Origin of the sequence: Bacillus sp. FSL K6-3458 (assembly GCF_038005045.1) — a bacterium.
In the GTDB taxonomy this organism is placed as follows: Bacteria; Bacillota; Bacilli; order Bacillales; family Bacillaceae; genus Bacillus; species Bacillus altitudinis.
In genome coordinates this window covers 1-56622 of the sequence record NZ_JBBOSI010000002.1, presented here as the reverse complement: position 1 = coordinate 56622, position 56622 = coordinate 1, and the positions used below count along the sequence as shown (strand labels likewise).

Below are 56622 nucleotides of genomic sequence, written 5' to 3'. Positions count from 1 at the left end.
TCATTTTAGCCCTTTGTCAACTATCTGAGATCATTCAGTCTATGAATGGTTTATCTTCATGCATGATCTTTCGCACATTCGGGTATAGTGCATGGTAAGCAAAAATGAAGCGGAGGTTTGTTTGATGAGTGGATTAACAGATACAGTCACATTAGCAAACGGAGTGAAAATGCCGAAGCTTGGCTTTGGTGTATGGCAAGTAAAAGATGGGGATGAGGCTGTAAATGCAGTCAAAGACGCACTAGAAGCGGGCTATCGCAGTATAGATACAGCAGCGGCCTATCAAAATGAAGAAGGTGTTGGCAAAGCCATTCAGCAATCAGGCATCTCTCGCGATGATCTGTTCATTACGACAAAAGTGTGGAATAGTGATCAAGGATATGAGTCAACGCTTGAAGCCTTTGAAACGAGTATGAACAAACTTGGTTTGGATGTATTGGATCTTTATTTAATCCATTGGCCGGTTGAAGGCAAATATAAAGAAACGTGGAAAGCGCTAGAGAAGCTGTATAAGGATGGCCGCGTGAAAGCCATTGGCGTGTGTAACTTCCATCAGCACCATTTAGAAGATTTATTAGAAGAGGCAGAAGTGGTACCAATGGTCAATCAAATTGAGCTGCATCCGAAGCTGACGCAGGAGCCTTTACGTGACTACTGCAAGGCAAAAGGCATTCATGTAGAAGCATGGTCTCCATTAGGTAGCGGAAAACTTCTTAACCATCCGGTGCTTCAAGATATTGCGAAAAAACATGAGAAGTCAGTGGCGCAAGTCATTCTTCGCTGGGACTTGCAGCATGGCATTATCACCATTCCGAAATCTGTGACGAAGAGCCGAATCATCGAAAACACAAACGTATTTGATTTCGAGTTGTCCGCCCATGAAATGGGTGTCATTGATCAGCTCAATGAAGATGAGCGCACGGGTCCAGACCCAGATAACTTCGATTTTTAATATAAGAAAAGCACGGGCGGGATGCCTGTGCTTTTTATTTGCCCGTATGTTCAGACCGTTTTTTGAGGCTGATAGGTCTCAATGATTTGAATGGCGTCGACAATTTGCTCTTTTGTATAGTCTCCAATCAAACAAAAGGTTTCATCTGTACGTGCAGCATGGTTTGCCACTGTATGTGCTGCTTCCTCTAGCTGAGCTGTGATGCCAAGCTCACGCATCGTTCTAGGTAATCCGAGTGTTTGATAGAGCTCAAGTAATTCTTCTACTTCCGTCATACGGTTTTCTGCGGCAAGCTGAACGAGAATGCCATAGGCCACTTTTTGTCCATGTAACACATGATGTGTTTCATCAATAAATGTTAATCCATTATGAACGGCATGGGCTCCTGCCATTCTGCCATAACGTCCTCCATAGCCGCCGACTGTTCCGGCTAACGTAATGATCGTATCTGTTACATCTGCAAAGGCTTGAGAAAGCTGACCTGTTTTTAAACTGCTAACGGCTTCTTCACTATGAGTCAGAAGAATGTCACGAACGTACACTGCCTGCTTTAATGCAGCATGTACCATGAGCGGCAAAGTGCTTTTTGTGTTACGAATAATGGCTTCTGCTTCATACCATTTTGCCAGCGTATCCCCAATTCCGCTTTGGAGATAGGAAAGAGGAGATGAAAGCAAAAAAGTATGATCAATTAACGTGAGATAGCTGGACCGCTTATGATAGTCGACCCTCATGAAATTCCCCTTGTCATCATAAATGACGCTGAGCGGTGTAGAAGCCGCACATGTCCCAGGAATCGTCGGCACCATGATCACTTCAATTTGGAGAGCGTCGGCAACAGACTTCGCTGTATCTAAAATCGTGCCGCCACCGATCCCGATGATCACGTCTGAACTCTTGAGTTCTTCCGCAATTCGTGTGATCGCATTTGGTGAACTGTAACCTTTGTGCTGAACAACAGGCCACTCGGATGGAAGCTTTGTGTACTGTGAAAAGGCTTGATATGAGTCATATCCTGTCACTATAGCTGGTGACTGAAAGAGAGTAACAAGTGATTCGATTTCATGATAAATCCCCTTTTGAGAAATAAACTGGTTAGGACCGCTTCTGACGATCTCTTCTGGCTGGATCATTGACTTATGCTCCTTTACGAAATCATATAGTTCTTAAATCATCTCATTTTACAGAAAGTTCTGTCAAATAATCGGACAATATGAGACTATAGACCCTTCCGTTTTATGGAATTGAACTGCTGACATTGCCTTAAGGTATGTATTTCCTGTATGATATAAAATGGTATGTTTTGATTAAATTTAAGAGGTGTTTATATATATGGAAAAACAATATCGTGTATTACTTTACTATCAATATGTCCCCATTGAGGATCCAGAAACGTTTACAGCAGAGCATCTAGCATTCTGTAAGGAACTTGGTTTGTTAGGTCGTATTCTTGTTTCATCTGAAGGTATAAACGGAACCGTTTCTGGTACCATTGAGCAGACGGACAAGTACATGCAAGCATTGAAAGAAGATCCACGCTTTGCGTCCATGCCAATTAAAATTGACGAAGCAGATGGTCATGCGTTTAAAAAAATGCACGTCCGCCACCGAAATGAATTGGTGAATTTAAGTCTTGAAGATGATGTGAATCCGCTAGAATTAACGGGGAAACATCTCAGCCCAGTTGAATTTTACGAGCAAATGCAATCACCTGATACGGTCGTGATTGATGCACGTAATGATTATGAGTTTGATGTCGGTCACTTCAGAGGTGCTGTGCGCCCTGACATTGAGACATTCCGAGAATTGCCTGAGTGGATTCGTGACAACAAAGAGATTCTTGAAGGAAAAAAAATCTTGACGTATTGCACAGGCGGCGTACGCTGTGAGAAATTCTCAGGATGGTTAAAGCGTGAAGGCTTTGAAGATGTATCCCAGCTTGACGGTGGAATTGTCACGTACGGAAAAGACCCAGAAGTTCAAGGAAAGCTATGGGACGGTCAATGTTATGTGTTTGATAACCGCCTAACGGTTCCAGTCAATCAAACAGAGCACGTCGTAGTAGGAAAAGATTTCTTCACTGGCGAACCTTGCGAGCGTTATGTAAACTGTGCGAACCCTGCATGTAACCGCAAAATGATTGCAACAGAAGAAAGCGAGCATAAATATATGCGCAGCTGCAGCCATGAATGCCGCACAAGCGAACGTAACCTTTATGTGAAACAGCACAATTTATCTGAAGAAGAAGTTCAAGAAAGACTAGCTGTCATTGAAAAAGAACAAGCAATCTCACAAGGATAAGAGGGTCTCCCTTTTATCCTTTTTTCTTTGAATGATACGTGTTCAGAGGGAAGAGGAAGTCATTTCCTCTTTCTTTTTTGTTTTGTTTTTTTCAAAATAAGGGTAAAGGTAGTTAATCAGTCTAATAGATTGAACAGTTGAAAAAGCGCTTTCTTTTGAAATAAGCATGTTCAACTATTTCAGAAAATGGAGAATTGAGAGATAATATAACAGGCAAAAAAATGAACAAAGATAAAAGTTCAGATCAGAAAGTATTTGCCAATGGAATGAAAGGTGAGCTGTTATAAAAGAAAGGCGCTTGCTCGACACATGCTCTGTATTTTAATCGAAAGGTGTTATGAACATGAATCATTTGCATCGTAGGATGGGAACTTTCGCTTTAATGATGGTAGGTCTTGGCTCAATCATTGGTTCAGGATGGCTCTTTGGTGCGTGGCGGGCTGCTCAAATCGCCGGCCCTGCTGCTATTTTGTCATGGTTGATCGGGATGGTTGTTATTTTATTTATCGCATTGTCTTATAGTGAACTCGGGTCGATGTTTCCAGAGGCAGGCGGAATGGTCAAATATACGCAATATTCACACGGCTCTTTTATTGGATTTATCGCCGCTTGGGCAAACTGGATTGCGATTGTCTCAGTGATTCCTGTTGAGGCAGTGGCCTCCGTTCAATACATGAGCTCATGGCCTTGGGAGTGGGCAAAGTGGACAAGCCATTTGGTCACAAAAGGGGTTTTGACGACCGAGGGGCTCATGGTGGCAAGTGTGCTGCTGGTGATTTATTTTCTGCTCAATTATTGGACAGTTGGGTTGTTTTCAAAGGCGAATACATTCATTACGGTTTTTAAAATCGTCATTCCAGGATTAACAATTGGTGCGCTCTTATTCGTAGGTTTTCATAGTGAGAATTTTACTTCTGGAACAAGTATTGCGCCGAACGGCTGGGCGAGTGTGCTCACAGCTGTGGCAACATCAGGGATTGTGTTTGCTTTTAATGGCTTCCAAAGCCCGATTAATATGGCAGGAGAAGCGAAAAATCCAGGGCGTTCGATTCCAATCGCCATTGTTGGATCGATTTTGATTGCAACGGTCATTTATGTGCTGCTGCAAATCGCTTTTATTGGGGCTGTCGATCCATCAATGATTGTGAATGGCTGGGGGCATTTGAATTTCAACTCGCCATTTGCTGACCTTGCCATTGCGCTAGGGATCAACTGGCTTGTCCTTATTTTATATGCAGATGCGTTCGTTTCTCCTTCTGGAACAGGAATTACCTATACGGCGACGACGTCTCGTATGATTTATGGGATGGAAAAAAACAAGTACATGCCGAGTGTACTTGGCCGTCTGCATCCAATTTACGGTGTGCCTCGTCCAGCGATGTTTTTTAACTTAGGCGTATCGTTTATCTTTCTGTTTTTGTTTAGAGGATGGGGGGTTCTCGCTGAAATTATCTCTGTGGCGACCCTGATTTCCTATTTGACAGGACCTGTGACAGTGATGACGCTGAGAAAGACGGGCACAGATTTATATCGTCCATTGCGAATTAAAGGACTCAGCATCATTGCTCCGCTTGGTTTTGTCTTTGCATCATTGACACTGTACTGGGCGAGATGGCCGCTGACGGGTCAGGTGCTGTTCATTATTCTCATCGGTCTGCCAATCTATTTTTACTATCAAGCAAAAGCGAAGTGGAAGGGCTTTGGTCGTCACTTTAAAGCAGGTGCTTGGATGGTTGTGTATTTGCTTGTGATGATGACGATTTCTTGTCTCGGTAGTGATAAATTTGGCGGGTATAACGTCATTCATTATGGCTGGGATATGGCGCTCATTGCAGTTGTGGCGCTGTTATTTTATATGTGGGCACTCAAAAGTGGATTTGAAACAGAGTTTTTAGAAGATGCGAAAAAAATTAATGATGAACTGCGTGCTTCTCAGAAAGAAGCCGCCTCATCTAAGGAATAACGGAAGGGCTGCCTGAATACTGAGGGCAGCCTTTTATTTGGATGAGTGATGCATGACATGCTGCTTTAGCCAAGTGGTAACGCCGTGTAGAACGGTGGCTGTCACAAGACAGATAAGCGCATATCTCCATAGCTGATCTAAGCCTTGTCCACTAAGCCAAAAAACAATACCTAGAATAAAGAGAGTCAGAATGAACATGAATAAAAAAGATGCTGACCAGAAAAAAGCCTTCATCGAAGGTCACCTCCTCGGGGTATTGTATGCAGGCCGAGGGAGGATCAGACCAGCAAGAAAGAAGTGAAAATATCGTTAAATCTATTTCAAAAGTCAGATAAAAACGCCAAGTGATTTGACAGTTGTGTTAAGATGAGAGCATATTTTGAGTGTAGATGGCTGGTTATAGACGGAGGTGTTTGGAGATGCAGATTCAAAAGGTTCTAAACAATAATGTCATTAGTGTGATAGATGAACAAGGAAAAGAAATCGTCGTCATGGGCAGAGGCATCGCTTTTCAAAGACGTCCCGGCGACCCGGTGGACGAGGCGTTAATTGATAAAGTGTTCCGCCTAGAAGATCATTCCGTACATGAGCGGATGAAAATGTTGCTTCAAGAGGTTCCATATGATGTCGTCAAGGTGACCGAGGAAATGATCCAATACGCACATACAAAGCTGAACCGAAGATTAAACGAAAGTCTGCATGTATCGCTGGCAGACCATATTCATTACGCCATCGAACGATTAAAGAAAAACCACTTGATTGAGAATTCGCTGATTTGGGAGATTAAACGTTTATACAAAGATGAATTTCTCGTGGCGAAGGAATGCCTTGAGATGATTGAAGATCGTCTTCATATTGAACTGCCTGAAGATGAAGCGGGCTTTATTGCCATGCATATCATTAATGCAGAGCTCAATGAAGACATGAATACAACGGTCAATATCACAAAAGAAGTGAATGCCATACTGACCATTGTGAAATATCACTTGAACATGGAATTTGATGAAGACTCGCTCAACTTTTATCGTTTTCTCACACATTTACGCTTTTTCGTACAGCGTCTCATCAACGAAACGTTACTCGTCAGTGAAGATCAAGATTTATATCAGCTGATTAAAGTGAAATATCCGAAGGCGTACGAATGCGCAAAGAAAATCGCAGAATATGTGTATCAAACGTATCATCGCGACCTGACATCAGAGGAGATGCTCTATCTATCGATTCATTTGAATCGACTCATCAAACGAGAAAAATAAAGATAGAATTTTAAAAGAAAGCGTTGACATCACAAAAAGTGAGTGGTACTATTTGCTCATAAACATAAAAGAATACGGTTTCACAATGATCGTCTTAGAGGATTGTGACTGTTCGGCAGGCAAAACCTAAACGTTCACTGAAAAAGCGCAATAGCAAGTTGCGACTATTTTTGGTGCCCGTTTAGGTTTTTATTTTGCCTAAAAACGTATTTTTTTGAAAAAAAGGGGGTTTTTGTATGAGTCATCGTCAATTAGCAGAAGACATTATCAAACATATCGGGACAGAGAAAAATGTTCATTCATTGGTTCACTGTGCCACAAGACTTCGCTTCACATTAAATGACAGATCAAAAGCAGATAAAGCGGCCATTGAAAAATTAAATGGTGTGGTGACTGTCATGGAAAGCGGCGGCCAGTTTCAGGTGGTCATTGGCAACACCGTACCAGAGGTATATCGAGAGATTGGAGAGTTTACGAATCTATTAGAGGATTCCACTTCTTCATCTGCAAGATCAAGTGAAGAAAGTACAAGTCTTTTCGGAAAATTCGTCGACATTGTTTCTGGAATTTTCACACCGCTTCTAGGTGTCATGGCGGGTGCCGGTATTTTAAAAGGACTTCTAGGCATCTGTATCAATGCAAAATGGTTATCACCTGAAGATACGTCGTATCAAATTTTATTTGCCGCATCAGACAGCTTGTTCTACTTCCTGCCGCTGCTGCTCGCATTCACTTCTGCTAGGAAGTTTAAAGCGAATCCATTTGTCGCTGTGACGATTGCAGGTGCACTGATCTACCCGACTATTCAAGAGCTCACAAAAGGCGGCGGAGATGTGTCGTTCTTCGGCATTCCGGTTGTCTTAATGTCTTATACATCAACGGTTATCCCGATTATTTTGGCAGTGTTTGTGATGGGATATATCGAACGTTTCTTTAACAAAGTCATTCATGAAAGTGTGAAAAACTTTATTACACCACTGATTTTACTGGTCACGGTCGTTCCACTGACACTGATCGTATTTGGACCATTTGGTGTGTATGCAGGGAACGGAATTGCAGCCGTCCTGCTGAAAGTATTCTCCTTTAGCCCTACACTTGCTGGTGCTTTAATTGCGATGGCATGGCAGGTTCTTGTCATTTTCGGTATCCATTGGGGGCTTGTGCCAGTCATTTTAAATAATATTGCGGTTCATGGAAAAGATCATATTAAGCCGGCTACTGCGCCAGCTGTATTTTCACAAGCCGGTGCTTCAATCGGTGTTATGCTGAAAACAAAGAACAAAAAGCTGAAATCATTAGCTGGATCGACAGCGGTTTCTGCTGTATTTGGAATTACAGAGCCTGCTGTATACGGCGTCACACTTCGTTTGAAAAAACCATTTATTGCAGCGGTTATCTCTGCCGGTGTCGGTGGTGCCATTATCGGTTATTCACAAAGTATTGCGATCGCATCAGGTCTTCCGAGTTTACTGACACTTCCGATCTTCTATGGTCAAGGATTTACAGGATTCTTAATCGGAATTTCCGTTTCATTTGTCCTTTCAATCGTCTTAACCTATTTGATTGGATTCAAAGACCCTGTGGATGAAGAAGATGCTCCTGCAACTAGTTCTGTACCAGCATCTGAAAATGAACATGTTGTCAAAGCAGCTCATGTGAAAAGTCCTTTATCTGGCGAAGTCATCAAGCTAGAAGAGGTGCAAGATAAAGCCTTCTCATCTGGCGCATTAGGTAAGGGCGCAGCCATTATTCCATCAGAAGGCAAGCTGTTTGCACCAGTAACTGGAGTCGTGACAACGGTATTCCCAACAGGACATGCATACGGTCTCACCTCTGAAAGCGGAGCAGAAGTACTCATTCATATTGGACTGGATACTGTACAACTTGGGGGCCGTCATTTTACGCCGAAGGTTGAGCAGGGCCAAACCATTACAGAAGGTGAACTGCTTGCGGAGTTTGATATTGAGGCCATTCAAGCAGCGGGTCTTTCTGTCACAACACCTGTGATTATTACCAATTCCGGTGAGTTTAGCGATATCATTGAGACAGAAGAAAAACAAGTGACACCAGGACAATCATTTTTACACTTAGTTTAAGAAAGGGAGGACATAATCATGAGATATTCAACACTAGCACCATTTCCAAAAGACTTTTTCTGGGGCGGATCTACTTCCGCCTATCAAGTAGAAGGTGCATGGAACGAGGATGGCAAGGGGCCTTCAGTCATTGATATGAGAGAAAGCTATCCTGAAGGAACAACTGATTTTAAGGTAGCCAGCGATCACTATCATCGATATAAAGAGGACGTGAAGATGTTTGCAGAAATGGGCTTGAAGGCTTATCGTTTCTCCATTGCATGGACACGCATCATGCCAGATGGAGATGGGGAGATCAATCAAAAGGGAATTGAATTCTACCATTCTCTCATTGATGAATTGCGCCACTATGACATTGAACCAATTGTGACGATGTATCACTTTGATTTACCTCATGCGCTTCAAGTGAAAGGCGGCTGGTCAAATCGTTCAACAGTCGATGCGTTTGAACGTTATGCGGAGGTTTTGTTCCAGGAGTATGGTGAGAAGGTAAAATATTGGCTGACCATTAATGAACAAAACATGATGATCTTACATGGATCAGCTCTAGGTACACTGGATCCAAATTTAGAAAATCCGAAAAAAGAACTATATCAGCAGAACCACCATATGCTTGTGGCACAGGCGAAAGCCATGACGCTTTGTCATCGTTTGCTGCCTGAGGCGAAAATCGGACCAGCGCCAAACATCGCCCTTATTTACCCGGCATCTCCAAAACCTGAGGATGTCATTGCTGCGGCTAATTACAATGCGATCCGCAACTGGCTGTATCTTGATATGGCGGTATTCGGCCGTTATAACAACCTTGCATGGGCATACATGAAGGAAAAAGACATTCTTCCTGTGATTGAAGAGGGAGATATGGATATTTTGAAAAGTGCAAAACCAGACTTCATTGCCTTTAACTACTACACATCTCAAACGGTTGAAGCGAGTAAAGGAGATGGCAATGATGAATTTGCCCGCGGTGGAGATCAGCATTTAAAATCTGGTGAAGATGGCGTCTACAAAGGCGGGAACAACCCGTTCTTAATTAAAAATGCATTTGGCTGGGAGATTGACCCTACCGGTTTCCGATCAACGATGCGTGAGATTTACGACCGCTATCAGCTACCTCTTATTATTACGGAAAACGGGCTGGGCGCTTTTGACAAGTTAGAAGAGGATGGATCGATTCAGGATGATTACCGAATTGATTATTTAGAAAAACATATTGAACAAATCAAATGGGCGATCACTGACGGTGTTGAGGTATTCGGGTACTGCCCATGGTCAGCCATCGACTTAATCAGTACACACCAAGGCTGCTCAAAACGTTACGGTTTTATCTACGTCAACCGTGATGAATTTGACCTGAAAGACCTCAAAAGAATTCGGAAAAAGAGCTCTTATTGGTATGAAACATTGATCGAGCAAAATGGAGAGAACATTGGGAAGTAACAATATCACACTAAAAAACCCCTAATTTTTAGGGGTTTTTTTCTCTTCATGACTTGTAACTATATCAACTGGATGTATCAAGTTTTCATCATCATTATCCTCATCAGTGTAAGGCATAATAAGTGAATCCAACTCTTCTTTATCATCAACTAAAGCAACGTAAGTTGTATAATCCTCTAAATCTGATGGAAACAATTCAGCTTGACCAACATTACTTTTCAATGCTTGGTCAATAGCACTCTTTAATTCTATTAAACCCTCACGATTACCAATAATATAAGAATCCATATGCCAACTTTTTTGAGCATATATATGACAAATCTTATCTCTATCTTTCATTATCTCATTACACCCTTCCTGAAGAATTTAATTGTTTATGTGCCAACACGCCAACCAGATAAAACATCAAACGTCTCTTTGGCTCTTATGGCCGCTAACAGCTTTTTATCTCTTTCAAGAAGACTGCTTTGTATGTATTCTTGCTGTTTTTTAACTTGCTGGAGTTTACAAATCACATCTTACTCTCTACTATCATTATACCCCGAATTTAATCTCATTTATAGACTGTTTTCCGCCCGCATCAGCCCGTATACTGTTATACGCAAGTCAAAAACGATAAGGGATGTGGCTGTATGAATGACAAGAAAGATGTTTTAGATCCTGGGCCGTTTTTTCATGGGACGAAAGCGGAATTGAAGATTGGGGACCTGCTTGAACCGTTGCATTTATCCAATTATCAGGATAAACAATCGAACCACATCTATTTTACTGGAACATTAAACGCAGCCAAATGGGGAGCTGAATTAGCTCGATCTGATTCCAAAGAGAGAATTTATGTTGTGGAACCGACAGGCGAGTTTGAAGATGATCCGAATTTGACGGATCAAAGGTATCCGGGGAACCCGACCCGTTCTTACCGGTCGACATCTCCCTTGAAAATAGTCGCAGAATTAGGTGCGTGGGAAAGACATTCCGATGAAGAAATCAATCATATGCTGACGTCGTTAAAAAAGTTAAGGGAAGAAGGAAAAAATGTCATATACGATTGATTCGTATGTAAGGAATAGATGAATAAAAGGCCGCCCGATTTCACTTGGGCGGCCTTTAGTGCTATTGAAACAGGACATGCATCAGCTCATCAAATGTCCTTGCATGTTTTAAGGAGTGAAGGCGGTCAGGACTGTCTAATAAATCGACAGCTTGTTCAAAAAATTGATTCATGCAAGCAGCGTCATCTTTCTGAATGGCTAACAAGAAAATAAGAGATACTTGATCGCCCTGCCAATCAATCGGCTGTTTCAATCGTGCAATTGCCACGCAGGAGGTGCCTTCATTTGTGATGAGCGGGTGAGGCATTGCAATCCCCTTACCAAGATAGGTCGATGACATTTGCTCCCGCTCCAGCACGGAGGAACGAAAAGAAGATGAAACAAGCTGATGCGCCTCCAGCCGGCTGCAAAGCGTATCTAATACCTCTTCTTTGCTTGAAAGGTTCACATCCAACAAGGTCAATCGTTCTTGGAAAAAAGCCATCAGCTCCTGCGAAGGGAAACCGTGTCCGTTTAACAGGTGAATGACCTCACTCACACGCTGGACATCATGGTGTTCAAAAAAAGCATTCACTTGAATGATTGGTTTCCCCTTTGGTGCGAGAGGTACGGTTGTAATAATCACATCACATGGCAAAGTCGTGCTAAAAGCGTAATCCTGATAAGAATAAAGCTCAACAATCTCAAGCTCATGCTGAAAGGCCGCCTTCAATTTAATTTCAAGCAGCCGTGCCGTTCCTAGTCCAGACCCGCATACAATAATGGCCCTCTTTTTTTGCGAGGTGTCAAGATGACTTCTTTCAAATGAAGCAGCAATATGTAAGGCAACATATGCCGCCTCATCTTCATTTGGCGTCCGCACCAGCTGTAAGACATTGAGTCCGCTGACAGCCAAATCAAACGGATAAGGATAAGAAGTTTTGATCTCATGCAAAAGCGGATTTTGTAAAGACACGCCGTATTGAATTCGATTTAATAATGGCTTCATATGCAGCATCAAATCTTGACGTAGGATATCGTCATCTACAAAACGATGACCGCTTGTTTTTTCAATGTGCTGGAGAAATTGTGTCACCGCCTGACGCACTTCTTCTGTCGTTTGGTGCTCATCGATTTCTTTCCACGTTTGATTCGCTAAGAGATGCATCACCAAGTAATCTGTTTCATCCTCTGATAAGGTGACGTGAAACGTGTCACTTATTTGATGAGTGATCTTTTGAGCGATTCTTGTTAACACTGGCGGTCTTTGTGTGTGAGTGGTACTGGCGGGTATCCGCTGTTTTTTTTGCGTTTGCTGAATGGCAATCGCTAAGTGAATCACTAAATTCTTTAGGGCAATATCTTTAATGAGCAGTGATTCTTGATATAGATTTGTCAGCACAATGGATCGAATGGTTTCAAGTGAAATGTCAGGAAAATGAAGCTGTTCCCGCTCAGTTATATGAGATAGGGCGGGTTCTTCTTCAAGCAGTAAGTCTGCGTAGCACGTCCTTTTTTGCAATTCGTCTCCCTCTACTTTTAAGCCAAATCCAGGCTTTGAGACAAGGGTCATACCGTAACGGGCTAACAGCTCCCGTCCTTTTTTTAAATCACTGCTGACCGTCATACGGCTGATGAACAATTCTTCTGCTAATTGATCAATTTTTAAGTAGTCTGATTGAAGCAATAGTTTTCTCATCATAAATCGTATGCGCTCTTCTGGCATGACGGGTACGAGAGAGCGGGCAGGAAGCTTTTGCTGATGAAGCCAAAGCAGGAAAGCGTCTTGGTCACTTGTTAAGAGCGTATATCCTTTCCCGCGGATGGTCTTGATCATGGCTCCAGCTTGTGTTAACAGCTCGTTTGCTTCTTTGATTAAATTGCGGATGGAGCGGTCAGATAAGCGAAAAGAGGCAGTGAGCTCCTCAAGCTTCACGAACCCTTTCGTTTCAAATAGCCGCTGAATGAGCTGGTAGGTTCGAGTATCTGCCGTCATCATCATTGCGCCGCTCCTTGTTCCTTTAAGGCATCAGCTCCAAGGGCGAGGGCTCCCATTAAACCAGATAATCCGTCAAAGGAAGGCTTTGTGACGATTTCATTTAATGGCTTTGGTAATTGTAAATAATCATGAAGCCGCTTGTCTGTTTCTTCAAGGATGAGCGGCAGCAAAGCCGGTTGTTTCATGACACCTCCACCCAAAATAATGCGTTCTGGTGAAAGGGTGAGTAATAAATTTGCGGTCATTTGCCCGAGATAATAAGCTTGAAGTGACCAGGCAGGGTGCTCCTCTGGCAGCATTTGTGCCAATGTATGATATCGGCCTTCTATGGCAGGTCCAGATGCTAGTCCCTCTAAACAATCATGGTGGATAGGGCAGCAGCCCCCATAGGTGTCATGAGGGTGGCGCTGAACGGTGATATGTCCCATTTCTGGATGAAGCAGTCCGTGAATGAGGCGGTTTTCAATATAGGCACCGCCGCCGATTCCCGTCCCAACCGTGATGTAGACCAAGGAATTTGGTCTGTCTGTGTCAGTTGAAAAACGAGCTTCACCGAGCGCCGCACAGTTCACATCCGTATCAAGCTTCATAGGGAGACCGAGTGCTTGTTTTAAGGTTGAGAGTAATGGAAATTGGCGCCAAGCTGTTTTAGGTGTTTCGAGAATCGTTCCATAGCTGGGGCTGTGCTCTTTTACATCGACAGGCCCGAATGCGCCTATGCCAATCGCATCGACTGGATGCTCTGTAAAGTATTCGATCACTTGCCGGCATGTTTCTTCTGGATTCCCTGTTGCAAAGGAAGTCATATGTTCAATCGTTCCGTCTGTTGTTCCGTAGCCGCAGACAAATTTTGTACCGCCTGCTTCGATGCCTCCAATTCGCATGATCAATGCCCTCCATTAAAGAGAGGCGGAATCCAAATGGATCCCGCCCCTACATGTTCATTTTTTCTTTACAATGTAGGTTTGTACCTGACAAGGTGTGAGCGGTTCAATGTGTAATGATCCATGTTGTGCTTTCAGTATATGTCCTTCAGGTGTTTCGCCTAAATTCGCTGTTTCTCCATGTTGTAGAGATGAACTATTGATTGAAGCGGCTGTTTGACGTGTTAAATATGGATTGAAGAGACGAATGACAATGCCTGTTCCATGCTCTTCTTTTTTCAAAGCGCTTAGAACGGCCCCGTCTGTTTCAATGTCAAGCAGGCTATAAGTAGATTGTAAGTCTTCTTTTTCATCTCGGAAAGAGAAAATTAAACGACCGTTTAAAAAGTCTGCCCGCTCGTAGCACTGAACCGGGGTGGTGTAACGTTTAGCAAGCTGAGCCAAGTGTCCTTCATTCACCGCTTCTTGGCTATAGTGCATGCCAAAGGAGAATGATAGCGATCCTTGAAGCTGGGCGTCCGGTGTTTCTACGATTTTTTCTCCAGAAGCCCGGCCAGGACGATAAAGAAGGTTTTCTTTCCCCATTTTTCCGAAACAGCGGAAGAGTGTGTAAGCAATGGTTGTGTAGTCTTCGCCTGTGATTTGGTATTCTCTGACGCAGTCCGTCAAAAGAGAGACACCATATGCTTCATCGCGAAGTGCAACAAATGATTGCATTGGTTCAATGGTAATCGGTTTTTCTTCCCAATGTTCATTGTTCCACCATTCTAGCTCTTGCGTCAGCTCCGTTGGACGTTCGATGGTGCCAAACTGTTGATCGCTGAGTGATACGTTTGATGCAATACCTGTATCAAAGAGTACCCGTAGACGGTGGTCTAGCGCATGGTTATCAACATTCACATGAAAACGGATGACCGCTTCATCTTTATTTAAAGCCACCTTCGCTGTGATCGGGAGCGAAGTCGTCACCTTTTGCTCCGAACGTTCCTCTAAATCAAATGGGACAGTCAATTGAAGCTTGATGGTGAGCTCTTCCTGTAAACTGCTTTTAGATACGGTGATGTCTGCTGATGAGATATCTTTAGATGATACATAAAGATCCTCACGCGGTGGTGAATAGTTATAAGAATCCCCATCATCTCCGTTGTCTTCAAAGATCATTTGCTCAGAGAACGTTCGTCCGGTCTGTTTATCCGTAATTTCTAATGACCCATTGTCATTTGCTGCAATGCGATAAAACGTATTTTCAATGACATGGCCTTCTGTTTTTTCTAAAATGGATTCACTAGATTCATCGAAAACCATGCTGACTTGTGTATAACCAACGGATGGCAAGTCGACTGCTTCAATGAGTAAAACAGCTTTCCAGACTTGCTTTGGCATGTACACCTCTTTGCTTGGGTTAAGTGAAATCTGCTGTGCTAAGACATAATCTGTCACATCGGTTTTGCTTTTGACTGTGTAGTGAAGAGTTCGTCCATCAACGTCTTTTAGCGTAAATGGACGTTCTGTAATAAAGGTTTCGACTTCAATGACTTCAGAGCGCTTTGAAGGCAGTGTATTAAATAAAGTGAACGTGATTTCTTGCTCAGTTTGCAGCCGGATGGCGATGAGACGCATGTGTAAGTCCACAAGATTCTCGGCGATTTCCTTTGCCTGTTTATAGCGGAAGAAGACATCTTGATTCGTCGTATCACTATTACAGCCGCCAATGCTATCATGCGCTGCATTTTCAAACATGAGGTACCAAATATCACGCACCGTGTCATGCGGGTAATCGTGTCCGAGTGAATAGCTGATTGTAAGGATCGGCTCCATCACATTGACAAGATAGTTTTCAATTTGATTGTTTAAGATTTTCAAATCTGCTCTTGTTGAAAAAATGGACTTATGAATTCGCATATGCTTGGCATGAATGAGCTCTCCTTCTAATGTCTCAAAAGAAGTTTGCTCTTTTTTCACTGCTGCAATGTAGTCTTCTAAACTGCTGATTTGATAGTGGTGCTCGTCTATTTCATTGGCTTTTTCTAATAAGTCAGGCAGGTTTTTACGAATAGGCGCCTGGTCAAAGCCATTTGGGAAATAGACATTCTTTGTCGTGGCTTTTGCTTGCAGCGCCCCGATTTTTTCAGAAAGAAAGGCTTGCAGGTCTTCATCCTTTTCAGGAATATTTCCTCCGTAGTAGTAGCCAAATGGCAGATTCACTGCAAACACTTCACTGCCATCAGCCCCGCGCCAATTAAATTCTGTGTGATTCGTCATATGATCAGAAACGCCGCGCCAAAAGGCTGTGTCGACAATACCAAAGCCTTGATAAATTTGAGGCATTTGTGCAGATTGACCGAAGGAATCAGGGACATAACCGACCTTCATGACATGTCCGAACTGCTGACAGCGCTCAATCCCATATTGCAGGTTCCGTACAATCGATTCCCCAGAAATCACGAGCTGATCGGTTTGTGTATACCATGGACCGATGATGAGGCGTTTTGCTGTGACGAGCTGTTTAATTCGATCCTCATCCTCTGGGCGCCATTTCAAGTAATCATCTAGCAAGGATGCTTGTGCATCGAGCATGAAGTAATGGAATCGTTCATCTGTTTCGAGGGTGTCCAATATGTCCATTACGCTTTTCATTAAGTAGATACGGGAACGGGAGGTGGTAAAATACCATTCCCGGTCCCAGTGAGTATGTGGAATTACATGTACATTGACAGTCATTGTGTAACGACACCTTTCTTTGTTCAAATTATCCTTCTAGCACAAGGTCAAAATCATCTTCTTCTTTCTGCTTCTGATCATGTTCTGGCTTTTGGGGTTCTTTTTTCTCAGAGAAGTTCACAAGCAGGTTGGCGCCAATTCCAATAACAAGTGCGCCAGTTAGCGCGCCAATTAAATACGCCCACCAGTTTCCTACTGAGAAGAATCCGTATAGTCCGCCAATTGGCGGCATGATGTCATGGACACCTAATAAGGCAGCGACCCCGCTTCCAGCAGCACAAGCGACGACATTCAGCGGAATCAATTTCAAAGGATTGACGAGTGTAAAGGGAATGGCTCCTTCTGTAATCCCAATAATTCCCATCACAAGACCGCCTCGTCCGGCTTCTCTAAAGGTAGGAGAGAAGTTGCGTTTTCGAATCAATGTCGCAAGCCCGTATCCAAGCGGAGGAATGACAATCGCGATATTGACGAGAATGGCAGGAAGATAGACACCTGATAGGAAGAGCGCGTTACCAGCCATCCAAGCTGATTTATTCACTGGGCCGCCAAGATCAAAGCCAATCATTGCGCCTAGAATGAGAGCAAGTGCGAGTGTACTTGTTCCATCTGCGACCATGCCTTTGATCCATTCAATTAATGCGGTGTTCAAAGCCCCTAATGGACCGCCTAGCAGAACGGACATGAGAAGTCCGGTTAAGCCAACAGTAATGAGCGGTAAGATGAGCAGAGGGACGAGTCCAGCTGCGGAGCCTTGAATTTGAATTTTTCTTTTCACAAAGAGAGCGACATATCCGGCGAAGAAACCTGCAATGACGGCGCCGATAAAACCAGCATTTGTTGAGCTGGCAAGAGCTCCGCCGATAAAGCCGGCTGCAAGACCAGATTTATCCGCAATCGAATAGGCAATAAAGCCAGCGAGCAGTACGTTCATTAAGCCAATGCCTGTCCAGCCAACCTGTTCCATCAAATAGGCACCATGTAAAATGCCGCCTGCATCTTTATAGGCGTTTAAATCTGATACACCAAAACCTAACCCGACTAGTTTGGCTAAACCAACGATAAGTGAAGCTCCGATGATCACCGGAAGAATATAAGAAATACCGGTCATGAGGTGGCCTTCAATGACTTTTAATTTTGCTTTCATTCTGCTTTGCTCCTTTCTATATGGCATTGCTCCTGTTTATTGGGATTCAGATTTTTTCTTTTCAACCAGCGCAACGGCTTTTGTGATGATTTGCTCGGCATTTTTTAAGGCGCGTCCGATTTCGACACGTACAGTAGGAATACCTGAGAAGCGTTCAGCGTCGTTAATGTGCTGATTGGAGGCAATGATGCAAAGGTCTGCCTGCTTGGCTTCCTCTGCTGTAATGCCATTCACCTGTCCCATAATTCCTTGTTGTTCGATTTTAATCTCGTGTCCAAGCTGTTTACCCGCATTCTCTAATGCTTTTGCTGCCATTGGTGTATGAGCTAACCCTGCTGGGCATGAAGTGACACCGACAATTTTCATTGTGTAATCCCCTCTTTCAATTGTTGTTCAATGACTTCGTAATAATAGTCTGCTGTTTGACCGGGTTGAATCTTTTCGATGAAAGCAGGCTCCATTAAACTTGTGGCAATGCCAGACAGTAATTTGAGGTGTGTGACATTGGCCTCTTCTAGTGGAACGAGCAGTGTAAATAAATAGCTTGTTGGCAAATCGTCGAAGCTTCCCCATTCTATGGGTTGTTCAAGTTCTAAAAAGAGAAGTGAAGCCGTTTGAACAGCAGAGCTTTTTGTATGAGGAATCGCAAAACCTTGCTGAAGTCCTGTTGAGACTTCGTCTTCGCGTTTCAACAAATCTGTTAATAACCCTGACTGATCGTTTGTAATGTGAAGGTCTTCAGCTTTCTCGGAAATGTATTGTAAAATCTCATTCTTTGATCGACCGTTTACTTGTGTAAAAACATGATCTTTTTGGAACAAGCTGATCCCTTCTCTCTTGTTTGTTAAGCGCTTACAATTTGATTGTAATGTACTTTTCGACATGGTTAAATAGCATCATTTTCCGTTTAAAATGGCAAAAAGTTTATGAAGCGATCAGACTAGCCATCTGAATATCTCAAATCCTAGCTTAAAACGAGTTTAATTATGTCAAAAACAGATTCTACTAAAAGGGATTCTGTGATATTCTTCCAAGGTATTGTAAAAGATAAGGGGGTCTTTTCATGTTTAAAAAGCAGGTCAAATCCTGTGTGGTTGTACTCATGGCTATCATTCTATGTATGGCTGCATTACCTGGGTACGAAGCATCAGCAGTTAGTAAAGGCACAAGTGTCAATGAAGCCATTGGGTTGAAAGATGGTGAAGTCATCTCAGGTACATTACAGAATGAAAAAGAAGAGTCATGGTACCAAATTACGCCATCTGCAGATGATGTGGCAAAACATACACATATGCAAATTTCTGTCAAAAGCAAACAAGTGTTATCTGTATCGGTCTACCCAAGTAAGGATAGAGCGATAAAGGATGACACTTATTCGAGATATCGTGTGGACACAGCAAGTGGAGAGACAGAAATCAACTTCCCGCATGCATGGTCAGGTCCTTACTATGTCAAAGTGCTGTATTTAGGTTCAGAGGAAGACAGTCGTGATGAGGAAGAGGATGCAGCATATACAATCGGGTATAAAGGCGCGAATCTCCCGCCATCTGAACCGATTTTCCCTGAAGAAGAAGAACCAACGATCATCATTATTGAGAAAAAGCATGGACGTCAAATTCTTCAATCCATTCGTACGATCGAAGACAAACGATTCAATGAAACAGCCGATGGTCAGAAGCTTACACGTCTGCTACAAAAAACAAAGCCGTTTCTCAAATCTAAACTCATCAACAATCAAAAAAAGCAGCAAACGGTGTACAATCATTTGCTGACATTAAAATCATTGCTAAATGACGTAGAGAAAAATGGTGCATTCAGCGGTCATATCGTCACAGAGAAAGAGCAACAGGCGATCCGTTCCCTTTTTGATATGCTCAAAGAGGCAAGTCCAGCCTATTTAAAAAAGGAATTAGAAACAGTGGGGCAAAAAGTAGGAATCGATCAGCTTGAAGGAAAATCGATCGGTTATGTATTAGAGAAACAAAAGCTTGTTCCAGAAGAAAAGGTCAACACAAACAAAATCATCTTTAAATTAAAGGATGGACAAACGCTTCAATCCGCAAAAAAGAAAATGAAAAGCTACGGAATTCAAGAAAACCGTGTGACATCTCAGTCAGTAAATCCTTTATTTAAAGGAATGTATGTTTATGATGTACCGGCAGGGAAAGAATCAGCTGGCAAAACGCTGAAAGCAGGCAAAGCTGTGATCAAAAGCACGGCGAGAAAGCTTTCTAGTATGCCGAATGTTGAATTTGCAGAGCCTGTACAAACGTATCGTGCGCTCAGCAATGACGCGCAGTATGGTTACCAGTGGCCGCTGAAAAACAGTGCCCAAAACAGTGGGAAAAAAGGCGCTGATGTGAAGTTTGAACAAATGAATACATTGATTGGCACAAGCAAAATGAAGCAAACGTTAATCGCTGTTGTGGATACAGGTGTCGACAGCCGTTTGTCTGATTTAAGCGGAACGGTTCGTACAGACTTAGGTGCCAATCTCATCGGCCGTAATAAAGATGCAATTGATGACAATGGCCACGGTACCCATGTGGCAGGTATCATTGCAGCAAAAGCCGATAATCATTACTCCATGGCGGGGCTGAACCAACATACAGGTATCATCCCAGTCAAAGTACTGGATGCGTATGGAAATGGAGATACAGAGCATATTGCTCTTGGCATTAAACATGCAGTGGACAAAGGTGCAAAGGTCATCAACATGAGCCTTGGCGGCTACTACAGCAAGGTCATTGAATATGCGATGAACTATGCTGCACAAAAAAATGTATTAGTGGTAGTGGCAAGCGGAAACGATGGCATTCCAGAAATGGGTTATCCTGCGACTTCCAAGTACGCCATGGCAGTTGGTGCAAGCAATCGCATGGATATTGCCGCTGAATTCTCAAGCTATGGGAAAGGATTAAGCATGTCCGCACCAGGGTCTGATATCCCAAGCTTAATGCCTGATGGGAATGTTTCATACCTGAGCGGGACATCAATGGCTACACCGTATGTTGCAGCAGCAGCAGGATTACTGCTTTCTAAAAATCCAACCCTGAAACCAAATCAAGTGAGAAATATTTTACAAAATACAGCGGATGATATTTCATTTAAAGCTGTTGATGGAACAGATGACATTTTCTATGATGAATATGACGAGCCTGTTGTTGATCCGAAAATTCCGGGTATCGATTGGATGACAGGACATGGCAGACTCAATGCTTTTGCCGCATTAAGTGCTGTTGAATTAAACGCATCAGTTAACAAAGTAGAAGATCAGCATCAAAAGGTGACAGGAAAGGCGAAAGCCGGCGCTGCCATTTCTGTGTATAGAGGCAAAACCCTGCTTGGAAAAGGCACGGCAAGCAAAAAGGGAACCTTTAGTGTGAAGATCAAGCATCAAAACAAAAATAAAGTGCTTCACATCAAGATATCAAAAGGAAAGGCTGCGACTTCGCTCAAAACGGTCGTGAAAAAGGGCAAAGCGCCAGCTAAGCCAAAGGTGAATCGAGTAACAGTGAAAAGTAAAACGGTCAAAGGAACTGCGGGTGCAGGCTTGACGATCAAGGTGAAGAACAAATCAAAGAAAGTCATTCAAACGGTCAAAACGAATAGCAAAGGCGCATTTACGGCTAAAATCAAGCCGCAAAAAGCCAAAACCGTCTTGTATGTGACGGCTTCAGATGTGAGAAAAAGAGAAAGTAAAGCAGTGAAAGTTGTTGTGAAAAAATAGTCTCTTGTAGCTTCCCTTTTGAATAAAAAGGGAAGTTTTTTGTTTTTTACTGGAAAAATGACAATAACTGTCGATAGTAATATAGTAGGAAAAAAAAGGAGGATTTATCGATGAAAAAAATCATGTTTGCTTTCTTTCTATCATTGCTTCTCGTTTTCCCAAGCTTTGCACATGCAGAGGAAACAGGAGCAGTACCAGCATCCGTACAAGTAACAGGCGTCACAGCAGCAGACGGTGGTATGGTCAATTACGGTTCTGGCAGTAAATATCGTGTAGGTTCATATTATCCAGCTACTTTTAAAGGAACATTAAAGGACACAAGTGGTCAACTCATGGCGAATCAGCCAATTCAGCTTTATTTTGAAGCAGCAATCAAATCATATGCTCAAACAGCGACAGGTACAACAGACGAGAATGGACAATTTTCACTAACGATTCAAGTTCCTGCAGGTGCAGGCTACCGTACATACAATAATGCAGGCTGGTCTACACATTACTACGATATCGTTCCAGTGACTTTCACTTCAAACGACATCACGCTATCTTCAAATGTGACAAGTGTGTACCATTTGGCATATACATCACGTTACTAATCTGCTAGAAGATGCGACTTGGCGCAAGCCCTGTCGTTTTCATAGAAAAAAAGGATGTCAGCTAGTGACATCCTTTTCTTTTTGTTAGCAAACCTGCTGGGCGGCAACCGAAAGAGTCGCTAAACAAACACTCATGAGCCGTTTCTCCCAGATTCGATCGAGCATTGAGCTTTACATCTTGAGCTTTGATGGATAAGAACTTTGAATACTTGAGCTTTCAGCTTTGAACGTTCAGCTTTGAGCTTTTATCATGGATCATCCTAAGATGATCATCAGATGAGGAGGGAATGACCTTTCCCTCGGAGGTGTTTAGTCCTATCGATTTTCGGCTCACTAACAAAATCGACTAGTCGATCTGTATTTTTGTCAAGGTATTGCTTTCTGATAAGGAGAAATCCACTTCCATTTGGAAATCTTCAATCTCTTTCGAAAGCTGTTCAATCTTCACTCGAAGACGAAGAGGGTCAATGATCGCCGCCTCATTTTCAGCTAGGAATGACTTGACGATCTCTTGGTTGGCAGCGGCTTGTGTTTTTCCGTCTTTCCCAAATAGTGTTTCTAAATGTTGATCCAGTCTCTTTTTCACATCTTCATTGATTTGTTCTGACCGGTCAACCAGCTCTGTGTAGACCTTTTTTAATTTTCGTAAATAACGAATATCGTAATCTATGGATGTCTTGCGTTCAATGGCTTCTGCTACGGTCATGCTAACACCCGCCACCTCAATCGTTGTCGTAGCATTCGACACAACGATGGCTGATTTAATGGCATTTCGGCGTTTGATTAATGCTTGAATCGATTGGTCATCTGCTTTTGCCTTTTTTTCTACTTCTTCTTGATTTTGAAATCCGTTCTGTATATGTTTCCCGATGACCAAGCCACCGAGTACAGCTTCATCAATCGTTCGGTTGATTCTTTTATCTAACATTTTCAGTTCACTTAATGCTCTTGTAATGGTCATTTCCATATTAACGACAGCTCCCTTGATTCATCCTGAAAATCATAGATTCCTATCATATACCAAAATGTCTTTGTTTTGCTAGTGATATCCTTTTTTGGAACAAACAAAAAACCTGGTGCTATACACCAGGTTTTTCTCGTTTTTTCTGAATCCATGTTGTCATGTAATAGGCAGCATAGCAGAGTGCGATAAAAGGGATACCGCAGATAAGAGCAATACGCTGATTTGGATCAAAAGCAATGCCGATCACAGATGCAAGGCATAGGAGGAAGGCAGCAATCGGAACCACCGGATAGAGCGGGGTTCGGAAAGATAAATCATGAAGCTGTCCGCCATCCTGTAAGAATTTTTTGCGAAACATGAACTGTGAAGCTGCAATTCCCATCCATACAACAACAACGGCAAGTCCAGAGATTGAAACAAGAACCAGATACACCGTTTCAGGTGCGATGACACTCGATAGCAAAGAGAGAATGCCCCCAATCATACTCAAAATGAGTGCATTCAAAGGAATTCCCTTTGACGTCAATTTTGCCAGCTTTTTAGGTAATGTTCGTTCTTCAGAAAGGGACCATAGCATGCGAGATGAGGCGTATAGCCCTGAGTTTGCAGCAGATAAAATCGCTGTCAGAATGACAAAATTCATGAAATCTGCCGCATACGGAATACCGATGCGATCAAATACCACAACGAAAGGACTTTTGATCACCCCGGCTTCTTCTACTGGAATTAAGCCGGCTAAGACTACGATCGTTCCGACGAAAAACAGGACAAGACGTAGCACAGTCGTGCGAATCGCCCGGGGAATGGTCTCATCTGGATTGACACTTTCGCCCGCAGCAATCCCAATTAGCTCAGTACCCGAAAAAGCAAAATTAACAGCCAGCATGGTCATTAAAATCGGTAAAAAGCCGTTTGGGAAGAGACCCCCATCTCCAGTGAAGTTAGAGAAGAACGGAGCGGCCTCACCGCCTTTTAGTGGAATCAATCCAAACATCGCCGCTCCGCCAAGAATAATAAAGAGAATAATAGCCATGACTTTAATGCTAGAAAACCAAAATTCCGATTCTGCAAAAAACTTAACTGTAAAAGCATTGAGTAAAAAGATGAGAAGCGCAAAAACACCGCTCCACATCCAAACCGATGTGTCCGGGAACCAGCGCTGCATTAAAAGACCTGCCGCTGTAAATTCTGAACCAAGTGCCACGGTCCATGTCAGCCAATAAAGCCAAGCCACTGTATAGCCAGTGCCGGGCCCAATGTATTTTGTTGCATATGTGTGAAAAGCGCCTGTAACCGGCATTGCGACAGACAGTTCACCTAAACAGAGCATCACGAGGTACACAATTAATGCCCCAACCAGATAAGCCAAAATCGTTCCCGCAGGTCCGGCCTGATTGATCGTATATCCTGAACTTAAAAAGAGTCCTGTGCCAATCACGCCACCTAAAGAAAGCATGAACAGGTGACGGCTTGTCATTTTTCGTTGATATTGTTGTGACTGATCTTTTGCTTGTTCCATGTCTTCCCGCCCTTTTGCTTAGAAGTATGTGTGTTGAGTCATGATGCTACGATGTTGCCTGTTTTAAGATATCGGTAATATCCTCTGGTGTCGTCCGGCAGCAGCCGCCGATGATTTGTGCACCGTCTTTATACCATTGCTGCGCACATTCACCAAATGTATGGTGAGACGTATCTCCGCTCCAAACCTTTTCTTCAGGATCATATAATTCCCCTGAGTTCGGATACACGACAATCGGTTTGCTTGTCCCTTTTTTCATCTCCTGAATAAGAGAAGACATATATTGCGGCGGTGTACAGTTTACGCCAACAGCAGCGATCTGCTCATATGGCTCGAGCGTTTGTACACAGTCTCTCAGCAGATCCCCTTCACTAATGTGCTTGCCATCCTTTGCGCTAAACGTGATCCACGCATACACACCGCTGAATTCGTCCTCCAGCAGTTTAGCGATAGCGATTGCTTCAATGAGACAAGGGATGGTTTCACAAGCGAGAATATCTGCACCAGCCTCTACCAATGCTTGAATTCTTGGTCTGTGAAAATCAATGAGCGCCTGCTCTGTGAGTCCGTAATTTCCCTTATATTCTGAACCGTCAGACAAATAAGCGCCGAAGGGCCCCACAGATCCAGCGACAAATGGTTTTGCCCGCTCTTTATGTTGTGTCTCATCCTGCCAAAACTGCTCGCATGCTTCTTTTGCTAACGTGACAGATCGTTTCATTAATTCGATGGCTTCTTCTTTTGTATAGCCTTTTTCAGCAAAGCCATCAATTGTCGTTTGGTAGCTGGCTGTTGTTGCACAGTCAGCACCTGCTTGGAAGTAGTCCAAGTGTACTTGCTGAATCAATTCTGGCTGTTCAATGAGGATTTTGGCTGACCATAAACTGTCGTTTAAATCACAGCCCTTTCGTTCAAGCTCTGTTGCAAGTGCACCATCTAAAATCAAAGGTGTGTGAGCCTGTAAACGGCTTTGAATAGGATTCATATAAATCAAACAGCCTCCTTTGTCGATCGGAAATAATGGATATGATATGAGGCAGTAGTTTAAATGACTAAAGTGTTTTTGTCAAGGAGAGGAATAAGCATCATACGACGGAAAAACCCTGAAAACATGCGGGTTTGAGTGCATAAACATACAGTTGAAATAATAGAAAACCAAGTCATTGACAGCCTCTAAAAAGAGATATATATTATGGAAAGGTTCATTTCAGAAAGCTTCATCAAAAGGCGCCGTCTTTTGATTTTTATTTTGTCCAACGACTGTCTTCTTTCGTGCAGAAAGAGGGTTTTTTATATGCTTAGAAAAGGAGGAAAGAAGAAATTGAAAAAATGTGTAAAAGATATTGCAATGATTCTAGTTGGTTCTTTTTTATTTGCTGCAGCTGTGAACATGTTTGTCATTCCACTTGAGTTTGGTGAAGGCGGCGTAACGGGGCTGTCCATCATTTTCTACTATATGTTTGAGATTGCGCCGTGGCTGACAAACCTTGTGTTGAATGCGATTTTATTACTTGTGGGGTATAAATACTTGGACAAGAAGACCACGATCTACACAGTGGTAGCTGTCGCAAGTAACTCTCTATTTTTACATTTGACCACTACATGGGTGGTGAATGTCCATGAATTGATCATTGGTTCTATTTTCGCAGGGATCATCATTGGTATTGGCATTGGTCTTGTTTTAAGAGCGGGTGGTACAACAGCGGGATCTGCCATTCTTGGGCGAATTGCGAATAAGTATCTAGACTGGAACGTGAGCTACGCCATCTTGTTCTTTGATCTGATCGTTGTTTTTGCTTCTTACTTTATTATTGGTGCGGAAAAATTAATGTTTACGATTGTGATGCTGTATGTGGCGACTAAGGTGATGGATTTCGTCATAGAAGGGCTTAACACGAAAAAAGCAGTCACGATTATTTCTTCATGCAAAGATGATATTGCAGAAGAAATCAATCACACCTTGGATCGAGGCGTGACCATTTTAAACGGTCGCGGTCATTATTCGAAGGAATCGAAGGAAATTCTCTATGCGGTTATTCAAAAGCAAGAGCTTATGCGTTTAAAGAAAATCATTAAGAAAATTGATCGAGACGCATTCGTTGTTGTCCATGACGTGCGGGATGTGTTTGGAGAGGGATTTGTGAATATATAAAAAGTGAAAAAAGACACCTCCACTATAAAGTGGGGGTGTCTTTTCATATGTTGAGTGATCTTATGTTTAAGGGACTATTTTTTCAAGGTATCATCTTTTTTCTCGTTACTTTTCAGAACGAAAAAACGTATACACTCAGCAATGGCCGCTCCCACCACAAACAGGATGATGGGTGTAATGGTAAAAGGTTGTTTGAAGATGAACAAATACACGATATAACACAAAGTTAGTGTAATGACTAAAGTGAGATAATTACTCCACATTTTTTTCAAGGTCATCAGCTCCTCGTTTTTTAAGGTCTACCATTATTCGGTATTGGTTGGGTTGAAAAGAACTAGCCACTTTCAGCCGTTCTCATCACTTTAATTCGATTTGAGTGTTCGTAAAACTTAGTATGAAGTTCATAAGGATAAGCCATTGTGAATGAACTTCTTAATTCCATACAATTCAGCTTATCCCTTTAAAATAAAGAGATTAAATGAGTTGTTTCCTATGATATTCGTTCCTGTGTATGTTTGTTGTCTACAATAGACACACGCTAGATTTATCTTGATCAGGTGAAGCCTTGAAGAAAGAGAAACTTCCTGTATGAAAATTTATAGCGACGTTGAGAGTGAAAAGTTGCAAAAGATACCTCTTGTCACATCATACTATGTATTGTATAGTATAAATAGTTAGGAGTTGTAAACATGAATGCACAACTAAAAAAAGGATTACTGGAATTCTGTGTACTGGCGGTATTAAAGAAAGGCGATTCCTATGGTTATCAAATGATTAAAGATATGTCCCATTGTATTGAGATTTCAGAATCGACATTATATCCGATATTAAAGCGGTTAGAGCAAAACAATTATGTGGAGACCTATTCACAGGAACATAACAGTCGATTAAGAAAATACTACCGGATGACAAAGAACGGACGGGAGCATATCGCGCAATTTTTAGCGGAATGGGATCAAGTGATGGCGATTTACGACTTTATTTCTGGAGGACAGGGCAATGAATAAAAAAGAATTTTTAGCTAGCTTAGAGAAGCACCTGCATCGTCTAGGCGAAAAAGAAAGTGATCGGTTCATCGAGTATTACGATGAAATGATCGAGGATTATCAGGAAGATGGCTACAGTGAACAGGAAGCAGTTCATCAAGTCGGTCAGCCTGCCATCATCGCTGAAGGAATTTTGAAGGAACAAGGAATCAAAACCATTCAGGTGCCGACGTTTGGAGAAAAAGCCACAAGGCTCTCCATCCTCATTTTAGGCTTTCCGTTATGGGGCAGCATTCTAGCAACAGTCTTCCTGCTGATTCTTTCTGTGTATATGGTGATTTGGTGCGTTCCACTCGTGACAGGTACAATGACGCTAGTTGGTTTGCTCGGTGGTTTTTGGAGTATCATTGGTTCTCCATTTATTTTTCAGGATGGTTTGCATGTGGTGGTGACGCAGATCGGAGTTGGGATTCTTCTATTAGGTGTCGGATTATTAAGCGGCATAGCCACGGCGTATTTAACAAAGCTATTTGTGCAAGGGACTGTTCAAACCACTAAGGCATTCATGGGAATGTTTAAAAAGAAGGTCGTGAGAGTATGAACGTGAATGATTTAAAAAAGCAATGCATCAAATGGGGGATCATCTTCACCGTTGCCGGAGGAATTGTCATGGCAATTGGTTTTGGACTTTCAGGCTTTGACCTAGATGCATATCAAAACAATGACCAGAACAATGTGTTCCGCACGATCAATTGGAGCAAGCCATAAATGAAAGACCCGCTTATGCGGGTCTCAGCGTGTAGACAAACCCTCGCATTCGGTGTCAGTCCTGCGCTTCGGTGCTCACGAATGTCAAATTCGCTCCGCGCCGATGCTCGTCCTTCCTAGGGATGCAAAGGTTTTCTATCACGCTGAAAAGAAGACAAAGGGCTAAAATCAAGTTCATTTTAGCCCTTTGTCAACAATCTGCGACCCGCTTATGCGGGTCTTTTTTTCGCTCTGGCAACAAAGAAAAAATAACAGCAGAGTGCGCCAAGGTCACAGAGCATAATAATCAGCCCCATGGGAAAGGCAGTCTGGCTTCCAGCTAAGCCGACAAGGGGTGTCATGCATGCGCCAAGAAGCATTTGTGCCACACCGATGAGGGCAGCGGCACTTCCAGCATGCGCACCGTGATGCTGCATCGCAAGAGAAGGAGCAGACGTGCCGACAATCCCAACGCTAGAGACCACAAAAAAGAGCGGAATGAGGATGCCATAAAGCCCTGCATCAATAGAGATCATCACACACAAGGTGACGCCTCCTAAAGCAGCTGTCAGCAGCCCAATGCGAAGGACTTTCTCCTCACCAATTTTCGCAGCAACGCGGGCAAATACTTGTCCGGCTGTGATGATGCCAAGACTATTCACCGCAAAGGCAGCACTGAAGCCCTGCGGAGAAAGGTTGAAAATCTCCTGCAGTACAAACGGTGATCCAGAGATATACGCAAACATGGCGGCGAAGACAAGTCCTTGTGAGAGAGCATATCCGACAAAGAGTCGATCGCTCGCTAGAATTTTCATCGCACCTAGGATCTGTTTGAAGCCTCCAGTCTGTCTACGTTCCGCAGGTAAGCTTTCTTTCAATGAAAACATCGATCTTAGGAGCATGAGTGCCCCGAGGATTCCTAGCAGAACAAACACACCCTGCCACGTCGTGAACCGTAACATTTGTCCGCCCACGATCGGTGCCGCTGCTGGAGCGACTCCGTTGACTAACATGAGCAAAGCAAAGAATTTCGTCATTTCTGAGCCTTCATAATGATCTCGTACGATGGCTCGTGCAATGACAATCCCTGCTGATCCAGCAAGTCCTTGAATCAGCCTTAAAAGAATGAATGTCCAAATTGATGTGACCACTGTGCATAAAAGAGAGGCCGCAATAAAAATGATTAATCCAATCATGAGCGGCTTTCTTCTGCCGACTGTATCACTGATTGGACCTGCAATCAGCTGTCCAAGCGCAAGTCCAATCAAACAAGCCATGAGACTTAACTGAGACAGCGCCGTGCTTGCTTCAAAGTCACGGGCGATATTAGGTAAAGCAGGTAAATACATATCCATTGCCAGCGGTGCAAGGGCTGTTAAAGAGCCAAGAAGCGCGGCAAGGAGGAATCGATTTTTTTTCGATTCTTGGGGATAAGATAAAGAATTCATATGATGCCACTCCTCGTATACGTCCTCAAATCAGCATAATGAATCAAGCTTTCCATTTCAATCAAAATTTTCAAAGAAGTTTTCGTGCAAAATCATTGATCTTTCGAAGGAGACTCTTTACATTGAATGAGTAGAGAAAAGAATCAGATCATCGGCATGCAGTGATTGCATGATACGTATATCCATTCATAGACAAACAGGAGGTGCTGGCATGGAGCAGCAAGAGTTGATCATTCGTCAAGCAGTGAGTGAAGATCATGAGGCGATCACACATGTGCTGATCAAATCATACGCACAGTATGAGCCTCAATTTACAGAGGAAGGCTGGCAAAATTATTCTACAGCCTTGCGAGCGGCTGTAGATAACCCAAACATGGAGTTGATGCTTGTGGCTGAGCTTGAGGGCAAGGTCGTGGGGACCCTTCAAATGTTCCGATCATCAGAACAGGCATATGACAAGCCGGAGATGGGCATTACTTCAGCGATTGTCCGGTTTTTAGGGGTAGATCCTGATGTGAGAGGAAAAGGCATTGCAGAGTCATTGTTGCGTAAAAGTATAGAACTGACGCAATCGTGGGGCGAGAACGTCCTGTACCTTCATACGTCGGATAAAATGCAGGCCGCCATTCGTTTATATGAAAGAATGGGCTTTGAACGGGCACTTGATAAAGAATTTGTGAATCAAAATGGGACGCATGTGAAGAGCTATCAGTATGTGATCAAAAAAGAACAGCCGGCTGGCTCATAACACGCTGTATAAGAAGAGGAAGAGCATGTCCTGCATGAACGGGGCTCTTCCTCTTTCTCATGATACCCATACGTTCAGTGCCATATATGAAAAGCACCATGAGATTAATCCGAACATGACAAAGAATTTCAACACATGTTCATAAGGGGTCAGCTTTCGATCTCTTTTCGTTTTCACAAGCCGCCAGTAAAGGGCATAGCCACAAAAAACCAAGATGATTTGTCCGAGTTCTGCTACGGTTTCGATGATTGTGATTCCGTTCATTTGTTTTCACCTCACCATATGTCTTCCATAGGCAGCAGCAGTGAACCTTTATTTCTTCAAAAGAAAGCAGTGTATACTAGAATAAGAAGTAGATGCAGAAGGGGTTGTGACCGATTGTTTCCGCTATATGCAAATTCTTGGGATGACGTCATTGAGAGAAAAATCAAATACGATGATCAGGTTGTGGAACATACGTGTCAGCTGTTAGACGCACAGGAGCAGCAAGTCGTGTTGTTTCATAAAATTCAAGAACCATTTACAATGGTTGCTGGTGATGGCACTGTCACGATTCCAAAAGGGAGTTATACGACCGCTTATTATTGGATGGACCGGCCTTACAATGTCTATTTTTGGCGGGATGATCAAGGCAATGAACTTGGCTCTTATGTGAATATCGTCAGACATACATGGTTTGAAGAACGGGCGGTTGTTTTTGAAGATTTATTGATTGATCTACTCGTTCTGCCGAATGGTGATTTCTTTGTTTTGGATGAAGATGAACTGCCGGAGAGTTTAGCTTCCTTTGAACACGGCTCGGTTCATCGAGCACTCCGTGATGTCATCCATTCGTTAGCGCACATCCTCGATCAAGTGAGGCTGGATGCGAAAGGGAAGTATCATCACACCCTCTTTCAGAAGATGTTGAAATAGAAAAAACGATTCCTTGCTGAAAGGAATCGTTTTTTTATCAAACCTTGATCCGGTTTAGTCGTTTTTGTAAAGCAGTTTTTGTTTTAGATGCTTTTAGTTGTTTGACCGCACTTTGAGCGGTTGCTTTTGTTTTCTTTGTTCGTTTGGCTTCGGCTTTTTTGACTTTTTGTTTGGCATCTGTCACTTTCTTTTGATAGGCGACTTGTTTTTTGACTTTGTCGAGCCGGTTTTGTAGGCTTGTTTTTTCTTTGCCTTTGGATAGCTTTTTAATAGCCGTTTGGGCACTTTTAATCGAGCCTTGGGTTTTACTTTTTTCAGCTGATTTGACCTTCGCTCGTGCGTCACGAATATCAATGGCTGTTTGGACTTTTTTGACTCGGTCAGTGAGTGCAGTTTTTTGTTTACTAGCAGTCAGTCTGCCAATTTTCGTTTTGGCTTGATCAACATCTGTCTGTTTTTTAGATGTTTCGGCTGTCTTGACTGTGCTTGTCGCAGCCTTTAAAAAGGTTGACTGCGGCACATATTGCACGCGGCCATAGCCGAATTGTGGATCTTTTCCTTTTGCGCCAAGATCCACTGTATAGCTGCGCAATAAAGTACGGAGCTGCACATTTGTTTTCTTAGGATGTAGCTGTTTTAACAGCGCAAGCATCCCTGTGACATGTGGTGCCGCTTGTGATGTACCCGTTGCATACCAATATTCATTTTTCAAATAGGTACTGATGACGTTCTCGCCGGGAGCTGAAAATTCAATTCCTTTCCCCGTATTAGAGATGGAGGCGAGTTTGTCTTTGTCAGTCGTTGCGGAAACAGCAATGACGCTATTGTATGCGGCAGGATAACTAATCCCATTCTTCTTTCCATCATTTCCACTTGCAGCAACGACCAGCAGTCCTTTTTTGTATGCTTCATCAACTGCTGAACGTAAAATCGGAATGTTATCTTCAAAACCTAGACTTAGGTTGATGATGTCCATCTTATTGCTAATCGCCCAATCAATGCCTCGGAGCAGACTGTATAAGTCGCCTTCTCCTTTTTTATCTAATACTTTTACAGCATACAGCTTCACACCAGAAGCGACACCGACCGTACCGTAATCATTATTGAGCGCCCCAATTGTACCGGCGACATGTGTTCCATGTCCTTCATCATCTTTGTAAGAAGACGTGTAATTGACGAATGATTTACCGCCGGCTACCTTTAAATCTTCATGTGGGAAAATACCAGTATCGAGAACGGCTACTTTCACATTTTTCCCTGTCACGCCTTCTTTGATTGCTTGCTTTACATTGAGCTTCTGCAAGTTATAAGATTTTTGTACCAAAGCATCCTGACCAGTAGCAGCAGCCGTTTTTTTTACGGTAGCAGCAGCGAGTTTGACCCTAACGTTTTTTGAAACATAAGCGATGTTTGGGTCTTTTTTAAGTGAGGTGACAGCTTGCTCATCTGCTGTCACTGCTACAGCTGGAAGATGTATGTATTGAGCGTTCACTTTTTCACTTTCTTGAATAGCCGTCTGTTTTCCTTTTTGATTTTTATAGACGATGATGACATCTGTTTCTTTTGGTGGTGCAGCTGCCTGCGAATGGAAGGGCAAAGCAGTTGTCAAAGCAAGAAGAAACGCGATGACCACGACGATTTTCTTTTTCAAGGCAATGGCTCCTTGCATATGAGGTGACCTCCGTCTTTTTTTCTTTATTATATCGGAGAAATAAGATAGATGGTTAGAAGAATCATAGTCTAGAAAGAAAGTTTTTTTCACACGTATCCCGAAATTGAATTTCATAGAATTCTAGTAGACAATAGAGAGATCATAATATGAGAAAGAAGGACATGCCGATGAATGTAAAAGAGTATATGACGTATGATGCGACGGGACTGGCGTCACTTGTGCAGAAAAAGCAGGTCACGCCCGAAGAGCTTGTACAAGCTGCATTTACTAGATTGGAAGAAGTGAATCCAGTACTAAATGCGGTGATTCATACTAGACGAGATCAAGTGTTCAAAGACATGAAGTCACTAGATGCGGATCAGACGTTTGCTGGTGTTCCGTTTGTGTTGAAAAATATATCGCAGGGGTTGGAGCATGAACCTTTGACGGCGGGTGCTTTGCTGTTAAAGGATGTAAAGGTGCAAACAGATTCCCACTTTGTCCGTCGATTGAAGCAGGCTGGGCTCCTCATGATCGGTCATACGAACACACCTGAATTCGGATTGAGAAATGTGACAGAACCCTTTTTATATGGTCCGACGAGAAACCCTTGGAATGCTGACTATTCTCCGGGCGGTTCAAGCGGCGGGACGGCAGCAGCTGTGGCAAGCGGCATCGTACCTGCGGGTGGAGCGAGTGATGGCGGAGGGTCTATTCGGATTCCGGCATCCTTTACTGGTTTATTTGGACTCAAGCCAACAAGGGGGAGAACACCGGTCGGCCCGGGTGCAGGAAGGCAGTGGCAAGGAGCTTCCATTGACTTTACACTCACAAAAACAGTTCGAGACAGTGCAGCCCTGCTTGATTTGCTTCAAGTCATTCAGCCAGAAGCTGCGTTCCAAACGCCATTATATGACGGCAGCTATCAGGAGGATTTGGTGAAACGAACCTCTTCTATGCGAATTGCTTACAGTGTAGACTCTCCAGTAGGCACGAAGGTGAGTGAGGAAGCAAAGCAGGCAGTCTTGAACACTGTGAAATGGCTGAGTGAACAAGGGCATCAAATAGAAGAAGTGAAGCCGGACATTGATGGTGTCCATCTGATGCAGCAATATTACGTCATGAACAGCGGTGAAATGTCTGCCTTATTTACCTCTCTGGCTCGTTCATTCGGGCGTCCGGTGAAGCCGGAGGAGACAGATATTGTGGCATGGGTACTGGCGGAAGCAGGAAAAAACGTGACAGCTGCTGCTTATACAGAAAGTCTTGATGCATGGGATATGGCCGCTGCAAAAATGGCCGCATTTCATCAAACCTACGATCTATATGTGACCCCAGCTACTGCCTATTCGGCTCCAAAGGTTGGCGAGCTGATGCATAACGATCAAGAAATTGCTGCATTGTTACGTGTGTCATCCCTTTCAATGCAAGCACAGCAGGATCTGATTTATGAAATGTTCCTCAAGAGTTTGACCTACACACCATTTACACAGCTGGCTAACCTAACCGGCCAGCCATCTATGAGTGTGCCAGTTCATCTCACAGAAGCAGGCATGCCTTTAGGCGTACAGGTGACAGCACCAAAAGGAAAAGAGGACTGGCTGCTCAGACTGGCGTCAGAAATAGAATCATCCTCATTATGGAAAGGAACGCATCCATTACTGAATCAATAACAATGGCATCGACGTTGGTCTATGGAGGAAAGGAGTGTCACACGTGAGTACGAAGGACAAAATCATTCAAACGGCCGCACTTCTTTTACGTAAACAGGGGTATCATGCGACAGGGTTGAATCAAATCATTAGAGAGAGCGGCACGCCGAAAGGATCTCTTTATTATTACTTTCCAAATGGAAAAGAAGAGCTAGCCATAGCAGCCGTTGAATATATTAGTCAAAGGGTCATCGATCAAATTGAAGAAAGTTTTGCCTATTCTGATGATCCATATGTCGCCGTCGATCATTTTATGACAAATATCATTCGGGGTTTTATGGAGCAAGAAAGTGAAAGAGGGATACCGATTGTCTTACTGGCGGCAGAGTCAAAACCTGAACATACAAAACTTCATGCTGCATGTAAACAAGAAATGATCCGCTGGCAAGAGCTTGTCAAAGAAAAGCTGATGAATAGCGGATATGATGAAACAAAAGCGGATGAGCGGGCATCTCTCCTTCATTCAATGGTCATAGGCGGATTATCAATGACTACTGCATTAAAGCAAACGACACCTTTAGAGCACGTAAAATGTTACCTTAGACACTTATTTATGCGAGAAGAGTAAAATCTCTCGCATATTGCCTATCTATTATATCAATTGGTCTATATAATAAAGATAGTCAATTAGTCATGAGGAGTGATGGGATGTCGGAGCAACCACAATCGATCAAGCAATCCGAAGATACCTCTTTTTATACCGTGTCCGGTTCGGGGGAGCTGTATGGTTTGGAAAATCAGCTTGTACATGTGCTGGCAGAAGCAAATCAAACAAATCAACTGTTTGAGCTTGTCTTAATCACAGGTGGGAAAGGTGCTTACTTTCCGCTGCATTGTCATGAGACGCTATTTGAAACCATCTTTGTGCTGGAAGGGAAGCTGGAAGTGATACTGGACGGTAAAAAGTATATGGTGACGGCCTGCGATTATATTCATATTCCGCCCAAAACAATTCATGGCTATAGAATGCATAGTCACAAAACACGGTTTATTTCTTATACACTGGGCGGGCAAATGACAGGTGTCTATCAGCAAATCGGAAAGAGGCTGTTGCAGAATGAATGGCCGATGACTGATCACCCATTTGATGCAGACAGCTTTCATCAGGCTGAAAAAGAAAGCGATATCATGTTGATGCACGGCATTAGGGAGCTATCCAATACAACCAAGCCAGCTGTTTTGTTTCATAGTCAGCTCCCGCGCGCAGTGCAGCCATATGTGCTGGAGGCTGGTGAAGGAAAGCAATACATGGTCGAAGGTCAGCTTCATGAGCTGATTGCGACAACAGAAACAACAGGAGGCGGATTCAGTTATTTTGTGATTGAAGGGACAAAGGGAAAAGGCTTACGTCCGCATTATCATGAAGTGCATACAGAAGCACTTTATTGTGTTGAAGGCAGAATGAATCTTCAGTTAAACGGAGAAAATATTTGCTTGATGCCGGGGGATTTTGCTTATATTCCTCCGAATACCGTTCACTCGTATGAATTAGTGTCTCATTCAAATAAATTTTTGGTTTTGCTGCTGCCTGGCTATATTGAGCAAGTGTTTGAACAATTTGAAGAAGCACAAAGTCCAGGTATGTGCCCTTATTTTATACAGGAAGGGAACATGATGGAGGGTGGGGAGACCTCTGCTCAGTATGATTTGGTGTTTGTCGAAGAAAAATAGCTGTGTAACGCGTTACACATATTGAAGTAAACAACCTGCTGAATCAATCGGCGGGTTATTTTGTTTTCCCTTATGGAACAGCATCCCTATTCATATGCATGAACCATCCATTCAAGGTGAAGCTATAGAAATGATGACTTGAACTAAAGGAGGAAATGCAGATGAGAGCTGTCACCTATCAAGGGAAAAGCCGCATTGCGGTAAAGGAAGTAGCTGCACCATCTATACAAGATCGTGAAGATGTCATCGTTCGGATAACATCTACAGCAATTTGTGGGTCAGATTTACATTTATATCAAGGGAATTTCCCGCTTCCTATTGGCTATGTGATTGGGCATGAACCGATGGGGGTGGTAGAGGAAGTCGGGCCGGATGTCACTGCGGTGAAAAAGGGAGATCGTGTCGTCATTCCATTTACCGTGGCGTGTGGTCAATGCCAGTATTGCCATCACCATTTAGAAAGTCAATGCGATCACTCAAATCCCCATTATGATTCAGGCGGACTTTTTGGATACAGTGAGAAATATGGGAATTACCCCGGAGGACAGGCTGAATATTTACGTGTGCCCTTTGGAAACTATACACCATTTAAGGTGCCGGATGATTGTGAGTTAGAGGATGAACAATTGCTGTTTTTATCAGATGTTCTGCCAACTGCTTATTGGAGTGTAGAACACGCAGGTGTAAAAAAGGGGGATACGGTTATTGTGCTAGGATGTGGACCTGTTGGGTTAATGGCACAGCAATTTGCTTGGCAAAAGGGCGCAGAGCGGGTCATTGCTGTTGATTACATAGACTATCGCCTTCACCATGCAAAACGAATGAGCGGCGTAGAAGTATTTGATTTTACAGAAGACCCTGACATGGGAGAAACCCTAAAAGAGCTCACAAAAGGTGGGGCGGATGTTGTCATTGATTGTGTGGGGATGGATGGGAAAAAGTCACCGCTTGAAAAGATTGAACAGAAGCTCAAGCTGCAAGGCGGAACGATAGGGCCCATTCAAATTGCCACAAAAGCCGTGAGGAAATGCGGGACTGTTCAGCTGACGGGTGTGTATGGAGGTCTTTACAATATGTTCCCATTGGGTGCTTTTTTCGCAAGAAACGTCACGCTGAAAATGGGACAGGCGCCAGCGAGAGGGTACATGTCAAAGCTTTATCAAAAAGTGACAACCGGGGAAATTGATCCTAGAGCGATCATCACACATCAATTACCGCTAGATGACGCAGCTCATGCGTATCACATATTCAATGAAAAACAAGATGATTGTATAAAAGTCATCTTAAAGCCATAAAAAGAAGGCTTAGGATATTTCCTAAGCCTTTAATGTGCGCTCGTCCATCATTTTTTCGATTAATTCAAAAAATGTTTTTTTATCTTCTTCTGATAGGTGATTGAACAGTTGATTGACAAGCAGCTGACGATTGTCGATCATTTGTCTGGCGATTTGTTCACCTGATTCAGAGAGTGTAATCCATACCGTACGGCGGTCATTGTTATTTCTAGAGCGGATAATCAGCCCTTCATCTTCTAAGTGATTGAGAGCGGTTGTTGTTGCGGAGGGAGATAATGAAACTTCCTGCAGAATATTTTTCACAGTACATGATTGATGGCGGTAGATGATGCGTAAAATAAACCCTTTTACATTCGTGACGTTTTTCGGGATATTCTCTTCATCTATTCGTTTCGTCGCCTTTAAATACTTTGTCAGTGCATGGTCTAACAAACTTGCCTCTAGCTCGAAATGTTGCATTCTCCATACCTCTTTTCCTATTGCATTCGCATTTTCCGATCAATTACTAGGTCTATCTTATCATAATAAGCATCATCATTTAAACCAAAATGGAAGACGGCTATAAAATTACCTATATTATCAATTAATAAAAAGAACAATTCCAAAATGAAATGATTTTACTTTCACCTTTTTTTATTTTAGAATGTGAATGAGATAAAATCTGCCAATCCAATTCTCTGGAAATTGGCTATTGGACATCAAACGTTTGGAGATGAAGATATTGAATACTTTACAGGCATTACTAAACGACAGAATGGAACGCTCTTCACAAATTGAAGCGGTAACTGGCGGAGGTGTGTCTTATACATTTGAAGAATATGCAAAACGCATTGATCAGCTGGCACATTACTTACACCGTAAAGGAATTCGAAAAGGTGACCGGGTGTGCTTTATTTGTCAAAACCATCATCACTTTTCTACGATTATGCTGGCAGCCATTAAAGCAGGTGCAGTCGCCGTACCGCTTAGCTGGCAGCTTACCTCTTTTGAGCTAGAAGGTATCTTGAAAAAAGCAGAGCCAAAGGCTTTATTTTTTGACCGTGAATTCCGTGACATCATTGCGGCAGTGAATGTGTCTTTAGAAGATTGTCTCATGGTGGAATCTGGTGTCAATGCGAAAACAACACAGCTGTTTGAAGACATATTGGCGTCTAATGATGGAAGTGATCTTGCTGAAGAGGTATCAGAAGAAGATTTGGCCATGATTTTATTCACCTCAGGTACAACAGGCAATCCAAAAGGCTGTATGGTCGGACATGGACGAATCTATCAATTTTTAACACGACGTGGGAATCGAGGATTTGATCTGAAAGGAAAACGGTACTTGGCAAGTCATCCGCTGTATCATATGAGTTCAATTAATCACCTGATTGCAGCTGCAATTGAAGGGTATACGTTAGTCTTCTTACATGATGCAACACCGAAACGCATTTTAGAAACGATTGAGAAAGAAAGAATTACGTTTATGATGGCTTTCCCATCAGCTTATACGTACATGCTAGAAGAAATGAAGCGCGGTTCGTACGATCTCTCATCTTTTGAAATTGCGATTTCTGGTGGTACGAAGGTACCGGTACGCTTAATTAAAGATTACAAAGAAGTAGGCATTCAGATGATGCATGGCTATGGAAGTACGGAAGCGTGGGTTGTGAGTGCGTGGCATCCAGCGATGGGCGAGGATAAGATGGGCTCTGCTGGTAAAGTGGATCCGGATGTAGAAGTCAAAATCGTGCATCCTGAGACAGAGGAGGCGCTGCCAGCTGGAGAAATTGGCGAGGTCGTCATGAGAAGCCCATTTTATTTCTTAGGTTACTATCATCAACCTGAAGCGACAGAGAAAGTGCTCAAAGATGGCTGGTTCCATATGGGGGATGCAGGCTATCTGGATGAAGACGGTTTTCTTTATATCACAGGGAGATACAAAGATGTGATTCTATACGGTGGGGATAATATTTATCCTGACCAAGTGGAAGAGGTCATTGATCAAATTCCAGGTGTAATTGAATCTGCTGTCATTGGGGTACCAGATGACTTATATGGTGAAGTACCAAGTGCGTATATCGTAAAAGACGAATCTGTCGATTTCTGCGAAGAAGATGTGGTGAATTACTGCAAGGAACGTTTAGCAGATTACAAAGTGCCATCCATTCATTTCACGCAGGATCTGCCAAAAAATAAACTTGGTAAAATCATGAAGAAAGATTTACGTGAATTGGTTGTGAATGCGTAGGACCTATTCTGCTATAATGAAATTTGAATGATTTTTTGTTTTTCTAACGTTTTGGAGGGAAAGGGTTTGCGACATATACTTCGTAAGAAACACATTCACGATTTGTTAGAACAGAGCAGACAGCAAAAGGTAAAGAAAACACTGGGCGGGCTCGATCTCACGCTCCTGGGCATAGGGGCTGTGATTGGGACGGGGGTCATGGTGTTAACCGGAATTACAGCAGCTAAGGATGCAGGACCGGCTGTTATTTTCTCCTTTGCGATCGCAGCGATTGTGTGCAGTTTAGCAGCACTTTGTTATGCAGAAATGGCTTCCGCGCTGCCTGTGTTCGGCAGTGCGTACATTTATTCATATACCACAATGGGTGAACTCGTAGGTCATCTCATGGGATGGACGTTATTATCTGTTTATATGCTGACTGCTTCAGCTGTAGCGAGTGGCTGGTCGAGTTATTTTAACAGCCTGCTGGAGGGGTTTGGAATCTCAATTCCACATCAATTTTTAGCTGGTCCAGAACAAGGCGGATATATGAATTTGCCAGCAATTATCATTGCTTTACTCATTGCGTGGATCCTATCTAGAGGAACGAAAGAAAGTAAAAAATTCAATAATATCATGGTGTTTGTGAAACTTGGCATTATTGTTCTTTTCATTGTAGTAGGTGGTTTTTATGTAGAGCCAGCCAATTGGCAGCCGTTCATGCCGTTTGGTACGGAAGGGATTATTGCTGGAGCCGCTGCTGTGTTTTTTGCCTTTTTAGGATTCGATGCCATTTCGGCTTCTGCAGAAGAGGTGAAAAATCCACAGCGGAACCTGCCAATTGGCATTATTGGTTCATTGCTCATTTGTACGATCATTTATATTGTCGTTTGTTTGGTCATGACAGGCATGGTGCACTATACGAAGTTGAATGTGACAGAGGCGATGTCTTATGTATTGCAAAGTGTCCATCAACATAGCGTGGCTGGTATTATTTCTGTCGGTGCTGTGATTGGATTGATGGCTGTGATTTTCGCCAATAATTATGCGGCAACTCGAATTGCTTTTGCGATGGGGCGGGACGGACTCTTGCCTAAAGTGTTTTCTAAAACAAACAAAAGTGATACACCTGTTGCAAGTATATGGGTGATTGGCGGGATGACAGCTGTTATTTCAGGGTTTATTGATTTGAAGGATCTGTCCAACCTAGCCAATATCGGTGCATTATTAACGTTTGCGATGGTGAGTTTATCCGTACTCATTTTGAGAAAGACACATAAACAGCTGGAAAGGGGATTCCGGGTTCCGTTTGTACCGGTTTTGCCAATTATCTCGATGGGCTGTTGTGTGTTTCTGATGCTCAATTTACCAGGCCGGACATGGCTGTACTTCGGGGTTTGGCTGATGATCGGTGTCGTCATGTACGCAGCATATTCTAACAAACACAGTGAATTAGCGAAATCTGCTTGAGAAAAAGGTGCAAATCCGTTGACGATTTGTGCCTTTTTTCATACGATTTGGGATAAGCTATATAAGAGATAATGAACGGAACAAGAGGAGGATGAGGGAAATGATCAGCGTTAGTCCTTATATTGTCGTAGAAGACGTCAAAGAATCTCTTCAATATTATCAAGGAATTTTTGGCGGAGATATTCGTATCTTAAATGAACATCAAGACCGTGTATTGCATGCTGAGCTGCACCTTGGAGAATCACTGCTCCACTTTTCAGATACATTTGGCCGCACACCAAAACCGGAGAATCTTCGATTGATCATGCAGTTTGACAATGAGGAAGAGTTAAAGGCTGTATACGAGGCGCTTGAAGCTGACGGAGATGTCCTTGTGGAATTACAGGATACGTTTTTTGGCGCACTTCATGGACAAGTACAAGATCGGAAGAATGGTTTGATATGGGTGTTGAATTATATGAAATAAATAAAGACCTTCACCCTTGTGAAGGTTTTTTTGTGAGTGTTTTTATTTTCTGAAAAATGGAAAATATGCTATGTTGGAAGAATGATAAGACATGGGGAAAGGGTGGAAAAGGAATGGATCAAGTTGAGTTTCAATATATTCAAACAAACGGCATAAAGCTCCATACGGCAATGGCTGGTCCTGAAGATGGCCCACTGCTGGTTCTGCTGCATGGATTTCCTGAGTTTTGGTATGGTTGGAAAAATCAAATCCTCCCCCTGGCTGAGGCGGGGTATCGTGTCGTTGTTCCTGATCAAAGGGGATACCATCTGAGTGACAAACCGGAAGGAGTCGAATCATACGTCTTAGACAAATTAAGAGATGATATCGTGGGATTAATTAAGGCGCTGAGCCCAAATCAAAAGGCTATTGTCGGCGGACATGATTGGGGCGGAGCGGTTGCTTGGCACCTTGCTTCAACCCGTTCTCAATATGTAGAGAAATTAATCATCGTCAACATGCCGCATCCTCGTGTGATGATGAAGGTCCTTCCGTTTTATCCGCCGCAGTGGAAGAAGAGCTCTTATATCGCGTTCTTTCAGCTTCCAAATGTACCAGAGGCAGCCCTTCAAGAAAATCACTTTCAAAGACTGGATGAAGCCATTGGACTGTCTGCTAGACCTCATCTGTTCACGAAGGAAGATGTCTCAAGCTACAAGCTGGCATGGACGCAGCCTGGAGCCATTACGTCTATGTTGAATTGGTATCGAGGTATTAAAAAAGGCGGCTTTGAAAAACCGATTTCCAAACGAATTCTCGTGCCTGTCCGCATGATCTGGGGAATGGAGGACAAGTTTCTAAGCAGAAAGCTCGCAAAAGAAACGATCAAGATTTGCCCAAATGGACAACTGATTTTTGTTGATGATGCGACTCATTGGATCAATCATGAAAAACCAGATGTCGTGAATAAGCTCATACTCGAATTTTTAAAATAAAGAAATAAGCTCTGATCATATGACCAGAGCTTATTTGTTTTATCCGATTTGATTCTTTTTCAAGGAAACAGGTTCGTCGTCCCAGCATTCAATCTCTTCATTGTTTGGAACGGCATTTTTATAGAAAACAGGATCTTTGCCTTCTTTTTTCTGTCTCATGTAATCCTTCAGTGCTGCAAAGGCGACTTTGGACAACATGGTAATGGCAATGAGGTTGACGATGACCATGAGACCCATGAATAAGTCGGCTAGACCCCAAACGAGAGGAACAGTGGCAACAGCTCCGAAAAGAACCATGCCAATGACAGCAACACGATAGATGTTGAGCCAAATTTTATTCGCTCCCAAGAACTCAATGTTCGTTTCACCATAGTAATAGTTACCAATTAACGTACTAAAAGCGAATAAGAAAATCATAATGGCTAGGAATCCAGAAGCCCAAGGTCCAATGTGCTGACTTAATGAAGCCTGAGTTAACTCAATTCCTTGCAGGTTGGTTGTTTTATACGCATCAGAGAACAAGACAAGAAAGGCTGTACTTGTACAAATAATTAACGTATCTGTTAATACACCAAATGCTTGGATTAATCCTTGTTTGACTGGGTGGCTCGTGACAGCAGTTGCTGCTGCGTTAGGCGCACTACCCATACCGGCTTCGTTTGAGAAGAGACCGCGTTTAATCCCTTGTAACAATGCTCCACCTAGTGTACCGCCGGCAAACTGTTCAAATCCGAAAGCATGCTTCACAATCGTACTGATGACACCTGGCAGTTCAGTAATATTTGTGACAATCACAAAGAAAGCAATCCCGATGTAAGCAACGGCAAGGACAACGACAATATATTCAGATGCTTTTGCAATCGCTTGGATACCTTTAAAAATAATGGCGGCAAAAATAACAGCCATAATGATGCCGACAGTTAGGCGATCTAGACCAAAAGAGTTTTGAAAAGCAACGGTGATGGTATTTGATTGCACTGCGTTAAAGACAATCCCAAAAGAGATCGTGATCAGAATGGCAAATAAAATCCCCATCCAGCGCTTGTTTAACCCTTTTTCCATGTAATAAGCAGGTCCCCCGCGGAATCCTGTTTTATCTTTTACTTTATACACCTGAGCTAATGTACTTTCAACAAAGCTTGAGGCAGAACCGATAATCGCGACGATCCACATCCAGAAGATTGCACCAGGTCCACCGATCGCAATAGCGATGGCAATCCCTGTGATATTCCCTGTTCCGACACGTGCTGCCATACTGATGGCAAATGCTTGGAACGGTGAGATTCCCTCTTTTTCTTTTCTTCCTTCTTTTAGAACACGCAGCATTTCTTTCAGCATTCTGACTTGCAGGAAGCGTGATCTATATGTGAAGTAGACCCCTACTCCAAGTAACAGAGCAATGACAAGATAAGTCCAAATAAAATCATTTGTAGTTGTTAAATAAGATAGCAAAGCTTTTTCGTTCATAACATCACCTCTTCGAATTCATCACTGTTCTTTTTAAAAAATACTGAGATCCCACTCTTTGGCGAGTTTCTTCAGCATCATGACACCGGTAATACTATTTCCACAATCGTCAATGGCAGGACCATAAATGCCGATCCCGCAGCCTGTCTGAAATGGGAATTCTCTTCTTGCGCTTGGCGGAACGCAAGCCATGATTCCTCCAGACACACCACTTTTGGCTGGAACACCTACGAATGCAGCAAAATTACCAGACGCATTGTACATGCCGCATGTCAGCATCAATGCCTTTGTTAGTCTTGCGATATCTTTTGGGATGACTTGGACTTGTTTAAAGGGATGGTAGCCATCACTTGAAATAATCAGTCCAATCAAGGCGATGTCCTCTGTTGTGACCTCAATGGAACATTGCTTTAAATACACTTCTAACGTGTCCTCGACATCTGATTCTAAGTAATTGGTTTCTTTTAAATAATAAGCAAGTGCCCGGTTGCGGTGTGCAGTTGCCCATTCTGATTGATAAACCTCTTCATTAACAGAAGGACGCTTCCCTATTAAGTTTTCGATTAAATCGAAAATATATGCTAGCTTTTCTGTAGAAGTCTTTCCAGGAAGGATGGAGGATACGGTAATAGCTCCAGCATTAATCATTGGATTAAAGGGCTTCCCTGGTTTATGCATCTCAAGGCGGTAGATGGAATTAAATGCATCACCAGTTGGCTCTACATCTACCCGATCCAAGACGTACGGAACGCCTCTTCCTAAACAGGCAGCTATAAAGCTGATGACTTTTGATATACTTTGCAGGGTAAAGGGAACGTCCCAATCACCATAACGTACAGATGATCCATCTGGGCCTATCACGCTGATACCAAGTTGAGAGGAATTTACTTTTCCGAGTGCTGGAATGTAGCCAGCGTTCTGCCCGTTTTTGTAATACGGACGTATTTCTTCTGCCCATTGATCAACAGAAGACTGGCATGCGTGTTGTGTATTATTAGAAATTGCTGTTTTCATACGATTCCTCCAATCAAAAATCAAAAAGTACCCTATTGAATTGGCGGATGACAAAAAATGCGATCAAATAGGCACGAAAACATGTTACACATCTTCAAAGAACTTGTCATGCGCTGCTTGTACCACTCCTTTACACCTAAATATATGTTCAAATGAAGGCTTTGGCGGCGAAACAACAAAAAGGGTTTTTAGTGAAAATTCAGAAAACGCTTACATATAGTTTCACTAAAATTGTTCATTCAATTTATCTTGGAAACTACACAATCTGACGAAAATCTACAGAAAAACTTACAAATAAAAATCAGTCTGCGTGTAATTGTCTAAACAATTCCCATTATTGTAGACAATCTCCAAATCGTAGAATAGCTGAAAGGTCACCATGCCTTCTCGGAGAATAGTCATAAAAAATGATTTTGAAGAGAGAAGTAGCCGTGAAAATAATTTTTTTGCTCATTGTGAAGCAAAGAGTCTCCTTGTATACTGTGGCTATGTAAACAGGGGAAGGGATGTCAGTCATTTGAGTTTAAACCAGCTTGTCAAAAAAGACGCATTTATTTTGATTTTTATGATCGTCATTGTGCCGCTTGCGGGAGAGCTGAAGTTTTATCCTGTGAATGAAACATTTCGTATTAGTTTTGGGGCACCTGCGTTTTTCTTTTGCTTATTACTTTTAAGAAAATCAAGACCATTGCTGCCAGGATTTTTAACAGGCGCAGCCATTGTCCTATTTCGGGTAGGTTTAGATCTTATTCAGCAAAAAGCTGATCTGGCTCTGTCATTTTATCAGCAGTTTCCGAGCTTCTTTTTTTACTTTACTTATGCTTTTCTTTTCTTTGTTGTCCAAACAGGACGTTTCAAGCAGCGTTCCATTTTTATTGGGCTGATCGGACTGATGATTGAACTGCTTGCTGATTTTGTTGAGCTGTTTGTACAATTTTTAGTGTTTGATACAACCATGACTTTCTCAAAGCTGAGTGATATGATCCTCATTGCATTTGCTCACAGCTTCGTGGTCATCAGCTTTTTTAATATGATGAGGCTGTATGAGGCACAATCAAGAGAGAAACAAATCATGAAGCAAAATGAGCATATGATGATGGTCATTTCAAATTTATATGAGGAAACAGTTCATTTAAAGAAAACGTTAAATCATACAGAGCACATAACGCAAGAATCCTATCGGCTCTATCGTCTGCTGAATGAACATGAGGCAGGAAAGAAAGTGAGTCAGGAGCTGCTGAAGCTTGCAGGGGAAATACATGAAGTTAAAAAGGACAATCAGCGTATTTACGCTGGGCTTTCAAAGCTGATTTCAAAGGAAAACATGCAAGATTATATGAGGGCAGAGGATCTTGTTCAAATCGTGATTCGCATTCAAGAGAAATATGCGCTATCTCTCGGGAAGAACATTTCCTTTACATCTGATATAAAAGGCATTCACTTGCATGAGTATCATGTGTTCATTTTCTTATCGCTGATTAATAATTTAATGGCAAATGCAGTTGAAGCAATCAAGGATGATGGAGCCATCTCACTCGTATTAAAAGGCAGTCATGATAAAATAGAGATTCGGGTCGAGGATGATGGACCGGGTATCCCTGAGAAATTGAGAGAGATTGTATTTGATCCTGGATATACCTCAAAATTTGATGCATATGGAACACCGTCAACTGGGATTGGCTTATCCTATGTGAGAGAGCTGGTTCAAGAGCTGGACGGTCAAATCCAGATTGAGCAGAAAGAAACGAAAGGAACAGCTTTTCAGCTTGTCCTTCCGATAAAAAATTTAATACAGAGAGGGTGAGTGTATGCGATTTTTCATTGCAGATGATGATCGTGCAATACGCTCGATTTTAGGTCAGATCATTGAGGATGAGGATCTAGGAGAGGTCGTGGATGAAGCTGATGACGGCATTGGATTAGAAGCGCATTCATTGAACCTGAAAAAAGTAGACATCCTTCTGATTGATCTTTTAATGCCAGCTAGAGACGGCATTCAAACCATACGTCATATTCACCCTGAATTCAAAGGCAAGGTCATCATGATATCTCAAGTAGAAGCAAAAGAGATGATGGCAGAAGCCTATGAACTTGGAATTGAATATTATATTCATAAACCCGTCAATCGAATTGAGATTGTCAGTGTCATTCGAAAGGTCATGGAGCGGATCAAGCTCGAAAAATCAATTTACGATATTCAAGCTTCTCTTCGGCATGTGCTGCCATTAGAGCCAGTGATTTCTCATGAGACAGGTACTGGATCAAAGCGAAGAACGATGAAAGAGGCAGGGGAATTCCTCCTATCTGAATTAGGAATTGTCGGAGAGAGTGGCTCTAAGGATTTACTAGAGATATTGATCTACTTACATGAAACGCAGACAGCCAATTCTCATGAGGTGAATTTTCCGCCATTAAAGCAGCTATTTATCAAAACGGCGGAACGAAAGCTTGGTCGTGGTGCGGCGGATGTGGAAGTGATGCGGGAAGTGAAAGCAGCAGAGCAGCGAATTAGACGAGCCATCCATCATTCTTTAAATCATTTCGCATCACTTGGGCTCACAGATTTTTCAAATCCTAAATTTGAGCACTATGCGTCGAAGTTTTTTGATTTCACTGATGTCAGCCAAAGGATGAAAGAAATGCAGAAGACTTCTTCATCTGCTGGGTCAACAGGAAGAGTCAATACGAAAAAGTTCGTGCAAATCTTTTATTTTGAAGCAAAGCAGCTATTCGAAGGGATGAGCTGAGGGAAATCTATTGGAATGATTGGAGAAAATAAACAGAGACAGAGTGCTTTTGACTGTGAGCCGCCTTGCTCTTTTAGACGTCTTTGTTATTTATCTAATAATTCTGATTTTTCTTTTTTCTTGAAAATAAAACTCTCCTGTGCAATCGTTTGTTAAAATAGTGAGGTTAGACTAGAATGTCGGAGGTTTTATTTTGGGAAAAATTAAACGAAATGCGCTCTGCCCATGCGGAAGCGGAAAAAAATATAAACATTGCTGTGGTCAAAAGTCAGGCGGAGAACAAACGTCTGAGCTTGTGTTTAAGGAAGCTGTACAAGTTCAAAAGGATTTAATGAATTATGCGTTCTCTAAGCATCAGAGAGCGATCAATCAATTCATTAATGAGTTTTCTTTCCTAGCAGATATGGATAAAGAAACGCAACAAATCTCAGTCTTTCATTTGAGTGTATGGGGCATTTTCTTCCGCCCATTAACAGATAAGAAAGAGACTATCTTCCAAGAATTCCTGACAAAAAAAGCAGAAGATATTACCCGTCCTAAAACAAGACAAGTGGTTGAATCTTGGACAGACATGGAGCCATCTTTGCTTTTATTAAATGAAAAAACGGACGAGTCTCTTTACTTTGAGAATATGGTGACAGCTGAGAAGGTTGAAGTTGATGTGAAGCCGGATCAAACCGTGCTGCCAGAGAAAGGTAGTCTTGTTCTAGGTTTCCCTGTTCAGTTTGAAGAAAAAGCAGAGTTTTTCATTCAATATACGATGTTCGCGAAAGAGTTTACTGATACGCTTCTTCTTCAGGTTCGCCAGCTCGTTGAAGCACATGAGGCAAACGGAGGAGCACGTAGTACATTTATGAGAGAAGCCTTCCCTGAAGTGCTGAAGTGTATGTTTGCGAAGCAAGAAGTTGAAGAAATAGAAGCGCCTGCTCAAACAGAAGGAAGTACAGTAGGACTATCAGCAGATCGGATGGACTGGGCGAGTGACGTTCAGCTGGAAACAGCCAAGCTGATTGAAGACGGGATGAAAGAGCACGGTGACCAAAGCCTGACAGATGGCGCTTTAACAGTTTGGAAAGCTTACTGTGATCAGAAAGCACCTGTGATCCGTAAAGCGGCGTCATTTGCTGCGGGAATCGAATATTATATTCATTCACTTGCAAGCGATGCCCCGCTTTCTCAAGCACAAATTGCTAAAAAGTATGGCATTAGTGCGTCTACTGTATCGAGCCGATTTAAAGATATTGAAAAAGCGGTCAAAGAAGAGCAAGAGACGACTGTATCATAGCATGAAAAAAGACGCGGTACCTTTCAAGGAGCCAGCGTCTTTTTTTCATCATCTTGTTTTAATAAAACCACTCATGTATTGCTCTGTATTATAATCATTGAGGTCAATTTTCCACTGACCATCTCCGTTACGTTTCATTTTCACTTCATACTCAGCAGGGCTTGAGACTGGAGGAAGCTTTTCAAACTCAGATGCGTACATATTCAAGCTTTTCTTATACAATTCTTCTTTCGAACGGATTTTGCCGTTGTAAAACTCATCTCTTTGTTTGTCTAGTTTGTCTTTTAAGTTAGAAGCATCAATACCGGTTACTTGAGCGACAACCTTCGCTTCGTCATCTGAGATGGTTTTCACACTTGTTTCCACTTTCGCTTTATCCTTCATTGTATTTTGCATGCGTTTGTACATGGATAAAATATCGCGGTCACTGACTTCGTTTCCATATATGCCTGCACTTCTCTTAAAGTCTTTCACAAACATTTCGTGATATTTATTAACGACATCTGATTGATTGTCACCTGTTAATTCTGAGAATTGATCATTCTTTTTGTCAAAAACAATGAGATCTGTATAAGCAGATAGTGCTTTTGCTGGGTTATCTAGCTTTTTCGCTGTATCCAGTATCTTTTCGCCATCTAGTTCCATTTCGATCGAATCGCTGTTTTTCTTGATGCTATCTTGGTACACGAACTGATATTTTTTGCCTTTATCTACTAGGAAATAAAGAGCTCCTGATAGTGATTTCCCTTTGTTCAATGACCCTAGATCAAGTCGGTCTTTACTGCCGTAGAATTTTAAATCAGAGACTTTGGCATCGTCCTGATAAAGGGTGAAATCAGAGTTATATAGTGAAAGGGCTTTGTCACCTTTGTTGGTGATCGTCAGGTTGACTTTTAACACCAATTCATTGTCTCGCAAGGTAGTTGTTGAGTCTTCTGGTAACGTATATTCGTAGCTATTCACTTTTACCTCTGCTGTTTTTGTTGATTTTTGGTCAGCCTTTGTTGATTTTGCTGAGCTCTGGCAGGCTGCAGAGATGATCATCACGAATGAAATCATGAGGAGTGCACTTATTTTTTTAAGATTCACAGTTGATGCTCCTTTGCTTTTCTTTCGTCATTTTCTTCCCGCTATCTGACTGAGAAAAAAGAAACAGATAGAATGGTATATTCGGGTGTTAAAGGGGAAAATCTCCTAATGACGATTTGCACTATTCATTCTATCGAATTTCATTCGTGATGAGGAATAGGTTTTAGTCCCTATCTTTGATAGATTTTTACACAAATACCTATAAAAAACGGAATTTAATAAGTAGAATATACTAGTTAATAAGAATTAATTTATCTATTTATCATGAGTTTTAAATGTTTTGAGTGTAAAAATCTTGAAACGGAGGTAGTTTTCATTTCAAAAGATGTGTTAAGATTCACATCGCAAAGCTTTTCGTTTAAGTGTATCTTCATCATACGAATCTGTTTCTTTCAAAGCGTCCACCTTCAGATTGATTTTCAGAGAGCAGAATACTTGAATGTTGAAAATGATTCATGGGAAAATAAGGATGATTAAGCAGATAAGGGAGATGAGCTTTTGAAAAAAGTAACGCTTGGACGAACTGATTTACAGGTGAATCCGATAGGGCTTGGAACAAATGCAGTAGGTGGCCATAATTTATTCCCGAATCTGAGTGAAGATGCAGGGCGAGAGCTAGTAGAAACTGCTCTTGATCAAGGTGTCAATTTCTTAGATTCTGCTTTTATTTATGGGCTGGGCCGTTCAGAAGAATTGATTGGTGAGATCATTGCCAAAAGAGGCGGCAGAGCCGAACTGGTTCTTGCGACAAAAGGGGCTCATAAAGAAGTAAACGGACAAATCGAACTGGACAATAGCCGTGATTTCTTAAGACAGCAGGTCGAAGACAGCCTGAAGAGGCTCCAAACCGATTATATTGATTTGTACTATATGCATTTCCCAGACGGCCGCACGCCGCTGGATGAAGTGGCCGGTACTTTAAAGGAATTGAAGGATGAGGGGAAAATCCGGGCAATTGGGGCATCAAACCTTGATTTTGAACAGCTTCAAACCTTTAATCGAGATGGACACCTAGACGTGCTTCAATCAGAGTATTCTCTGCTAAAACGTCAGGCAGAACAAGACCTTCTCCCATACTGCGTGGAGCATGGGATTTCCTTTATCCCTTATTTTCCATTGGCGTCAGGCCTGTTGACTGGGAAGTTTACAAAGGATGCGACATTTGATGATATTCGAGCAAAGGACCCGCTTTTCCAAGGCGATGCTTTCCTTCAAAACCTCGAAAAAGTAGACAAACTGAAGACCATTGCGCAATCAAAACATGCCGAAACAGCCCATGTAGCGCTGGCGTGGCTGTTGGCGCAGGATGGCATTGATGCCATTATTCCTGGTGCAAAACGAGCCGAGCAAGTCTTACAAAACTTGAAAACAAACGATGTTCAATTAACAAAAGAAGAAATCAACGAAATCGATCAGATCTTTTCATAATATAAAAAATAAGGTGCCAAGTAGCACCTTATTTTTTATGCCATTGTGAGAGGAATCTTGATCACGAGCCTCAGGTTTGGAGAACGATACGTAAAATCAAGCGTGCCGTCTGCCTTTTCAACAAGCTGATGAATGATATAAGTACCCATACCTTGATGATCACCGCCTTTTGTCGAGCGGCCAAACGTCTTGAACAGATGATCTAATACGTGTTTTTCCATGCCCTTAGTACTGTTTTCACAATGAATCAAAAAGAGCCCGCTCCGGATGGAAGTCGTGATCGAGATGCTTCCCTCGTTCCCAGCTTGCTTCGCTTCAATAGCGGCGTCTAATGCGTTATCAAGCAGGTTGCCAGTAAAACTCACCTGATCCGCCTTAGAAAAAGGAAGAGAAGAAAAGGGTGCTTGAAGATCTAGTGAAAGGGCAATGTCCTCTTTTTCAGCCCGCTGGAAAAAGGAATGAAGGGTGGAGGCCAAATAAGCATTTTCCCCTTTGATCCAAGGGAAATGTTTCACGTATTGCTGAATCAAATCTTTGATCTCATGCTCGTCATTCGATGCGGAAAAGGCATTTAAATGTCTAGCTGTTTCATGGTGTTTACTTCGCAGCTCAAGCAGCAAGTCATTGGTTCTCGACTCAGCATGAATCAGCTCTTGAAGCCGACCATTTAATCGTTGCTCCGTTTGCATCACCTTGAAGGAAAGGAGATCGGCTGTCAAAATGATGATGACAGTTAAAAGATGGCTTAGTCCATTTCCGTGCGTGAGAAAAAGTGAAATGCCTGAACAGGTGATGAGCACAAAAGCGCCTAATATCACGTAACCACTCATACCTAGCCAAAACCTTTTGTAAATGAAAAAGGTGTAAAGGCACATGATGCAAAAGGTCAGAAGCCACACCATGCTTGATGACAAAGGCAGAACAGCTTTAGCAGCAGCTTGAACTGCAAGACCGAGCCAGATGAGCGTATATATGCGAAATCCAAGATAGAAAGCGTTCACGTTCGTTCTCCTTAAAAGTAGTATTTCTTAAAGTATTCTAATTGCTGCTTCGTCATCATGGCTTTTTTATCAGTCCCTTCAAAAGACACGATAAATGAATTTTTGGCATACGCCGAAAAGTTCTTAATGTAATGAATATTGATGATAAACGAGCGGTGGGAGCGGATAAAGTCTTTCTCAGCTAAATCACCTTTTAACTCGTTGAGAGTTTGGTATGTTTGAATATCTCCTGTTGTTGTGACAATGGTCGTCGACCTGCCAGTACGTTCAACAAAGATGACATCCTTTTTTTGCAGTACATGGATATCTGATTGCTGCTTGATGAGAAGCCGTCCGTGAATGCTTTTCTCCTGCTTGGTGGACATGTAGCGCTCTAAGGATTTGGCGATTCGATCAGCTTGATAAGGCTTCATAATATAATCATGGACATTCAAATCAAAGGCATGGACAGCATACCCACTGTTTCCCGTCACAAATACAACATCCACATTCAGTGCATGGGAGTGAATAAGGTCTGCTAATTCATAGCCAGACATGCCAGGCATCTCAATGTCTGCAAACAATAGATCAATGTCGCCCTGTTTGACCTTCTCATATGCATCCTCCGCTGACTGCGTCACAAAAACGATGTCAACGGCATCCATTCTGCCGACAATGGCATGCAGCTTTTCTAAATCCACTCGGTAATCATCGACAAGACCTACTTTTATCATAAAAATCACCTATGACTCTTCTTATTATTTGTCTATTTTACCATTTGTTTTTTAAAATGGATCATTTCAAGACAGAAAAAGGACGTTTCGCGACATTTTTATGTCAGACAGGCGGTATTTTTTCTATCATAGACGTAGATAGTCGAAAGGGGCGAACCAAATGATTACTCTCAGCGATTGTAGTTGCTGGTTTACAGATAAGAAAAAAGTCGTAAAGGCGATGAAACATATGACATTCTCCGTGAAGGAAGGAGAAGTCGTCGGCATCTTAGGAGAAAATGGAGCGGGGAAAACCACATTACTACGCGCCGTTGCGACATTATTGGAGCCTACTCATGGAACAGTCAATGTTGCAGGCTTTGATACAGTCAAAGAAGCAACTGAAGTGAAGAAGCGAATTGGGGTCTTATTTGGCGGCGAGACGGGACTTTATGACCGTTTGACGGCTCGTGAAAACCTTGAATACTTTGGGAAATTATATGGCTTGGATCAGCATGAGATCAAAGCAAGAATTGAGGATTTAGCAAAGCGATTCGGGATGAGGCAGTACATGGATCGCAAGGTAAAAGGATTTTCAAGAGGGATGAAGCAAAAGGTGGCGATTGCCAGAACATTGATTCATGACCCTGACATTATTTTGTTTGACGAACCGACAACAGGTTTAGATATCACATCGAGTAATATTTTCAGAGAGTTTATTCATCAGTTGAAACAGCAAAATAAAACGATTCTATTTTCAAGCCACATCATGGAAGAAGTCAGCCTGCTTTGTGACAGTGTCATGATGATTCATCAAGGGGAGCTCGTGTACAAAGGAACGCTTCCAGAATTATATGCACAGGAACAAAGTGAAGACTTGAATTACATCTTTATGTCGAAGCTCGCAAGGGGGAATGCATAATGTGGAAAACCGTCTTTTTAAAAGAAATGACAGATTCGCTCAGAGACAGGAAAACGTTGCTCTTAACAGTGTTGATCCCTCTTTTGACGATGCTCGGACTCGTGTTTTTCTACGAAAGCATGATCGCTGATCCAGGCGATAAAACGTATACAGTCGCAATCAATGAAAAGCTTCCGTCCGATATGAATGACATGATCAAAGAAGTGAAAAACCTGAAACTTGAAACATTTGATGACCCGCAGCAAGCCGTTAAAGACGGTGAGGCAAATGCTTATCTAGAAATACCAAAAGATGCAGGCGATATGCTTCAGCATCAAACATCGTTTGCCATTAAAGTCCATGGGTATCCAACAGATGATGATTCAGTGATTGCGGTTCAAATGCTGCAATCATTGCTGGAACAATATCAAAATCAAGTCGTAGAAAAGCGTTTGGCACAGGATCAGATCAAATCGTCAGTGATTCATCCGTTTGAGGTGCAATCGGTTGATGTGCAAGAAGGAGAGGACGGGGATGGAGAAAACGGGGTGACCACCATGCTGCTGTCGATTCTCCTTCCAATGATTTTAGTGACGTCTGTGATCTCAGGTGCTTTGCCAGCTGCGCTTGATATCGTAGCAGGTGAAAAGGATAGAAAGTCAATTGAAGCTTTATTCCTGACACCGGCCAGCAGACTTCAGCTTTTAATTGGAAAATGGCTAGCTGTTTCTATGTTTGGTATATTAAGTGGCATTGTGGCGATTAGCATGCTGCTGCTCTCTACATTGCTCTTTACAGAAAAACTGAAACAAGCGCTGAACTTCGGAGATCAAGTGTGGAGCATCATCGGCGTTATGTTTGCGGCATTAATTATCTTCTCATTCATGGTATCCATGATTGAACTGCTGCTAAGTGTCGTTTCAAGCTCAGTGAAAGAAGCACAGTCGTACATGTCCATGATCATTACACTAGGTGTGATTCCGATGTTTTTCACCATGAGGGCAGGCGCTACGCAGCTAGATACGTATTACTTTGCGATCCCATTCCTTAATATTCACGCACTATGCAAGCAATTGATGTTTGGCATCGTTGACCCGATGTCAATTGCCCTGACGCTCGGCTCCTCGGCGCTGACAGTGATGATCTTGTTTGTCATCGTGAGAAGTTTGTTTATGAAAGAGAAATGGATGCTTGCGAAATAGAAAGAACATTTCATTGATAGAAATGAAGAACTTGTAGATTTTTTCTACAAGTTTTTTGTTTTGTATATTTAAGTGAGTGATAAAAAAGGGATCACAATGTGAATGAGGTGATAGAATAAAAATGCTCAGTCATGTAAAATTGACTTCATTTTACTTAAAAGGGGTTTTGTATATGAGTGATCAATTAGAATATATATGCTCAGCAAACACATCATTTTGAAGCTTTCATTTTAGGGAATAAAAAAGGGCTGATAGAATTGAGAAATGCAATTGATAGAGCTTTAGAAACAGGTAGTTCTGTTGCACATTTATTCCAATCTGACTATGAAGGCGATGAGCAAAGGTTCGAGAAATTAATCACTCCTTATGTAGAGGAATATATACAAGAAGATGATGCAGTTGATCCGATTGACATCATAAAAGGATATGATGCTGAAAAGGGGAATTCATCTTCATAGTATGTTGTATCCTTTTGTCAGTATACGCCTTACAATAAGGAGGTGCGAAAATTGCCCGCAGTTTTCAGTTATGGAATCACCTGTTTCATCGCTTTTCTACTAATCATTTTCGTTCTCACCCATAAAAAACTAGAAAAAAAACTAGATCTCACAATTTTGATCGTAGTAGCCACCACATTATTGATGGTGAATGTCTTGTGGGTGTGGATCACCATTTTCTTCCTTACTTGTTTGTATGTCGGAATCAAATATAGACATCAATCAAAAAAAGACTAAAGAAAACCCCCGGGAACCGGGGGTT

Annotated in this window: 53 protein-coding genes; 31 read left to right on the top strand and 22 right to left on the bottom strand. The window is 42.4% G+C overall.

The annotated features are described in order from the left end of the window. Positions 1-124: 124 nt before the first annotated feature. A complete protein-coding gene (locus tag MHH23_RS20085) occupies positions 125-952 on the top strand; it encodes an aldo/keto reductase (protein WP_327872071.1) in 828 nt (275 codons plus the stop codon). Positions 953-1002: 50 nt separating this feature from the next. On the opposite strand, the gene MHH23_RS20080 is transcribed toward MHH23_RS20085, so the two are convergent. After that, positions 1003-2085 (bottom strand): iron-containing alcohol dehydrogenase family protein, encoded by a 1083-nt coding sequence (locus MHH23_RS20080; RefSeq protein ID WP_340960159.1) that lies wholly within the window; start codon positions 2083-2085, stop codon positions 1003-1005. Positions 2086-2284: 199 nt separating this feature from the next. On the opposite strand from MHH23_RS20080, the gene trhO reads away from it, so the two are divergent. Both trhO and MHH23_RS20070 read left to right on the top strand, forming a co-directional pair. Beyond that, positions 2285-3253 (top strand): oxygen-dependent tRNA uridine(34) hydroxylase TrhO, encoded by a 969-nt coding sequence (trhO, locus tag MHH23_RS20075; RefSeq protein WP_007498459.1) that lies wholly within the window; start codon positions 2285-2287, stop codon positions 3251-3253. A gap of 343 nt (positions 3254-3596) precedes the next feature. Next, on the top strand, positions 3597-5216 hold the full coding sequence (locus MHH23_RS20070) for an APC family permease (protein WP_024719047.1): 1620 nt from the start codon (positions 3597-3599) through the stop codon (positions 5214-5216). Between the two features lie 33 nt (positions 5217-5249). Here MHH23_RS20070 and MHH23_RS20065 read toward each other — a convergent pair whose 3' ends face one another. Further along, positions 5250-5450 (bottom strand): hypothetical protein, encoded by a 201-nt coding sequence (locus MHH23_RS20065; RefSeq protein WP_024719046.1) that lies wholly within the window; start codon positions 5448-5450, stop codon positions 5250-5252. 185 nt (positions 5451-5635) lie between these two features. Between MHH23_RS20065 and licT the strand changes: the two genes are divergently transcribed. The 3 genes from licT to MHH23_RS20050 all read left to right on the top strand — a co-directional run bounded on the left by licT (position 5636) and on the right by MHH23_RS20050 (position 10008). After that, complete coding sequence (gene licT, locus MHH23_RS20060) at positions 5636-6472, top strand: BglG family transcription antiterminator LicT (RefSeq protein WP_008343858.1); 837 nt, start codon at positions 5636-5638, stop codon at positions 6470-6472. 236 nt (positions 6473-6708) lie between these two features. Next, positions 6709-8568 (top strand): beta-glucoside-specific PTS transporter subunit IIABC, encoded by a 1860-nt coding sequence (locus MHH23_RS20055; protein ID WP_340960158.1) that lies wholly within the window; start codon positions 6709-6711, stop codon positions 8566-8568. 18 nt (positions 8569-8586) lie between these two features. Further along, positions 8587-10008 (top strand): glycoside hydrolase family 1 protein, encoded by a 1422-nt coding sequence (locus tag MHH23_RS20050; protein WP_340960157.1) that lies wholly within the window; start codon positions 8587-8589, stop codon positions 10006-10008. 21 nt (positions 10009-10029) lie between these two features. Here MHH23_RS20050 and MHH23_RS20045 read toward each other — a convergent pair whose 3' ends face one another. Together MHH23_RS20045 and MHH23_RS20040 are read right to left on the bottom strand one after the other, a co-directional pair. Then, positions 10030-10347 carry a hypothetical protein gene (locus MHH23_RS20045; RefSeq protein ID WP_035390595.1) on the bottom strand — a complete coding sequence of 106 codons (318 nt, stop codon included), beginning with the start codon at positions 10345-10347 and terminating at the stop codon, positions 10030-10032. Positions 10348-10382: 35 nt separating this feature from the next. Further along, positions 10383-10523 (bottom strand): hypothetical protein, encoded by a 141-nt coding sequence (locus tag MHH23_RS20040; RefSeq protein WP_340960156.1) that lies wholly within the window; start codon positions 10521-10523, stop codon positions 10383-10385. A gap of 117 nt (positions 10524-10640) precedes the next feature. Between MHH23_RS20040 and arr the strand changes: the two genes are divergently transcribed. Further along, positions 10641-11057: an NAD(+)--rifampin ADP-ribosyltransferase gene (gene arr / locus MHH23_RS20035; protein WP_249476528.1), complete on the top strand. Its 417-nt coding sequence runs from the start codon at positions 10641-10643 to the stop codon at positions 11055-11057. Between the two features lie 61 nt (positions 11058-11118). On the opposite strand, the gene MHH23_RS20030 is transcribed toward arr, so the two are convergent. The 6 genes from MHH23_RS20030 to MHH23_RS20005 are packed head-to-tail and all read right to left on the bottom strand — an operon-like array spanning position 11119 to position 18608. Next, positions 11119-13038, bottom strand: coding sequence for a BglG family transcription antiterminator (locus MHH23_RS20030; protein ID WP_340960155.1), 1920 nt, complete (start codon positions 13036-13038; stop codon positions 11119-11121). Beyond that, a complete protein-coding gene (locus tag MHH23_RS20025) occupies positions 13035-13919 on the bottom strand; it encodes an ROK family protein (protein WP_098681014.1) in 885 nt (294 codons plus the stop codon). The genes MHH23_RS20030 and MHH23_RS20025 overlap by 4 nt, the downstream gene beginning before the upstream one ends. Positions 13920-13976: 57 nt before the next feature. Next, entirely contained in the window at positions 13977-16640 is a 2664-nt protein-coding gene (gene mngB, locus MHH23_RS20020) for a mannosylglycerate hydrolase (protein ID WP_340960154.1), read from the bottom strand. A gap of 28 nt (positions 16641-16668) precedes the next feature. Next, on the bottom strand, positions 16669-17787 hold the full coding sequence (locus tag MHH23_RS20015) for a PTS fructose transporter subunit IIC (protein ID WP_017358746.1): 1119 nt from the start codon (positions 17785-17787) through the stop codon (positions 16669-16671). Positions 17788-17823: 36 nt separating this feature from the next. Then, positions 17824-18153 (bottom strand): PTS fructose transporter subunit IIB, encoded by a 330-nt coding sequence (locus MHH23_RS20010; protein WP_007498438.1) that lies wholly within the window; start codon positions 18151-18153, stop codon positions 17824-17826. Beyond that, a complete protein-coding gene (locus tag MHH23_RS20005; protein WP_024719036.1) occupies positions 18150-18608 on the bottom strand; it encodes a PTS sugar transporter subunit IIA in 459 nt (152 codons plus the stop codon). The genes MHH23_RS20010 and MHH23_RS20005 overlap by 4 nt, the downstream gene beginning before the upstream one ends. Positions 18609-18850: 242 nt before the next feature. On the opposite strand from MHH23_RS20005, the gene MHH23_RS20000 reads away from it, so the two are divergent. Both MHH23_RS20000 and MHH23_RS19995 read left to right on the top strand, forming a co-directional pair. After that, the gene (locus MHH23_RS20000) at positions 18851-21517 is read left to right on the top strand and encodes a S8 family peptidase (RefSeq protein ID WP_340960153.1); all 2667 of its coding nucleotides are present in this window, start codon (positions 18851-18853) and stop codon (positions 21515-21517) included. 110 nt (positions 21518-21627) lie between these two features. Then, positions 21628-22110 (top strand): hypothetical protein, encoded by a 483-nt coding sequence (locus MHH23_RS19995; protein ID WP_007498435.1) that lies wholly within the window; start codon positions 21628-21630, stop codon positions 22108-22110. Between the two features lie 346 nt (positions 22111-22456). On the opposite strand, the gene MHH23_RS19990 is transcribed toward MHH23_RS19995, so the two are convergent. The 3 genes from MHH23_RS19990 to mmuM all read right to left on the bottom strand — a co-directional run bounded on the left by MHH23_RS19990 (position 22457) and on the right by mmuM (position 25578). Beyond that, complete coding sequence (locus MHH23_RS19990; protein ID WP_017360397.1) at positions 22457-23077, bottom strand: hypothetical protein; 621 nt, start codon at positions 23075-23077, stop codon at positions 22457-22459. A 112-nt stretch (positions 23078-23189) separates the two neighbouring features. After that, positions 23190-24593 carry an S-methylmethionine permease gene (gene mmuP, locus MHH23_RS19985; protein WP_045034642.1) on the bottom strand — a complete coding sequence of 468 codons (1404 nt, stop codon included), beginning with the start codon at positions 24591-24593 and terminating at the stop codon, positions 23190-23192. 46 nt (positions 24594-24639) lie between these two features. Further along, entirely contained in the window at positions 24640-25578 is a 939-nt protein-coding gene (mmuM, locus tag MHH23_RS19980; protein ID WP_268432003.1) for a homocysteine S-methyltransferase, read from the bottom strand. 336 nt (positions 25579-25914) lie between these two features. Here mmuM and MHH23_RS19975 point away from each other — a divergent pair, with 336 nt between their 5' ends. The 4 genes from MHH23_RS19975 (at position 25915) to MHH23_RS19960 (ending at position 28499) form a co-directional block, all read left to right on the top strand. Further along, positions 25915-26745, top strand: coding sequence for a YitT family protein (locus tag MHH23_RS19975; protein WP_025206673.1), 831 nt, complete (start codon positions 25915-25917; stop codon positions 26743-26745). A gap of 689 nt (positions 26746-27434) precedes the next feature. Further along, positions 27435-27752, top strand: coding sequence for a PadR family transcriptional regulator (locus MHH23_RS19970; protein WP_008342169.1), 318 nt, complete (start codon positions 27435-27437; stop codon positions 27750-27752). After that, a complete protein-coding gene (locus tag MHH23_RS19965; RefSeq protein ID WP_072367545.1) occupies positions 27745-28332 on the top strand; it encodes a DUF1700 domain-containing protein in 588 nt (195 codons plus the stop codon). The genes MHH23_RS19970 and MHH23_RS19965 overlap by 8 nt, the downstream gene beginning before the upstream one ends. Before the next feature lie 2 nt (positions 28333-28334). After that, positions 28335-28499, top strand: coding sequence for a hypothetical protein (locus tag MHH23_RS19960; RefSeq protein WP_216895649.1), 165 nt, complete (start codon positions 28335-28337; stop codon positions 28497-28499). Between the two features lie 209 nt (positions 28500-28708). Here the strand turns inward: MHH23_RS19960 and MHH23_RS19955 are convergent, their stop codons facing one another. Next, complete coding sequence (locus MHH23_RS19955; protein WP_191219123.1) at positions 28709-29926, bottom strand: Bcr/CflA family efflux MFS transporter; 1218 nt, start codon at positions 29924-29926, stop codon at positions 28709-28711. A gap of 211 nt (positions 29927-30137) precedes the next feature. On the opposite strand from MHH23_RS19955, the gene MHH23_RS19950 reads away from it, so the two are divergent. Next, positions 30138-30674 (top strand): GNAT family N-acetyltransferase, encoded by a 537-nt coding sequence (locus MHH23_RS19950; RefSeq protein ID WP_058336302.1) that lies wholly within the window; start codon positions 30138-30140, stop codon positions 30672-30674. A gap of 57 nt (positions 30675-30731) precedes the next feature. Here the strand turns inward: MHH23_RS19950 and MHH23_RS19945 are convergent, their stop codons facing one another. Further along, positions 30732-30938: a hypothetical protein gene (locus tag MHH23_RS19945; RefSeq protein ID WP_008342164.1), complete on the bottom strand. Its 207-nt coding sequence runs from the start codon at positions 30936-30938 to the stop codon at positions 30732-30734. Positions 30939-31052: 114 nt separating this feature from the next. On the opposite strand from MHH23_RS19945, the gene MHH23_RS19940 reads away from it, so the two are divergent. Beyond that, the gene (locus tag MHH23_RS19940; RefSeq protein ID WP_160758235.1) at positions 31053-31589 is read left to right on the top strand and encodes a DUF402 domain-containing protein; all 537 of its coding nucleotides are present in this window, start codon (positions 31053-31055) and stop codon (positions 31587-31589) included. Between the two features lie 37 nt (positions 31590-31626). Here MHH23_RS19940 and MHH23_RS19935 read toward each other — a convergent pair whose 3' ends face one another. Then, positions 31627-33240, bottom strand: a complete 1614-nt coding sequence (locus MHH23_RS19935; protein WP_301232065.1) for a S8 family peptidase — start codon at positions 33238-33240, stop codon at positions 31627-31629. Positions 33241-33428: 188 nt separating this feature from the next. Here MHH23_RS19935 and MHH23_RS19930 point away from each other — a divergent pair, with 188 nt between their 5' ends. The 4 genes from MHH23_RS19930 to MHH23_RS19915 all read left to right on the top strand — a co-directional run bounded on the left by MHH23_RS19930 (position 33429) and on the right by MHH23_RS19915 (position 37918). Next, the gene (locus MHH23_RS19930; protein WP_340960152.1) at positions 33429-34913 is read left to right on the top strand and encodes an amidase; all 1485 of its coding nucleotides are present in this window, start codon (positions 33429-33431) and stop codon (positions 34911-34913) included. Positions 34914-34956: 43 nt separating this feature from the next. Continuing rightward, the gene (locus MHH23_RS19925) at positions 34957-35520 is read left to right on the top strand and encodes a TetR/AcrR family transcriptional regulator (protein WP_024719023.1); all 564 of its coding nucleotides are present in this window, start codon (positions 34957-34959) and stop codon (positions 35518-35520) included. 80 nt (positions 35521-35600) lie between these two features. After that, complete coding sequence (locus MHH23_RS19920) at positions 35601-36623, top strand: quercetin 2,3-dioxygenase (RefSeq protein ID WP_039166427.1); 1023 nt, start codon at positions 35601-35603, stop codon at positions 36621-36623. Between the two features lie 161 nt (positions 36624-36784). Beyond that, positions 36785-37918, top strand: a complete 1134-nt coding sequence (locus tag MHH23_RS19915; RefSeq protein WP_035390568.1) for a zinc-dependent alcohol dehydrogenase — start codon at positions 36785-36787, stop codon at positions 37916-37918. 21 nt (positions 37919-37939) lie between these two features. Here the strand turns inward: MHH23_RS19915 and MHH23_RS19910 are convergent, their stop codons facing one another. Next, positions 37940-38377 carry a MarR family winged helix-turn-helix transcriptional regulator gene (locus MHH23_RS19910; protein ID WP_007498406.1) on the bottom strand — a complete coding sequence of 146 codons (438 nt, stop codon included), beginning with the start codon at positions 38375-38377 and terminating at the stop codon, positions 37940-37942. Positions 38378-38639: 262 nt separating this feature from the next. On the opposite strand from MHH23_RS19910, the gene MHH23_RS19905 reads away from it, so the two are divergent. From MHH23_RS19905 to MHH23_RS19890, 4 genes are all read left to right on the top strand, one after another. Further along, positions 38640-40148, top strand: coding sequence for a class I adenylate-forming enzyme family protein (locus MHH23_RS19905; RefSeq protein ID WP_061417791.1), 1509 nt, complete (start codon positions 38640-38642; stop codon positions 40146-40148). A 66-nt stretch (positions 40149-40214) separates the two neighbouring features. Next, on the top strand, positions 40215-41597 hold the full coding sequence (locus tag MHH23_RS19900; RefSeq protein ID WP_017358611.1) for an amino acid permease: 1383 nt from the start codon (positions 40215-40217) through the stop codon (positions 41595-41597). A gap of 100 nt (positions 41598-41697) precedes the next feature. Next, entirely contained in the window at positions 41698-42063 is a 366-nt protein-coding gene (locus MHH23_RS19895; protein ID WP_008342155.1) for a VOC family protein, read from the top strand. A 113-nt stretch (positions 42064-42176) separates the two neighbouring features. Beyond that, positions 42177-43037, top strand: a complete 861-nt coding sequence (locus MHH23_RS19890; RefSeq protein WP_340960151.1) for an alpha/beta fold hydrolase — start codon at positions 42177-42179, stop codon at positions 43035-43037. Positions 43038-43076: 39 nt separating this feature from the next. Here the strand turns inward: MHH23_RS19890 and MHH23_RS19885 are convergent, their stop codons facing one another. Beyond that, on the bottom strand, positions 43077-44504 hold the full coding sequence (locus tag MHH23_RS19885; protein ID WP_024719017.1) for an alanine/glycine:cation symporter family protein: 1428 nt from the start codon (positions 44502-44504) through the stop codon (positions 43077-43079). Positions 44505-44537: 33 nt separating this feature from the next. Further along, positions 44538-45518, bottom strand: coding sequence for a glutaminase (locus tag MHH23_RS19880; RefSeq protein WP_008342152.1), 981 nt, complete (start codon positions 45516-45518; stop codon positions 44538-44540). A 517-nt stretch (positions 45519-46035) separates the two neighbouring features. Between MHH23_RS19880 and MHH23_RS19875 the strand changes: the two genes are divergently transcribed. From MHH23_RS19875 to MHH23_RS19865, 3 genes are all read left to right on the top strand, one after another. Beyond that, positions 46036-47322, top strand: coding sequence for an ATP-binding protein (locus tag MHH23_RS19875; protein WP_144679703.1), 1287 nt, complete (start codon positions 46036-46038; stop codon positions 47320-47322). 4 nt (positions 47323-47326) lie between these two features. Beyond that, on the top strand, positions 47327-48265 hold the full coding sequence (locus MHH23_RS19870) for a response regulator (RefSeq protein ID WP_024719015.1): 939 nt from the start codon (positions 47327-47329) through the stop codon (positions 48263-48265). Between the two features lie 193 nt (positions 48266-48458). Further along, the gene (locus MHH23_RS19865) at positions 48459-49550 is read left to right on the top strand and encodes an SEC-C metal-binding domain-containing protein (RefSeq protein WP_061417804.1); all 1092 of its coding nucleotides are present in this window, start codon (positions 48459-48461) and stop codon (positions 49548-49550) included. Between the two features lie 48 nt (positions 49551-49598). Here MHH23_RS19865 and MHH23_RS19860 read toward each other — a convergent pair whose 3' ends face one another. Continuing rightward, positions 49599-50639 (bottom strand): DUF4352 domain-containing protein, encoded by a 1041-nt coding sequence (locus MHH23_RS19860; protein ID WP_039166413.1) that lies wholly within the window; start codon positions 50637-50639, stop codon positions 49599-49601. 498 nt (positions 50640-51137) lie between these two features. On the opposite strand from MHH23_RS19860, the gene MHH23_RS19855 reads away from it, so the two are divergent. Next, positions 51138-52067, top strand: a complete 930-nt coding sequence (locus MHH23_RS19855) for an aldo/keto reductase (RefSeq protein WP_340960150.1) — start codon at positions 51138-51140, stop codon at positions 52065-52067. Positions 52068-52102: 35 nt separating this feature from the next. On the opposite strand, the gene MHH23_RS19850 is transcribed toward MHH23_RS19855, so the two are convergent. Both MHH23_RS19850 and MHH23_RS19845 read right to left on the bottom strand, forming a co-directional pair. Further along, positions 52103-53068 (bottom strand): sensor histidine kinase, encoded by a 966-nt coding sequence (locus tag MHH23_RS19850; RefSeq protein WP_251211055.1) that lies wholly within the window; start codon positions 53066-53068, stop codon positions 52103-52105. 11 nt (positions 53069-53079) lie between these two features. Further along, positions 53080-53781, bottom strand: a complete 702-nt coding sequence (locus tag MHH23_RS19845) for a LytR/AlgR family response regulator transcription factor (RefSeq protein WP_007498366.1) — start codon at positions 53779-53781, stop codon at positions 53080-53082. A gap of 160 nt (positions 53782-53941) precedes the next feature. Between MHH23_RS19845 and MHH23_RS19840 the strand changes: the two genes are divergently transcribed. The 4 genes from MHH23_RS19840 (at position 53942) to MHH23_RS19825 (ending at position 56597) form a co-directional block, all read left to right on the top strand. Further along, entirely contained in the window at positions 53942-54682 is a 741-nt protein-coding gene (locus tag MHH23_RS19840) for an ATP-binding cassette domain-containing protein (protein ID WP_007498365.1), read from the top strand. Further along, entirely contained in the window at positions 54682-55863 is a 1182-nt protein-coding gene (locus tag MHH23_RS19835; protein WP_268432010.1) for an ABC transporter permease, read from the top strand. Before MHH23_RS19840 ends, MHH23_RS19835 begins: the two co-directional genes overlap by 1 nt. Before the next feature lie 257 nt (positions 55864-56120). Continuing rightward, positions 56121-56321, top strand: a complete 201-nt coding sequence (locus tag MHH23_RS19830; RefSeq protein WP_234833527.1) for a hypothetical protein — start codon at positions 56121-56123, stop codon at positions 56319-56321. A 51-nt stretch (positions 56322-56372) separates the two neighbouring features. Beyond that, positions 56373-56597, top strand: coding sequence for a hypothetical protein (locus tag MHH23_RS19825; RefSeq protein ID WP_286069446.1), 225 nt, complete (start codon positions 56373-56375; stop codon positions 56595-56597). The last annotated feature ends 25 nt before the right edge of the window (positions 56598-56622 follow it).

Bases quoted from the DNA above. Each gene is read 5' to 3' on its own strand.
- MHH23_RS20030 (WP_340960155.1), bottom strand. From the start codon at position 13,038: ATGATGATGACGGCAGATACTCGAACCTACCAGCTCATTCAGCGGCTA.
- MHH23_RS20025 (WP_098681014.1), bottom strand. From the start codon at position 13,919: ATGCGAATTGGAGGCATCGAAGCAGGCGGTACAAAATTTGTCTGCGGC.
- MHH23_RS19890 (WP_340960151.1), top strand. From the start codon at position 42,177: ATGGATCAAGTTGAGTTTCAATATATTCAAACAAACGGCATAAAGCTC.
- MHH23_RS20085 (WP_327872071.1), top strand. From the start codon at position 125: ATGAGTGGATTAACAGATACAGTCACATTAGCAAACGGAGTGAAAATG.
- MHH23_RS19835 (WP_268432010.1), top strand. From the start codon at position 54,682: ATGTGGAAAACCGTCTTTTTAAAAGAAATGACAGATTCGCTCAGAGAC.
- MHH23_RS19910 (WP_007498406.1), bottom strand. From the start codon at position 38,377: ATGCAACATTTCGAGCTAGAGGCAAGTTTGTTAGACCATGCACTGACA.
- MHH23_RS19990 (WP_017360397.1), bottom strand. From the start codon at position 23,077: ATGGAAATGACCATTACAAGAGCATTAAGTGAACTGAAAATGTTAGAT.
- MHH23_RS20045 (WP_035390595.1), bottom strand. From the start codon at position 10,347: ATGAAAGATAGAGATAAGATTTGTCATATATATGCTCAAAAAAGTTGG.
- mmuM (WP_268432003.1), bottom strand. From the start codon at position 25,578: ATGAATCCTATTCAAAGCCGTTTACAGGCTCACACACCTTTGATTTTA.
- mmuP (WP_045034642.1), bottom strand. From the start codon at position 24,593: ATGGAACAAGCAAAAGATCAGTCACAACAATATCAACGAAAAATGACA.
- MHH23_RS19945 (WP_008342164.1), bottom strand. From the start codon at position 30,938: ATGAACGGAATCACAATCATCGAAACCGTAGCAGAACTCGGACAAATC.
- MHH23_RS20010 (WP_007498438.1), bottom strand. From the start codon at position 18,153: ATGAAAATTGTCGGTGTCACTTCATGCCCAGCAGGGTTAGCTCATACA.
- MHH23_RS19880 (WP_008342152.1), bottom strand. From the start codon at position 45,518: ATGAAAACAGCAATTTCTAATAATACACAACACGCATGCCAGTCTTCT.
- MHH23_RS19930 (WP_340960152.1), top strand. From the start codon at position 33,429: ATGAATGTAAAAGAGTATATGACGTATGATGCGACGGGACTGGCGTCA.
- MHH23_RS19950 (WP_058336302.1), top strand. From the start codon at position 30,138: ATGGAGCAGCAAGAGTTGATCATTCGTCAAGCAGTGAGTGAAGATCAT.
- MHH23_RS20015 (WP_017358746.1), bottom strand. From the start codon at position 17,787: ATGAAAGCAAAATTAAAAGTCATTGAAGGCCACCTCATGACCGGTATT.
- MHH23_RS19955 (WP_191219123.1), bottom strand. From the start codon at position 29,926: ATGAATTCTTTATCTTATCCCCAAGAATCGAAAAAAAATCGATTCCTC.
- arr (WP_249476528.1), top strand. From the start codon at position 10,641: ATGAATGACAAGAAAGATGTTTTAGATCCTGGGCCGTTTTTTCATGGG.
- MHH23_RS19995 (WP_007498435.1), top strand. From the start codon at position 21,628: ATGAAAAAAATCATGTTTGCTTTCTTTCTATCATTGCTTCTCGTTTTC.
- MHH23_RS19840 (WP_007498365.1), top strand. From the start codon at position 53,942: ATGATTACTCTCAGCGATTGTAGTTGCTGGTTTACAGATAAGAAAAAA.
- MHH23_RS20070 (WP_024719047.1), top strand. From the start codon at position 3,597: ATGAATCATTTGCATCGTAGGATGGGAACTTTCGCTTTAATGATGGTA.
- MHH23_RS20055 (WP_340960158.1), top strand. From the start codon at position 6,709: ATGAGTCATCGTCAATTAGCAGAAGACATTATCAAACATATCGGGACA.
- MHH23_RS19845 (WP_007498366.1), bottom strand. From the start codon at position 53,781: ATGATAAAAGTAGGTCTTGTCGATGATTACCGAGTGGATTTAGAAAAG.
- MHH23_RS19970 (WP_008342169.1), top strand. From the start codon at position 27,435: ATGAATGCACAACTAAAAAAAGGATTACTGGAATTCTGTGTACTGGCG.
- MHH23_RS20065 (WP_024719046.1), bottom strand. From the start codon at position 5,450: ATGAAGGCTTTTTTCTGGTCAGCATCTTTTTTATTCATGTTCATTCTG.
- MHH23_RS19965 (WP_072367545.1), top strand. From the start codon at position 27,745: ATGAATAAAAAAGAATTTTTAGCTAGCTTAGAGAAGCACCTGCATCGT.
- MHH23_RS20050 (WP_340960157.1), top strand. From the start codon at position 8,587: ATGAGATATTCAACACTAGCACCATTTCCAAAAGACTTTTTCTGGGGC.
- MHH23_RS20000 (WP_340960153.1), top strand. From the start codon at position 18,851: ATGTTTAAAAAGCAGGTCAAATCCTGTGTGGTTGTACTCATGGCTATC.
- MHH23_RS20080 (WP_340960159.1), bottom strand. From the start codon at position 2,085: ATGATCCAGCCAGAAGAGATCGTCAGAAGCGGTCCTAACCAGTTTATT.
- MHH23_RS19885 (WP_024719017.1), bottom strand. From the start codon at position 44,504: ATGAACGAAAAAGCTTTGCTATCTTATTTAACAACTACAAATGATTTT.
- trhO (WP_007498459.1), top strand. From the start codon at position 2,285: ATGGAAAAACAATATCGTGTATTACTTTACTATCAATATGTCCCCATT.
- MHH23_RS19870 (WP_024719015.1), top strand. From the start codon at position 47,327: ATGCGATTTTTCATTGCAGATGATGATCGTGCAATACGCTCGATTTTA.
- licT (WP_008343858.1), top strand. From the start codon at position 5,636: ATGCAGATTCAAAAGGTTCTAAACAATAATGTCATTAGTGTGATAGAT.
- MHH23_RS19915 (WP_035390568.1), top strand. From the start codon at position 36,785: ATGAGAGCTGTCACCTATCAAGGGAAAAGCCGCATTGCGGTAAAGGAA.
- MHH23_RS19895 (WP_008342155.1), top strand. From the start codon at position 41,698: ATGATCAGCGTTAGTCCTTATATTGTCGTAGAAGACGTCAAAGAATCT.
- MHH23_RS19920 (WP_039166427.1), top strand. From the start codon at position 35,601: ATGTCGGAGCAACCACAATCGATCAAGCAATCCGAAGATACCTCTTTT.
- mngB (WP_340960154.1), bottom strand. From the start codon at position 16,640: ATGACTGTCAATGTACATGTAATTCCACATACTCACTGGGACCGGGAA.